The organism is Streptomyces sp. NPDC048600, assembly GCF_055587025.1.
In genome coordinates, this window is record NZ_JBVJGZ010000018.1 from 147,077 (window position 1) to 192,565 (window position 45,489).

Genomic DNA, 45,489 nt, shown 5'->3' on the forward strand with positions numbered 1-45,489 from the left:
GCCGGCACGCGGCGGACATCGCCCGCAACCTGCTGGCCGGTGTCCTCGCCGTCGACCCGGACACGGGACAGGGCCCCGGCCCGGCCGGCCGCACCCTGACCCTGCACATCCTGGACTGGTCCGATTCGTACGCGCAGCCCGTTCTCGAATCGGTGCACGTGCTGGCCGCCGAGACACCGCACTGGGACGAGACGGACAAGGACGCGGAGTGGCTCGACCAGATCGCCCTCCGGCTGCCCCCGCTCGGGTCCGTGCTGGTGCTTCGCGAAGTGCTGCGTCTCGCGCAGCAGGCCACGGACACGGCTGAGGACTGCGACGCTCTGGCCGCTCGGGCCGGCACCGCCCGGCGTGCCGGGGCCGGCAGCGACCAGCTCTGCGCGGCCCTGATGTTCTGGGCCGTACGCGGCGAGGGGCGGATCGGGGAACGGACACTCGCCGTGTTCAACGCATATCAGAAGGACCTGACCCGATTCATCGGGGCGGGCCGCGCCTTCGAGGAACGGGCCGAACTGGAGAACGCCATCGCCGGTGTCCACTCGGAGCACCCGCTCCTCACGTACTACTGCGACCACACGACCCGGCTGCTGACACGGCAGGACTCGGAAGCGGTCGACGAGATCCGGAAGCTCGAGGACCGGCGGTTGCTGTTGAAAGGCGAGATGGAACGCCTGCGCAGGCTCAAGGCCTCCGGCCACACCCGTACCTGAACCACGTACGCCTCAGGGGGACTCACACCTCATGCTCACCATCCGGGCAACGGCCCGCCGCGCCGTGCTGCTCACCCTCACCGTCCTGATGGCCGTCCTCGGCCCGGTGCCCGCGCTGGCCGCGGACTCACCGGTCACCCCGGACGGCATATACGGCTCGCTCAAGGTCGACGACGTCCCGGCGGCCTACGTCGTCCTCGTCGACACCTCCAGCTCCATGAAGGACAAGGGGCCCGACGGCGTACCGCTCTACACCACGGTCAAACGCCGGCTGGCCGACTTCCTCGGCTCGCTCGAGCCTGCGGACCAGGTGTCCGTCATCACCTTCGGCCGGGCCACCAGTGTCGTACACCCGCTGTCGCCGGCGAACCGTACGGGCGATGTCGTCGACAAGGAACTCCCGCGCTCCGCGGAGGAGTCGGCGAGCAATCACGGCGACGCGCTGAACGTCGCCGCCGAACAGCTGGAAGGCACCGCCGCACCGGTGGCGGCGGTCCTGATGCTCACCGACGGCGCCATCAAGGCCGAGGGCACCCCCTACGCCAGCCTGGGGAGCCCCGCCTGGAAGGATCTCAAGAAGCGCTACGCCGCGCTGAGCGCGGACCGGCAGATCATGGGCTACGGACTTCCGCTCGCCGAAGGCACCGGGGTCTCCGACATCCTCGGCAGCGCCTTCGCCTCGCCGCGCATCCTTCCGGTCGACCCGACGGCCCTTGGTTCCCAGCTCAACGACGCCAAGAACCAGGTCCGCAAGCAGAAGGCGCTGAGCGTGCTGCGCCCCGACCGCGGCCGAGGCGTCGCCGTGTCGCTCGGCGGCGACGGGGTGCGCCCGGCCGGGAACGGGAAGGTCACGGTGGAGGCCGGGTCGGCCACGGGGTCCCACAGCCGCACCCTGGAGGTGACACTGACGTCCAGGGCCCGGCACGTGCCGCTGACCGTCCGGCTCTCGGCCGACGCCGGCACGGGGTCGGCGCGAGTGAGCGGGGCCGGTCCCGTCACCCTGCAGCCGGGCAAGAGCGAGACCGTGCGTGTGCAGCTGACCTGGCGTCAGGACTCGGAGTTCGGACTGTTCTCCGGGTCCAGCGACTTCCGGTCACAGGTGACCCTGCGCGCCGAAGTCTCCTCGGAGTGGACGAAGGTGGTCCAAGGCTCCCTCGGGGACGCGAAGTTCTCGCCGGGCGAACCGGTCCTGACCGAGGTGGAGTTGCAGGGCACGGTGCCCGACCACACACCGGGTTGGCTCTACCCGCTGGTGCTGCTCGTGCTGCTGATCGGTGCCGCGGCCGCCGTACAGGTCCGCAACCGGCGCAACCCGCAGTTGTCCGGAACGCTGATCGTCACGGACCTGCGGTCCGGCAGTCGCCAGCCGATCCCGCTGCACGGCCGCAAGGTCGTCCATGAGATGGAGGCCGGGCAGGCGCGCGCCCAGGTCGTCGTGCGCGGCCGCAGGAGCGCCGATCGCGTCGTGCTGTGGCTGCGCTGCGAGCGCGAGGCTTCGCCGCAGGGCGGTGAACGGCTCGTCGACACCGGCATCTGCGAGCTCGGCAAGTCCACCGTGCTGTGCGGCATCGGCTTCTCGCACGAGACGGAGAGCGCGATGGCGGAGTCACGGTGAGGCGTCCTGGTCGGCAACCCGAAGTCCGCCCGGTGGCAGGGACGCGGACTCGGTGACGCCACTCTGACGCGAGCGATGCTCCAACGGCCGCCAGGGGACGACACCTTGGCGGCCGTGAAGCCGCTCGCGCCCGAGGCGACCACGACGTCGAGCATGCCGTCCGTTTCCTGGCGGCACCCCGGCCTGTCACGTCCTGGAGCCGTACTCCGCCTCCGGGGACGGGGCCCCGCGAATCGCCGATGCGGCAACCGACACCGTACGAGGGGGAACACCATGGCATCGGGGCTGACCGCCGACTGGGCGCTGTGGGGCAAGGTGCCACACACCGCCCGCGGCTACGAGGTCGTCGCGGCCCATCCACCGGGCCGCAGCGGCGAGTTCAACGCCGCCATCCAGCACTGGTATCCCGGAACACCGTCCGCCGATGACCGGCTGCCCTGGATCACCATCGGCTGCGACGCGGGCAGTGTGGGCGGCGGCACCGTCGGAGTCTTCCTGCTGGACCGTGCCCGGATCACCCACTTCGCCGTGCCCTACCAGCAGGTGCGGGAAGCGGGTATCGGGTGGTACGGCATGGCCCGGGCGGCCGGGACCGCCGCCGAGCGCCTCGACGAGACCCGTACCGGTCCGGCCGAACTTGCCTTCGGCGAGGACGACCTGCTTGTCGACGACGTCGCCGGTCACATCACCCCCGGTGTCTCGGAGACCACCCGATGGCTGGCGGCCGCCGCGGCCTATCTGCTGGACGGCCCGGTGGCGGTGACCGGTGCCGACGGATACCAGCCGTTCGGCGTGCTGCGCATGCTGGACTCGGTGGCCGCGCTGCTGCCCTTCGGGGTGCGCAGCACGCTCTCCGCGGCCACCTCGACCTCCCCGGGCGCAAAGGTGCCGATGCGCCTGTTCTGGGGAGACCCGCGCGGCGCACCCGGTGTGACCAGCCTGCCGCTGAGCGGCGAACTGCCGGACCTCGGAGGACTGTCGCCGCAGGCACGCACGTACCACGACCTGCTCCTCCAGAACTGGACCCAGGACGGCGGGGAGGCGGTCGTCCACCATCTCGCCGAGGCGCGCGAACCGTTGGACATCATCGATCTGCGCACACCCGAGTACGTCCTGGATGTACTGGAATCCCGGAACCGTGAGCTGGCCGTGAGGCAGGCCCACACGGACCTCGACCACGTGCTGAGCACCACCCCTCGGACGGACGCCGAGAAGGTCTCCGCCGTCCTGGTGACCCGGGTCCTGCCGTACCCGGACACCGACCTGGACGCGGTGGCCCCGCACCTGTCCGAGGACGTCGTCTCGCAGGTCTACAAGAGCCGACTCGTCAACGGCCTGCTCGATGGTCAGGTGGAGGCGGCCTCGGCCTCCTTCGAGCGGATGCGTGCTGCCCGCGCCGCGGCCGGGCTGGACCTGGGTCCGCTGGACCAGATCCTGACCGGTGTCATGGACGAGGTGCTCGCCGCCGGCGGATCGGGTGAGTCCGACCCGGTGACCGAGGGGCTGCTGCCAGGCATCGTCCCCTTCGCCGAGGGCACCATGCCCCTGACGCAGTCGCTGCTGCGCCGGAGGCCCGGCCTGGCGAGCCGACTGATCCGAGCACTGTACGACCGGCCCGAGCCGGCCCCGATGGTACGGGCCTGGCTGCTCTGGCTGTGCGGCGGACCGAACACCCGCCGACGAGTGGACTTCGCCGACAGCGCCGAACTGCCGGTGCTCCACGCCATCCTGAACACCGGCACCGGCCTGGCAGAAGCAGGCCGCAAGTGGGCGGCCGGCCAGCCCGACGCGCCGACCCTGCTGCTGGAAGGCGCGGCCGTCTGCGGCCACGGGGACGAGGTGCTGCAACACCCCGGCTTCTTCGAGGCGCTGGCCCACTCCGTGCGCGGCCCGTCATCCGCGCAGGGCACAGAACCAGGGGAACTGCTCGGACGTGCCCTCGTGCGGCGGCCGGCCGGGCTGCGGCCGGAGTCCGCGGCCCGCTGGGACGTCCTGTGCGCGCTCAAAGGGCTGCCTCCATCCGGATTCACCGCCATGGCGGCGGCGCCGCCCGGCCGGAGCGGCCCGGAAAGCCGGGTCGCCGCCTACGCCGCCGCGTTCGACGCCGAACTCAGGACGAAGCTTCTACGGCGGCAGGCCACAGTGATCGTCCGCGACCTGCTGGACGGCATCCTGGCGGTCGACTCGGACACCGGCATGGGACCGGGCCCGGCTGCCCGCACCCTGACCCTGCACATCCTGGACTGGTCGGATGCGTACACGCAGCCCGTCCTCCACGCCGTACACCGGCTCGCCACCTCGGAACCCCACTGGGACGAGACCGACCAGGACAGGGAGTGGCTGGGGCGGATCTGCGACCGGCTGCCCGCCCTGCGGTCCACGCTGGCCCTGCGCGAGCTGACCCGCTTCGCGGCGCAGGCCACGGACACGCCGGAGATCTGCGACGCGCTGGCCGCCCTTGCCCGCGCCGCCGGCCGCGCCGGGGCCGCCAAGGACGATCTCTGCGCGGCCCTGATGTCGTGGGCGGTCCGCGACCGAGACCGGATCGGGGAACGGATCCTCGCCGTGTTCAACGCCTACCAGGCGGAGTGGGCCCGAGACGCCGGGACGGACCGCGCCGCCGAGGAGCGGGCCGCCCTGGAGACGACGCTCGCCCTGACCGAAACGGACCATCCGGTTCTGCAGTACTACTGCGACCACACCATCCGCCGGCTCACCCAGCAGGGCTCGGACATGGCCGACGAGATCCGGCACCTCCAGGCGCGGAAGTCGCTGCTCGATGACGAGATCAACCGGATGCACCAGCTCAGGGCCACAGCCGCCCGAACCCGCACCTGAACGACGCACCACCCAGGGGGACTCACACCTCATGCCAATCGACAGGGCGACAACCCACCCTGCTCTGCGACCGACGGAGAGGACGCTGCCATGGTGACCCCGCTCGACCCGGACACCGATCCGCCCGAGGCCGCGGGGTTCCGCCTGCTCGGCAAGCTCGCCACGGGCGGCTTCGGCAAGGTCTACCTCGGCCGCCGCTCCGACGGCCGTCACGGCACCGACACCCTGGCGGCCGTGAAGCTGCTCAAGCCGGAGTTCACCGAGGACTCCCAGCACATGCAGCGCTTCCATCAGGAGAGCAAGGCGCTCAAGCGCTGCGAGGGAGCCCGCATTCCCGAGTTGCTGGCCCTCGACTTCCGGGTCGGCGAGCGGCCCACGCTGGCGACCCGTTTCATCCCGGGCCTCTCCCTCTACCGCGTCATGGACGCGCACGGCCCGCTGCCCCGCGACGCGGTGCACGCGGTGGCGGCCGAGTTGGTGGACACCCTCCGCACCGCGCACGACAAGGGCCTGCTGCACCGGGACCTGCACCCCGGGAACATCCTGCTCACCCAGGACGGCCCGTGGATCATCGACTTCGGGCTCACCAGGATCAGGGGCCAGCGCGTCACACTGGCCCTCGGCACGGTCATGGGCCACCCGGAGTTCTGCGCTCCGGAACAGATCCGCGGCCTGGACCGGACCGACCAGGCGACCGACGTCTTCGGCATCGCGGCAATCCTGCTCTACGCCCTCACCGGCCACGCTCCCTACACCGGAGAGGGCGCAGGCGGCCATGCCATGCTGATCCGCCGCCTCACCGGGATGGAGCCCGACCTGTCCGGGCTGCCGGACGACACCACCGGCCGCCTGATCCGCGCCTGCCTCGACACCGACCCCGCCGCCCGTCCGAAGCTGGACGAGATCGCCGACGGCTTCGGCCCGCCGGGCACGCTGCGGCTGCCCAGGGATGTGGTCCGCAGCCTGGCCGCCTACCGGGCGGAGCTACAGGATTTCCTGGCCGCGGCGGGCAACGCCGCCGATCTCACCGTCCCGTTCCGCCCGGGGCGGCGCAGTTGGAGCGCCCGCGTCGGGGAGTGGCCGCAGAGCGTGGTGGCCACCGAGGACGGCGGTGTGGTGACCGCCGACGGAAGCGGCGCCGTGCGCTGGCTGGAAGCCGCGACCGGTGCCGAGGTGATCCGCCGCACGGACCTCGCCGCACCGGTGCAGCTCTGCGCGGACGGCGATGTGCTGGTGATGTGCGACGCCGACGGCCGGCTCGAGTCCTGGAACAGCCGGGACCGCCGCATGTGGTGGTCCCGGTCGGCCGGGACCGTCGTCGGCGCACGGGTACTGCTGCGCCGACAGAGCGTGTTCCTCGGCGAGTCCACCGGCCTCCTGCATCACTTCGACGCGGTGACCCGCCGCATTTGGTGGGCGACCGGGCCCTTCACCGACGCCTCGGGCGCTCCCGCGCTGCCCGTGGCGGCGGGGGCCCGGCACGTGTACCTGTCGGCCGCGGGCAGCGGGGAGATCCTCTCCGTCAACGACGAGGACGGCGCTCTCACCTGGGAGTCCCCGGTGGTGCTGCCTGCCCCCGTCCTCGCCGCGCCGCTGCCGCTGGAGGACCGCCTGGTGGTCGCGGACGGCGAGGGCACCCTGCGCTGTGTATCCGCCGCCGACGGCTTCCCCGTCTGGGAGGTACGGCTCGGCGCGCCGGTGCTGGCACCGCCCGTGCGGGTGGCCGACACGGTGATCGTCGGCGACGCGGCGGGCCTGGTCCACTGCCACAGCGCCGCGACCGGCGAGTGGGTCTGGCGCACTCCGCACTCGGGACAGGAGGAGTTCTTCGCGCTGTGCACGGACGGCGCCGCCGTCTACGCGGGCGGGTGGAGCGGCCGGCTCCATCTGCTGGACGCGGCGGACGGGACGTCGTTGCAGAGCTTCGACCTCGGCGGACAGATCCTGGCCACGGTCTGCGCCCCGGGCGGCACGAACGTCCACGCGGCGTCGTCCGGCGGAACACTCCACGCACTGCCGTCGGCGCTACCGGGACCCCGGTAGCGCCACGGCCGGGGGGAGCGACCCGCTGCGTCCCGCTCCCCCGAGGCAACTCCATCGCGGGGGACGCCCCGGTCACGAGCCTCCTTCAGGTCCTCCCCCGCCGTCCCGCTCCTTCTCTGAGCCCTTCCTCACAATTCCAGTCATTGTCAGCGCATTTGCATTCGGCCAGCCCGAACCCCGTTGTGTGCCACAGGGCTTGTCATCGTGTGGACCGGAACTCCGCTTGACCTGCCGCTACCTGCGAAGCAGGCCTTCCGGGGCAGCGGCGTCGGCGATGTGGTCCTCCGGGGAACCGACGAGGGCGGGGCCGACGTATGCCGCCTGGACTCGTACTCCCGTTCGTGCAACCGCGCGTCGGCTCTCCGCGTCCGTCGGTACGATCACCGAGCGCGAGCGGGGGCTCGTGAGCGAGGGGGCGGGGATGGGCAACGACAGCATCGTTGTGCGCAGAAGGACTTGGCCGTGGGGGGTTGTGGCGTCGGTGGCCACGGCGGGCCTGGTGCTCGGCGGCTGCAGTTCCGGGGACGACGACAAGGCGGCCGAACCGAGCGCTTCGGCGCCGTCGAAGTCCGCCGCCGCGACCGCGTCGCCCTCTGGTGGTGACGCGTCGCCGCTGTCTCCGCTCGAGGCGGACCCCGCCAAGGTGCCCAGGACGAAGAGCCGGGCCGAGGAACTGGCAGCGGCCGTCACGCTCGAACCACAGGGCTGGGGCGCGGGTTTCCAGGCGCAGCAGTCGGCCGAGAGCGCCCCGGGCACCTTCGCCGTACTGGACGAGCAGTGCCGATGGGAGCGGCGGCCACTGCCTCAGAGCGTCCTGGCCTCCCTGACCCGCTACAGCGAGATTCCCGCCGCCGACGGCAAGGGCGAAGTAAAGGCGAGCGCATCGGTCACCGTGCACACCACCGTGAGCGACGCCGACGAGCGGCTGGCCTCCACCTTGGAGGAGCCGCTGCGCTGCCGGGAGCAGCAGGTCCGTACCGATGAGTGGATCGCCGGACTCCAGTCCACCGCCACTCCCTACGGCCAGGGCGGCAACGACTACGCCGACGACCAGATCGTGGAGATAGGCAAGTACCTCAACGGCAACGTTGAGCAGTCCTACTTCTGGTTCGTCACCCGCCTCGGCACAGTGACCGTGACGGTGTCGGTGAAGGGCGCCAAGGGCTACTCGGACAGCGAGTTGAACAGCTACGCGTCGGCCGCCACCAACGCGATGCTCGACGGCGTGAAGTTCCAGCTCGGAGGAGACAACTGATGGAGCCGCTGCGTTCGTCGGATCCCGCGCGTATCGCGGAGCACCGCCTGCTCGGGCGGCTCGGCGCCGGAGGCATGGGCGTGGTGTACCTCGCGCGTACGCCGGGCGGCGCGCTGGTGGCGCTGAAGGTGCTGCTCGCCGAGTACGCCGAGGAGCCGGGCTTCAAGGAGCGGTTCCGCCGCGAGGTCGAGGTGGCCCGGCGGGTCGACAGCCCCTGGGTGGTGCCGCTGGTGGACGCCGATCCGGACGCCGAGGCACCGTGGCTGGCGACGGCGTTCGTGCCCGGGCCGTCGCTGGCCGAGGCCGTGAGCTCGTACGGGCCGCTGTCCGAGCGCGGTCTGCGGGTGCTCGGCGTCCGGCTGGCCGAGGCGCTGGGTGAGGTGCACCGGGCCGGGCTGGTCCACCGGGACCTCAAGCCGGGCAACGTACTGATCGGCCATGACGGGCCGCGGCTCATCGACTTCGGCATCGCCCGCGCACCGGAGGACCGGACGCTCACGGCGACCGGGATGGTGGTCGGCACGCCCGGCTATCTGTCTCCCGAGCAGGCCGAGGGGCGTGGCGGTGACGGCATCGGCCCGGCGAGCGACGTGTTCTCTCTCGGCTGTGTGCTGGCGTTCGCGGCGACCGGCCGGGCACCCTTCGGCAGCGGGGCGCTGGACGCCCTGCTGTACCGGGCCGTCCACGACCCGGCGGACCTGGAAGGGGTGCCGACGGGGCTGCTCGACGTGCTTGGCCGCTGCCTGGAGAAGGATCCTGCGAGGCGGCCGGACGCCGGTGAGCTGGCCCGGGAGCTGTCGGCCGACGGAGCCGCCCAGGACCAGGAGTCGTCCGAGGCCGCGCCTCAGGACGAGGGGTCGTCCGACTGGCTGCCCGAGGCGGTCTCGCGGCTGATCGCCGAGCGCTCGGCCGCCGCGCTCGCGCTGCCGGACATCGAGCACACGCTGGCGCCGACCGAGACTCCGGCCGCTGCCGAAAGCCCGGCCGAGCCGGAAACGCGTGAGACGTCCGCGGCGGCGGAGCCACTGGACTCCCGTCCGGCCGGCCGGCGCCGCTTCCTGCTGCTCGCCGGCGGGGCCGTGGCGCTGGCGGCAGGCGGGGGCGGTGCCTGGTGGGCGGCCGCCCGCGACGGCGACTCCGGAGGCAAGGGTCCTGCTGCCACGCCGTCCTCGCGCGGGCCGGTGCACACCGTCGCGCTGCACGGCGACCTCAGCGGCCCCTACCGGGCGACGGGCCGGGCCCAGGAGCGTGGACTGCGGCTCGCGGTCGAGGAGTTCAACGCGCGCGGCGACGCGCCGTTCACCGTGAAGGTGAAGGCCGTCGACGACGGGGGCGATCCGGTGGCATCGGCCCGGGTGGCCAAGGAGCTCACCGGGGATCCCACGGTTCTCGCCGTGGTCGGCCCGACCACCGACGACACCGGGCAGGCCGCGCTCGCGACGTACGACGCCGGGCTGCTGCCGGTCGTCGGCGTGTCCCCCGGCACGACCAATCTGACCATCCAGGGGTTCCGCTCGTTCCTGCACGCACGGCTGCTCGACGCCGTGCTGCCCCTCTTCGCGAGCAACTACCTGCTCGGCACTGCGCGTTCGCGCAAGGTCGGCATCGTCGTCGACCGCCCGGCCGGCGCCTACGGGACGACCCTGGCGAGTTCGCTCAGCAACACGCTCGCCAACGTCCCGCACCCGTCCGTGCCGGAAGTGGTCAGCGCCATGCGGCGCGACTTCGGCACCGCGCTGGACGGTGTGCTCTCCGCCGGTGCCGACTCCGTGTTCTTCGCCGGTCTCCCCGACCGGGGAGCGCTGATCGCCGCGACACTCCGCGAACGCGCCTTCCAGGGTGCGCGGGTGTCCGGCCCGGCGCTGCTGGACGACCAGTTCCTGACGCAGGCTCAAGAAGCCGCCGAGGGCTGGGTGATGGTGTCGCCGGTCATCGACGCGACCCGCAAACCCGAGGCACGGAAGTTCGCCGCCGCCTACCGCGAACGCTTCGAGGAGGCGCCGCCCCGGTACGCGGCGGAGGCCTACGACGTGACCTCGATGCTGCTCAAGGCCCTCGCCGCGCTGCCGGCGAAGGACCGCACCCGGCAGAACCTGCTCGCCTCCGTGCGGGAAGGGAAGTACGAGGGCATCACCAAGAACATCGCCTTCCAGGAGAACGGCATGATGGCCATCGACGGCAGCGGGGCCTACGTCTGGCGCGTGGACCAGGGCGGCTTCGTGTACGACGGCCCCGCGCCGCTCACCGCCTGATGGAGCCCCTGCGGGCCGGCGACCCGTCCCGGATCGGCCGCTACCGTCTGCTGCGGCGGCTGGGCGCCGGCGGCATGGGCGTGGTCTTCCTGGCCCGTGCGCCGGGCGGGGCGATCGCCGCGGTGAAGACGGTCCGGTCCTCGTTCGCCGACGAGAGCGGTTTCCGGGCCCGTTTCCGCCGTGAGGTCGAGGCCGCCCGGCAGGTCGACAGCCGCTGGGTGGTCACGCTGCTGGACGCGGACGCCGAGGCGGAGACACCGTGGCTGGCGACCTCGTACGTACCGGGACCCTCGCTCGCCGAGGCTGTGGACCTCTTCGGGCCGCTGTCGCCGGCTTCCGTGCGGGTGCTGGGCGTGCGGCTCGCCGAGGCGTTGGAGACGGTGCACTCCGCCGGTCTCGTGCATCGCGACGTGAAGCCGGGGAACGTCCTGCTGGCCCCGGACGGGCCGCGGCTCATCGACTTCGGTATCGCCCGCGCGCCGGAGGGCACCGCGCTCACCTCCAGCGGAATGATCGTCGGCTCGCCCGGCTTCCTGTCACCCGAGCAGGCGCGGGCGCGGGGCGGCGAGATCGGCCCGCCCAGCGACGTGTTCTCGCTGGGGTGCGTGCTGGCGTTCGCCGCGACCGGGGTGCGGCCGTTCGGCAGCGGCGCGGCGGCGGGGGTGCTGCTGCGCACGGTCTACGAGGAGCCCGACCCCGCGGCGCTGCCGGATGCTCTGGCGCCCCTGCTCAGAGCCTGTCTGCACAAGGACCCGGCCGACCGCCCGGGCCTCGCGCGGCTCCGTACGACGCTCGGGGAGGGGACGGCGGCAGGCTCCGCCGAACCGTCCGACTGGCTGCCTGCACCGGTCACCCGGCTGATCAACGACAGATCCGCAGCCGTGCTCACCCTCGGCGCGATCGAGCCGACCCAGGTGTCCGCGTCCGCCCCCTCGGACGCGGCGAACACCGCGTCGGCGGAGGCCCTGACGCTGACGGCCGTCACCGCCACCCGCCCCATCCCGCGTACCGTCGGCCGCCGCGGGTTCCTGCGCCTCGGCTCGACGGCGGGACTCCTCGCGGCGGGCGGTGGCGGGGCCTGGTGGTGGAGCACCCGGAGGGAACCGGGACCGTCCACGCCTTCCGGAGCCGGCCGTCCGCGCCCCGAACTGGTCGTGGCGTTCCACGGCGACCTGACCGGCGCCGCCAAGGAGAGCGGGAAGGCCCAGCTCAACGGTGCCCGGCTGGCCGTCGAACAGCTCAACGCGCAGAGCGACGGCCCCTTCCGGCTGAAGCTGCGCCCGTACGACGACGGCGGCGACGTCAGGCGCGCCCGCGAGCTCGCCGCCCGGCTGTCGAAGGACACCAAGGTGCTCGCCGTACTCGGCCCCACCACCGACGCCTGCTTCAGCGCCACCGAGAAGACCTACACCCGTGCCGTGATGCCCGTCGTGTCCGTCTCGGTGGGCGCCGACACACTGGGTTCATCGATCGACTCGAACATCTTCCACTGCCATGCGGCCCTGCGCGTCCCGCACGGCCTGCTCGCCGCCCCCTGCATCCGCTACCTCAGCCATCACGCCGACTCACGTCAGGTGTTCCTCGTGGACGACCGGGCACAGGGCCAGTTCGCCTGGGCCCTGTGCGACCAGACCGAGCGGGCGCTGAGGCGGAGCGGCCGGGACGCCACAGTGACCCGTGTGGCCGCCGGGAAGATCGACTACGCCTCCCTCGCCGCCGAGGTGAAGGCCGCGCGCGCGGACGCGGTCGTCTTCACCGGCGACGCGCCCCGGGCCGCCGGATTCGCGTCGGCGCTGACCGCTGCCCGGTTCACGGGCGCCCGGCTGGCGACCGAACGCGCTCTCGACCCACGCTTCCTCAACTCGGCCGGCGCCGCCGCGACGGGCTGGGTCTTCGCCACCTCCTTCACCGACGCGACGGCCAACCCCTCCGCGCGCGCCTTCACAGCGGCCTACCGCGCCCGCTTCGACACCGACCCCGCCTGGTACGCGGCGGAAGCCCACGACGCCGTGATGTTCCTGGCCCAGGCCTGCGACAAGGACGACACCACCCTGACGGAACGCGGCGCGATCGCCCGCCGGATGCCCGAGATCACGTACTCCGGCATCACCCGCACGGTGAAGTACGAGCAGGGGTACGGCTACAACCACGACGCGATGTTCTGGTTCCGCGCCGACGACGGAGAGTTCCGGTATCTGGGGCAGTATCTGGACGCGGCGGTGTCGTGACGGGGGGACTTCTGATGCTCCGCCGCTTCCGGCAAGGTTCACGAGCCCAGGACCGACCCGTCAGCGTTCTCTCGTCCTGGTCCACCACCACCCCATCACCGCCCACTCCACGTTGTTGGGCTCCGGCAGGGTTCGGCGCTCGAATTCCTCGTCGATGCGCTCAATGAGTCGGCCCAAGTCCCTTTGCGCACCTGGAGGAAGGTGCCGCATCACCCTCTCCAGGTCATCGCGGGCATCCTCCACCTCAAGACCCGGCGAACAGACCTCGGAGGCGTTCAGGTAGCGGCCGGGCTGCTTGAAGGCCCACTCGAAGCGGGAGAGCGCAACGGCAACCGCGTTGGGCCACATCTCCTGGTCTTCAACTCGGCGGATCGCTGCCCGAGTCCGCGCGGAGACACCACGCACCCTGAGGACCGGCCCCTGCCATCGTGGCCGCCACCGCTCTGCACGGACGGCCTCGGGACGCCTACGCGGCATCGCCCTTTCGGATCAGCATGAGGGCATCTTGCCATGGCTGGGCATTGGAGCCGGAGCATTACAGCGCTGGGCATGTGGAGCACGAGGCCGTATGGGCCGACCTCGCCGAAGTCAGCGAAGGCGCGCTGACCTGCAGCGGCCTTTCACGCGGATCGCTCAGCGCCGTAATAGCCGTGGCGCATCCGGAACCTCATCGGGTCGGTGCCGGCCGCCTCGATGTGGGCGATCAGCGTCGAGCGCACGGGCTCCGGCAACTGCCTGCCGTGCGCTTCGGTCCATTCCAGAGAGGCGAAGACCTGTGCCGCGCCGTCGAGTTGGGCCGGGCTTGGCGACTGGGCGGCGAGTGCGGTGAGGACGAGGTCGGGGTCTTCGGCGAGCAGTTGCTGCTCGATCGCCATGTCGTACCACTTCAGGCCGCCGGTGGACGCTCTGGCGGACACCCCGGCCCAGGCCAGCAGGACGCGGATCCGCTCGATCCCGTCGGGGTAGCAGACTTGGACGAGTGCGGCGAGCCGATCCTCGGCGTCGCCGACTCGATCCGACCAGGCTTCCATGTCACTCCCGGGCGGTTCGGAGAGTTCCATGGCCGCGTCGCGCAGCCCGTCGGGCGCGGCGTCGAGCCAACGCAGCCGACGCCGCTCCTCCTCGTCCTCTTGCACGGCCAACTCGGCCTGGACCTCGCGCGATCCGGTCAGGCCCCGCTCTGCCAGCCATTCGGTGAGTGCGGGACCATCCAGCAGGTCGGCATCGCAGTCACCGATCCCTCGAATACCGGTCTGGTGATGCAGCGTCCAGCAGGCGATCAACTCATCGTCCACGTCGTGAACCATGATCGTCGGCCAGCCGTGGCACCGGCACCGATCCCCGGTACCGCCGTCCACGATGGCCAACAGCTGTGCCAACTCGGGGATCTCGGCGCCTGTCACCACGGTCCGCGCCACGCCCGCGGAGTTCACCTCGCTCGGAGGCCGCTCGGCGATCACGACGCGCCCAGCGCGGTTCAGCACTTCGCGGAGGCGCGCGGTTGTCGGCGCACCCTCGTCCATACCCTTCGTTCCCTCGTAGATCACGTCCGCGAGGATACCGGTGGGGCCGGGGACCTCAGGCCGAGCCACTGCTCGGCGTCCCAGGCCCGGAACCGCTCCACCTCGGTGAACCCCAGCCTTGCCGCGAGGCGCATCGAGCCGACGTTCGCGGTCTGGGTGGTGAGCACCACCGGCTCTCCGGGAAGTACACCGTCGAGCCAGGCGAGGGCCGCCGTACACGCCTCGGTGGCGTATCCGAACCCCCAGGCTCGCGGCAGGAACAGGTAACCCAGATCAGCCTTCCCCACAGCCGCCGGACGGCGGTGCCCCGTGACTCTCCTCAGCAGAATATGGCCGATCATCGCCCCGTCGAGATCAACGACGAAGCTCCCGGGCCACCGCGCGGGCACTTCGGGCATCTCGCGCTCAACCTCTTCACCCGGCCGGGGGCCGCCGAGGTAGGAGTGCACCTCTGCCGATGCGTGCAACTCGACGAACGCCGCACGGTCATGGGCCTCGGACTCACGCAGTACGAGCCGCCCGGTCCGGATCGGGGCGGGTGGCCAGGCGACGGGTCCAAGCTCAGTCATCCCGGGCAACCTATCTCACGCCAGGGCTCCTACCGACTCCCGGCTAACCTTCCGCAGTGGACCTCTACTTCGATCCGGTGTCCTTGCTCGGCGAGGCACGCACCGTCTTCCAGGGGCAGTGGGCGGACCGGCAGTGGCTCAACGTGCCCGGTCCGTTCTACGGAGCCGGGACCGACAACTGCGGGACCGGGCGCATCCACGCCCCTGGACTTGTCCTGTACGAGGGCGAGCACTTCACCGAGTACGTCTACCGACAGCCGCGAACGGCACAGGAGTTGCGGCAGTTGGTGAACGCCGCGGAAGTCGAGGTGTTCTCCGCCTACGGCTGTGACGGCGATGCTCACTGGACGCCGGATGCGGTTCGGCGGTGGTGGCGCGACCGGGCGCGGGTCGTGGAGCACCTGGTGACCCGACGCGCCGACTGGGAGGCCGACGACGCGAGGTCGGGCCAGGCCACGGCCGCCGCTGCGCACGCCTACGCGGCATACATCGACGGGGACTTGCCCACACACCTCCGGACCTATCTCTTCTGGCTGGAGGAGCAGCGCTCCCCCACGAGCGCGGACCGGCTACCGCGGCTGTGACCACCCCGGTCCCGCATTCGGCGCCGGTACCCGTCTTCGCCGGTGAACCAATCCCAGACGTGACGGCTACCAGGTGGGTGACACGTCCGCTCCGAAGCCGCCGCCGGCCGGGCGCTTCTCGAAGTGGAGATGGGGGCCGGTGGAGTTGCCGGTCGAGCCCACTTCGCCGATCTTCTGGCCGGCACTGACCGAACCGCTCTTGACGGTCTGCTCGGAGAGATGGCAGTACCAGTAGTCGAATCCGTGGGCGCGCAGCACCAGGAAGTTGCCGAAGCCCTTCTTGTCGAATCCGTGGCGCACGATGGAACCGCTGAGCACCGCGACACAGCGGGTGCCGATCGGAGCGGCGTAGTCCACGCCGGTGTGGTAGCCCAGGCTCCAGCGAGACCCCTTGATCCGGTAGGCAGTTGTGATGGGACGGCCCGGTACGGGTGATGCGGCGCGGCCGCCGCCGGGAGCGGGCGCCGGGCTCGGGACGCGGAGGCGGTCCCAGGAGGTCTTGCCCGGCATGCCGTTGGCGTCGGCCCCCTCGAATCCGATCTTGCGCTGCCAGGCGGCGTACGACTGCTGGTCCGCCTCCGTCCAGTCGGGTCCGGGACCTGACCGGTACTTGCCGCACCCCTCCGCCACCAGGCGTTTGCCCATCGAGGCGATCAGCGCGCTGTGTCGTCCCTTGCGGAAGAATGTCGTTCCTGGGAATGGTGCCAGGGCAGGCATGACCTTATCCCTTCAGTATGGAGCCGGATCAAGGTTCGGATTGGCCTGCTGCACGCGCGAGATGTCGCCGTACCGCCGCCAGATGTAGTTGATCGCTGCCGAGATGTTCGCCACCGGGTCGTAGATCCGGTCGGAGGTACCCGCCTGGTGGTTCTCGGCGAAGGTCCCGGGAATCACCTGGGCGTAGCCGCGTGAGCAGTTGAGCCTCGCGCCGTCCGACTGGAAGGGGCCTGTCGCGTTCGAGTCGTTGAGGTTCAGCGCGTTCGGCCTGTACGTCGACTCCCGGAGCACGAGGGTCAGGAGACTCGCTCCGTTGGCGACTCCCGTGACCCAGCTCCTCGGCGCGCCGGTCAGGTCGCAGGCCTGCTCGGCGAACGCGCGGGCCGTGGGCTCGCCGAGCGCCAGGCCCGAGTTCCTCGAGAAGCGTACGGAACTCTTGGTGATGGCACCGGGGTGGCGGCAGTCGACGGTGAATCCGGCTCTGGCTCCGAGTTTGGCGAGTGAGGCGCATCCCGGGAATCCATCGGCGGCCGAGCCGGTGAATCCCAGCATGTGCTGCCATTTCCTGTAGGCCGTTCTCGTCTGCTCGCCGAAGAATCCGGTGGCACCGGCGGGGATTTCTATGCCGACTGCGATGAGTGCGTTCTGAGTGGCCTTGATCTCGCCGTTGGTCTTGCCGAAACGCACGTTGGACAGAGCAACCATGTCGCCTCCTAGGGCATGTGGAGGTCGCTGGTTCAGAAACGCACCCGGCGGTCACGGCCTCGCGTGGGAAGCCTCAGACGTTGGGGACTGCGAGCCTGTCCCAACTGAACGGGCCGGGGACACCGTCGGCGGCGGCCCCGTCGAAACCCAGCTTCTCCTGCCAGGCGGTGTACGACCTCACATCGCCCGCTCCCCATACGTCGAACTCGGTGCTGGACGTGTACCGGCCGCAGTCCTCCGCGACGAGCCGGCCGTGCATCGCCGCGATGACGGGCGACCTACGCCCCGCCGAGAAGAACGACGCACCGGGGAAGGGCTCGAACCGCGGCTCGATCAGGGGCGGTTCAGGTGGCTGGGACCCGAACTCCGGCCAGGAACCGGGGTCGACGTGGTCGTTCTCCGGGACATGCGCGTGGGCGTACCACCCTCCTTGCGCCCGCCACTTGTCGGCCGGACACGTGTTGCGGGACAGAGAGGTGGGGCGGCCCATGGGCCAGACGTCCGGCACGTCCCACGAACTGATCCATGCGTGGAGTTCGTCCCAGCCCCTGCAAGGGGTGTCGACCAGCCTCGTGAACACCTTGCCGTTCACGCGACAGTGCGGGAAGAACAGGGACTCGACCTGGATCACGACCTTGCCGGCGCGGTTGGTACGTGTACCTCCGTCCTTGTCGGCCACCGCCTTGCTGCGGGATGTGGCGGGGAAGAACTGCGCGAACGCCCCGGTGAAGGGGTCCCAGAGGATGTGCGGAGCCTTGCCTCTGCCGCTGCCGGTGAAGAAGCCCTTCAGATTCGCGAACGGGAGCAGATCCCGGGGATCGTCGGCGGTGGCCGTCAGGTCCCCTGTGATGTGCGCTATCGCCTTTGCCGGGAATTCCGCGTCGCACGGCGCGTGGTCCCCGATGTCCGTCTTGAGGGCTTGGGGCATCCATGGACTGGGCATGGCGGAATCCTTCCCTCTCGCGTCACACATGATCGCGGGGATGAACGGAGAGACGAGGCCGACGGACAAAGGACTGTGCGGGCCCTTCCCCTGTCCCGGGAAGACGGTCACGCGCGCGCGGCACCGTCAGCCACGACCGCCATTCGACGCACGCCGGGCCGAGCAGCCCGTCTCCGGGCCACCCGCCGGGGCCTGTGGCCGGCCCCGGCCATCACGCTATGACCGTACGAGACCGGTGTCAGCGGAGCGTCATCGCGTCGTCATCGGTGCGGGCCCGAGGAGTGACCTCGAAGTGTTCGAGCCGTCGTCGGCGTCGGGCCGAAGACGTCGGCGAGGCTGGTCAGGACGGAGCCGGACCAGTCGCTCTCCCCGAACACGCTGACCGGCATCGCGAGCACGCCGTACTCGCGCTGGAGCGTCTGCGCCGGGATGGCGGCCGGGAAGAAGTAGTTGCCGGGACAGGTGCGGCTCGCCGTGGGAATCGCGCCGAGCACGTCGTCCGGCAACCGTTCGAACAGCCGCTCAGCCCGTGCGCCGAGTTCGTCGGCGACCTGCCGGGGCACCTCACTGTGCTCGGTCAGCAGACGGTCGGCGAGCCTCAGCTGTGCCGGCGTCGGCGGTTCCACCCGGAACGCCTCGGCCCATTCGGTTTGCGCCGGACCCAGCAGGACCACGCCGAACGTGCGTGGCCACAGCCATCCCTTGGTCACGGAATGCAGCAGGATCGCACGACCCGTGTCCAGCAGTCGCCGAGTGCCGGCGGCGAACGGGGCTCCCAGGTCGTAGACGCTGTCGATCAGCACGTGGCGGTGTGGTGACTCCCGCAGCCACGAGATCACCGCGGCGCACTCGGTATCGGACAGGTACCGGCCGAGCGGCTTGCTGGGGTTGGCGAGCAGCAGGTACTCGGGCCGGTGGTCCGCCGGCGACCTCGGCAGGGCCGGAGCGGGCAGCGTCGGGTAGGACGCGGGCGCCAGGCCCGCGGCACGGGCCAGCTCGAAGTAGACCGGGTACACGTCGCCGGGCAGCCACAACCGCGCTCGCACGGCGTGCAGCCGACGGAACACCACGCCGAGCCCGTGCCGGACCCCGCGACAGACCATGGCGCGGCCGGACCACTCTTCCGGCAGCTCGAAGCGCCGCAGCCAGGCACGGGCGAGATCGCACCGGTGCACCGTGCTCATGTCGCCCGGCGGTTCCGGTCGCAGCGGAGCGAGCGCCCGGTACACGTTCGTCTCGGCGGCGTCCAGAAGCGACGGTGAAGCGCTGAGCTGCCGCTGCCGGAGTTCCTGGAACTCGGCGAACCTCATACCGCCACGCCTCCCGGCACGATCTCGCTGGCCCGGTCTTCCAGGGAGGCGTAGCAGCGTCCGTCGGCCATGACGTTCCAGCTGCGGGCGATCCCGTTGGTGCGCTCCCAGAGCAGGCTGGGCTCGGTGTACGCGGCGATCCTTATCGGCCGTCCGTCCCAGCTGCCGTGGTAGACCGGAGCGCCCCAGGGCAGGCGGCTCGCCGGCTCGAAGCCGTGCTGCTCGGCGAACCGGGTGACGACGGACAGCGAAACCTGGTGCTCGCGGCTCCAGACGTTGGCGGTGCGGTCGAAGTAGAGCGACTCGGTGCTCGTGGACACGTAGAGCTCCTTGAAGCAGACCTCCTCGACGCCGAGAGCCGCGGCCCACGAAAGGTAGTCCGCGACGCCGGCCGCGTCGGCGACGCCGCCGTGCTGGAGCACGCAGATCAGCCGCATCCGCAGCCCCGGCCAGCGGTCGCGTTCCACGCGCCAGGTGTCGATCACAGCGCCGACCGGTGTGCGCAGCATCATCAGCCGCTCGTTGACCGCGTCGTCGTGGTGGTGCCGGGAGACCGCCAGCACGCTCAGGCCCGCGCCGCTCAGGGCTGAGAGGCGGCCGGCCCGGTCAGCGTGCTCGCCCTTCGCCAGGGTGTGCGCGTTGGTGATGAGGACGACCTTCGGGAAGGCCGCCGAGCAGGCGGACACCAGTCGCAGCTGCTGCTCGAACGGTATGAGCGTGGGCTCCCCGCCGCCGGTGATCACCGCACGCTCAGCACCCGCCGCACGGGCGCGCTCCAGCCAGTGGTCGACCGCGTCCCACGGAACCCGTGCCGGTGCCTGGTCGCTGGAGATCGAAGCCGAGGAGAAGCAGAACGAGCACCGGGCCTGGCAGGCGGAGGCGACCGGCAGAACCGAGACCGAGCGCGGTCGCGTGTCGGCGTAGCGACGCCGTGACGCCGGGTGCAGTTGCAATGAGGCCGCCATCGCCTCCTCGACCGTTGTCGGGCGCAGAGTGAACTCGTCGCCAGCTCGGTCGAGTTCATGGACCGCCGACAACCGGATGCGCGCCTCGTGCAGTTCCATGCCGAGGCCGGTCGACACGTTGGGCACCAGCTCGTCGGGGTCCACCATGGTTTCCAGCACCAGCAGCCGGTCACCCGGGATGGCCAGCCGTTCCAGCAGGCGTCCCGCCTTGCCGACACCGATTCCCAGCTCCGCGCGGGTCAGCAGGTGGAACCGGTCGGGGAAGGTGCTCTCCGGAATCCCCGCCTTGCCGTAGGAGAACGCGTACTTGTCGAAGCCCTTCGCGAAATTCGAGAGCACGATGACGTGGAAGCGCTGGTCGCCATGGTTCATCCCGTCATCATGCACGAACGAGCCCCGGACGACAGGGGCTGAACTCCAGGCGGAGCGCGGTGCCCTCGATCCGATCTGTCGTCGTCGAAACCAGGTGGCCGCAGTGCCGGCACCGCCGGTACCGTCAGGGCCCCGCCCTTCGCACCCGCGGCGGCTGCCCCTCGGAGAGCGATTCCCGTGACCGACCAGCGAGCAACGACGACCCTGTGGCGCCCGACCGGCCCCAAGGAGCTGGAACTGGTGCGGGAGACGGACTGGCGTGCGTGGCCGCCCCGGCTTCCCGAGCAGCCGATCTTCTATCCCGTTCTCAACGAGGAATACGCTGTCAAGATCGCCCGGGACTGGAACGTCAAGCAGGACGGCGTCGGCTTCGTCACCCGATTCGAGGTCGAGTCGGAGTTCCTGCGCAGGTATCCGGTCCAGCAGGCAGGCGGACGGACCATCCTGGAACTGTGGGTACCGGCTGAGGAGCTTGAGGAGTTCAACGCCCACATCGTCGGCAAGATCAAGGTGGTTCACGAGTTCCGGTGAGCCACGGCCGTCCCGGCGGCACTGCATGTCGGGAAGCCGTGCCGGGGGCCTCATCGGCGGCCTTGCCGGCAGTCGGTGAGAGTCGCCGCTGCCGGGTCAGGTGAGATCGGCCCAGGGAGTCGGCGGAGCCGAGGCGAAGAAGCGCAGGAGCCCCAGGAGCCGACTGGCCGGCGGAGCGGTCCAATGGCGTTCGCCGGGCCGGGGAGTCGGATCCGCGGCACGGGCGAGAGCCCAGGTGAGGTGGAACCGGAGGACGCGCGCTTCCCAGGAATGGGGGTTGCTCGTCGGGAATCCTTCGCCGGACTCCTGACGGTAACCCGAGAGCATGGCCGGGACGGCGGTCAGGGGAATCTTGGCGAACTCGGTGGCAGGGTCCGCCCATTGGGCGTCTCCCCAGTCCACGATGCCGGCGAGACCCGCCGCCTGTGAGGAGACGAGAAGGTTCTGTGGAGCGATGTCCCCGTGCACCAGAACCTGGTTCGGTGCGGGAGGGAGGTGAGTCGAGAGCCGGTCGAACCAGTCGGTGAGCCAGCGAGCGGCACCGGAGTCGATCCAGCCGTCGGCCAGCAGACGGCCCACCAGCACCCGCGGGTCCTCGGCGTCGTCGTCCATGGGTACGGCGGAGAGGTTCATCGCCGTGGACGGAGACAGCCGGTGGAGCTTGGCCACTTCGCGTCCCACCTGATGAAAGACACGGTCCGTCGCGGCAGGGGGCAGTTCGAGCCGCGCGAGATCGGCTCCGGGCACCCGGACGAGGACCATGTAGGGCACGGCCACGGAGGAGCATGTGTCATCGAACGTGACGACATCCGGAGTGCGCACGCCGACGCGTCGGGCGGCGGGGATGACCGCGGCCTCCTTGACCAGGTCGGGGAGGAATCGCCGGGCTCGCGGAATACGCAGTATTAGGTCGTCCCCGAGTAAGTAGGCGCGGTTGGCCGCGCCCGAGGGGATCGGCCGTACGTTCACGGCGGTGGTTCCGTGCCGGGCGGCGATGGCGGCCAGTGTCTGGTGACTTGCCTCGTAGTCCTCCATGCTCAGGCATGTTCACACGGGTCAGTCTCACGCGTTCGTGTCCGGCACCTGAACGCCCCTTACCGCGACTACGTACCAAGGGCATACGCAGACGACAGCCAGAGGACGACGCACGTCGGTGCCGTGCCCGCGCGGATCGCGCGACGCGACGGCCGGTCGACGCGGAGGGCAGCGATGGGAAGTCCGGCACTGACCTGGATACTGGTGGCGGCCGCCGCACTCGTGACCGTCGTGAGCACCGCGCGACTGGCCGCGGCCGACAGCGGGGAGTCCCGGTTCGCGGCCGGGGGCGACATCGTCATGGCAGGCGGCATGACCGCGATGTTCCTGCCCGCGACCTCGGCCAGTTTCGGAGACCACGGCCCGTGGTGGGTGGCGGTCTTCGCCGCCGTCGGCCTGGTCGGCGTGGTCCTGTCCCTGCGCCACGCCCGGCTGCACGGCTGGCGAACCGGCCGCCGCTGGGCGCATCACATCATCGGCAGTGCCGCCATGGTGATCATGACGTTCGCCATGCCGGGCACCGACTCGGCACCGGTCCTGGCCCTCGGCGGACACTCGACGGCCGGTCCGGGTCACGGTCACGGGGGCGGGGGCGTTCACGGGCACGGGCACGGGCACGGGCACGGGCACGGGCACGGATCAGCCGGGTCAGCCGGGTCAGCCGGGTCAGCCGGGTCAGCCGGGTCAGCCGGGTCAGCCGGGTCAGCCGGTCCATCGCACGGGTCGGACATGGCCGGGGCGGAGGGCACTCAACACTCCCCGGGGACGGCCGCCCACGACACGCCGACCGACGCCGCGGCGGCGGCAGGCGCCTCGTCGTCCCTGTGGCGTGCCGTCGTCATCGTGCTCGCCGCGTACTTCCTGTTGTCGGTCGTCGCCTCGATACGGGCACGGCTCCACAGCACCGAACGACCGACGGGCGCCGGCCGCGGCGCAGGCAGAAGCCGCTGGACACGGCACCTGCTCGCCCTGCCCGACGCGATCGTGGTCTTCGTCGCCTCCCTGGCCGTCTCCGTCTGGGACAGGGCCCGCCCGGGCGCGCACAGGCAACGGGAACCCGTGCTCGGCGGCGACCGGCGTCGGCGTCGCCCGCCGGGCACCTCACCGAACGCGGCCCTGACCGCCCACATCTGCATGGGCGGCACGATGTGCGCCATGCTCGTCATGATGGCGGCCTGAGTCCGGCATTCGGCGCGGCCGTCGTACGGTGTGGAGTGCTGTCCCGCATCCGAACAGCGAGGAGCCTCCGGGCGTGAACGTCGAGATCGATCCATTCGTACGCGACACCGCCGCACAGTTGGGCGCCGGTGTTCCCTACGCCCTCAAAGCCGTGGCCGGCTTGCTGGCCGACGACCCGGACATCGGCCGGCCCTCGGGCCTGCCCGGCATCCTCACGGTGACGGTCGACGGCGACACGTTCGACAACTGCCCTGCTCTGGCCTTCGGTTACATCCACGAACCGGACAGGATCGAGATCCGATACCTGCGACCGCTGCCGTCCCCCGAGCCCGCGGCACCCGCCCGGGACGACAACCAGGGCACCGAGCGGGCCCGGCCTGCCGCTCCTGACGCCGATGCGGTCGTCGTACGGGAGGTCGCCGACGCCTGGCACCGCATCACCCGCTGGCTCCGCCGCAACGCGCCCGACTCCCATGCCGCGCTCCGGCCCGGCGCCGGCCTCGCCGCTCTCGCCGGCCTGGAAGGCGACCTCGGTATGCCCATACCCGTTGAGCTGCGCACTCTGTGGCTGCTGACGGAGGGCGACAACGGCGTCGACCAGGCAGGATGCCTGCCGGGCAACCAGGCCCTGCTGACGCTGGAAGCCGTCGCCGCGCTCTACAGGCGGCGGATGGACCTCCAGGCCCGCGAGGACACACTCGACGCCCAGCTCGGTGAGGATGCCCAGCGCGGTGAATCGGAGCGGATCACCGTGTGGGAGCCGTCCTGGATTCCGGTCATCACGTACGGTACGGCCGACAGCACCTCGGGCCTCTACCTCGACGCCGCGACCGGCTACCTGGGGCAGTGGTCCCGCTACGGCGACGGCGCCGACGACGAACTCGACACGCTGGTCACCTACTTGGAGGAGGTCGCCGACATGCTCGAGGCTCCGGGCCTCGCCTGCCGGGACCGGCCCGGCCTGATCGGCGGCGAGCTCGTGTGGGGCAGTCGGCTCGACCCCTCACAGGAAGGCCTCTGGCGGCCCCTGACCGACTGACCTGGCAGATCCTCTCGACCTGGCAGATCCTCGCGGATCCGCAACCTTTTGTTGCGCATCGGCATCCGTCGGCGTAGGCTGACGTGCAACCAAAGGTTGCGAAAGGGTCGAGTCATGGAGTACGGCAGCATCGAGCGTGACATCCACGTCGACGCGTCACCCGAGGTGGTCTTCGAGGTCATCAGCCGCCCGGAGCACATGCGGGAGTGGTGGCCGGACGAGGCCGGCTTCGAGCCCGTCGAGGGGGCGCCCGGTGAGCTCTTCTGGCGCGACGACACGACCGGCGAGACCATGACGGTCGCGCTGACCGTCGTCGAGGTGGACCCGCCGACGCGGTTCTCCTTCCGGTGGTGCTACACCGGCGCCGAACGCGACGGGGACTCGCTGCTGGTCACCTTCGACCTGGTGCCGAAGGACAACGGAACCGTCGTGCGGATGACCGAGACCGGGTTCCGCGAGATGGGCTGGGAGATCGCCGTACTCGAGGAGCAGTACCGCGATCACACCAGCGGCTGGGACCGCTACATCCCCCAGCTGGGCACGTACATCGCGCGGCTGGTGTCGACCCCATGAGCACGCCCGCGGACGACGAGCTGTGGTCGGCGATCGGCGATCCGACCCGACGCACGCTGATCGACCTGCTCCTCGCGTCCGGACCGGGCACGGCCACCTCGCTGAGCGCGGGCCTGCCCCTCACCCGGCAGGCCGTGTCGAAGCACCTAGCCGTACTCGACCGCGTCGGCCTGATCCGCGGAGAGGCGGCGGGCCGCGAGCGGCGCTACCGGATAGACCAGGCACAACTCGCCCGTGCCGCCGCGCAACTGGCCACAGTCGGGGCCACCTGGGACGCCCGACTGCGCCGGATCAAAAGCATCGCGGAGGCGATCGAACGCAGCCGCACCGACACTGAAGGAGTATGACAATGGTCGACATCCTGCACCGGATCGGCGCCGTCGCACCACTGGACGACGTCTACCAGGCCATCGCGACGCCCGAGGGCCTCGCCAACTGGTGGACGACCGACACCACCGGCAAGAGCGAGGTCGGCGGCACGCTGGTCTTCCGGTTCGGTGACCTCGGTGGTTTCGACATGGAGATCCTGGAGCTCGACCCGGCCGGCCATGTGCGGTGGCGCGTCACGGACGGCCCCGCGGAGTGGATCGGCACCGAGATCGACTGGCGCCTGAGCCGTCACGAGGACTACACGATCGTCCTCTTCAAGCACGAGGGCTGGCGCGAGCCGGTCGAGTTCATGCACCACTGCAGCACGAAGTGGGCGACCTACCTGATGAGCCTCAAGGAGCTCGCGGAGTCCGGCCACGGCAGGCCGGCGCCCGACGACGTCCGGATCAGCGACTGGCACTGAGGGTGGGAGCGGAGCACCGCACCGTGGCGTCGCACCGGGGGCGACGCCACGGCCCGTCGTCCGGGTGCCGGTCGGCAGCGCAGACCGACGGGTCTCCCGGGCGGCCGAGCGGTCTGCCATGATCGCGCGGTGAGTGATACGAGGCTGACCGCGGCGGAGGCTGTCGAGTCGCATGTCCGGTCGTTCTTCGCGGGGCACTCCGTGGAGGCCGTCGACCCAGCCCTCGGGCCGCAACAGCGTGACCGGGTACCCGACCTGCGCGTACTCGTCGTAGGCCCCGGTCCCCGCGCCGACAGCTGGGCCTACGTGACCGCCGGATGCTGGGCGCTGTCGGAGGAGGACGGTCACGGGCTCGAGTTCGTCATGACCGCTCACGTTCGCGACCAGCGGTTCACCGAGCTCCTGGCGATGATCGCCTCCTACCACGGCGGAGGACACCGGCTGGAACTGGAACACAGCATGCCGATCGGGGAACCGTGGGTTCCGGGCTCTGCCTGCGACCACCTGCTGATCAGCCTGCCCTACCTCCACGGGCCGGACCTGGAACGCTGTCCGCTGCCCCAGGGCGAGGCCCGCATCCTGTGGACCCTGCCCGTGACCGCCGCGGAGATCGCGTTCCGCAGGCAACACGGCACCGAGGCGCTGGAGCAGTTGTTCGACGCTGCGCAGATCGTTCCCACTGATCCGTTCAGCTTGATCTAGCGCGGAACCCCGGGCGTTGACGCCCGGGAGGAAGCGCTTCTCTGGATCGCTCTGACCCGCAGGTGCTCACGGACCTGGACTGCTGACCTCAGTCGGGTCGCTTCTGGTTCTCGATGTACTCCTTGATGATCTCCAGCGGTGCGCCGCCGCACGAGGCGGCGAAGTACGAAGGCGACCAGAAGTGGTCGCCCCACAGGTACTTGCGGATATGGGCCGGGAACTCCTGACGGAGCCGCCGGGCTGAGACGCCTTTGAGAGAGCCGACCAGCCGGGACAGGGCGACTTTGGGCGGGTAGTGCACCAGCAGGTGGACGTGTTCGCTCTCCCCGTTGAATTCCACCAGCTCGGTGTCGAAGTCCGAGCACACGTCACGCATGACCTCCTCACAGCGCCGGAGGATCTCGTCGGTGAACGGGCCGCGCCGGTACTTCGGTGTGAAGACCAAATGTGCGTGGAGAGTGTGGACGACGGTTCTGCCCCTGCGGATGTCGGGGTTCGGTTCCCAGCGTGGTGACATAGACCAATGCTACGATCGGGCCCGTGAAACTCGTCGTGCAGGTGAAGCTGGTGCCGGAGGCCGGGCAGGCCGCCGCCATCCGCGCGACCCTGCGCACGGTCAACGACGCCGCGAACTGGGTGTCGGCGGTGGCGTTCGAGCAGGGCGTGCCGCGCGAGTACGAGCTGCGCAGGCACACCTACGCCCAGTTGAGGTCGCGGGGGCTGGGGGCGCAGGCGGCCCAGCACACCATCAAGAAGGTCCGCGACGCCTATACGACGCTCAAGGCCAACATCAGGGCCGGGAACCTCGGCAGACCGGGCTCGAAGCGGCGCCGGAAGGCCGCCTCCAAGCCCGTCGCCTTTCGGCCCGAGGCAGCCCAGCCCTACGACGACCGGTGCCTGTCCTGGCAGTACGACGCGCGGACGGTGTCCATCTGGACCACCGCCGGCCGCATCCGGAGTGTGCGGTTCATCTGCTCCGCAGGCGGCCTGAAGATGCTCCAGCAGTACCGCAAGGGCGAATCGGACCTGATCGAACGCGACGGCACGTTCTATCTGATCGCCACCTGCGAGGTGCCCGAAGCCGAACAGTACGAGCCCGACGGGTTCATCGGCGTCGATCTCGGCATCGTCAACATCGCCACCACGTCCACCGGCTACCAGGCCGCCGGGCGCGATGTGAACCGGCGCCGCAAACGCCACGGCGATCTGCGCACCAAGCTCCAGCGCAAGGGCACCAGGTCCGCCAAGCGGCTGCTGAAGAAACGCAGCCGGCGCGAGCGGCGCCATGTCTCCAACACCAACCACATCATCGCGAAACGCATCGTGACCGAGGCTGAACGCACCTCGGCCGGGATCGCCCTGGAAGACCTGGGCGGCATCCGGCAGAGGGTACGGCTCCGCAAGCCCCAACGGGTCACGCTCCACTCCTGGGCCTTCGCCCAGCTCGGACAGTTCATCGCGTACAAGGCACGCCGCGCGGGCGTGCCCGTGGTCCACGTCGACCCCGCCCACACCTCGCAGACGTGCTGCGAGTGCGGGCACGTCGACAAGAAGAACCGGGTCGCCCAGGCCCTCTTCATCTGCCGGAACTGCGGGGTCGTTGCCCACGCGGACCGCAACGCTTCCCACAACATCGCCCGACGCGGCGCCGTGGTGTGGAACGCGGGGCGTGAGTCACGCGTCCCTGCCACCCCGTAGGGGTGACTGGACGGAGGAGTCCACCCAGCAGCCAGCCGGGCACTACCTCCAAGCCCCGTCCTTCAGGACCGGGTCAAGTTGACGAGATCTGTCGTCTGACGCAACGGCAGCGACGAAGCGTGGCTGGAGCTGGCTCAAGTCGACGGCGACGACTGGGGGGTGACCGCCGATTGGGCCTCGTGCATGACAGCCGACTTCCCCGCCTGCCTCACCGTCGAGGAGGTCGCCGACTTCGCCGTCCGGATGCTCTCGCATCTTCGGGCGCCGTCGGGCCGCCGCTTCTCGGCGGCGGTGACTCCAGGACGGAACAATCCGCTGACGCTGAGAGCCGAACCCGTCGACGACGGCTACGCCTTCTTCGTTCGCCTGACTCCGAACGGCGACGACGACGTCTGTCACTTGCAGATGGAAATCGACCCGGTCCATGTCGCGGAGCTTCGTGACATGTTCGACGGGCTGCGGGTGTCGTCGGGGCTCTGACCGCACAGGTGTGACCGCGACAGAGGTGACCGTGCCTCGAGACACAGGCATGGCTGCGCGCCCGAATCGGTGCGCGGCCCAGGCCAGGCTGTCGTGCAACTGTTCCTCAGACGCGGGTTCGACGGTGGACTCTCGACCAGTTCCGCCCACGTCTCCGTGGCTCCGGCCACGCCGGCAAACAGCCACCAACATGGTGGTCCTCAACGGCTCCTGAGCCGAGCAGTCAGGCGCTCGACCAGTTTGGGTCTTCTGCTTGGCAGCGGGCCGTCGCAGGGTTAACGTGCCTCAACCTCATCCCGCTGAGCGCGTTCTTCCGACTGTCGATCGATCATCGACCTGCCGTGAGAGGACCTTCATGCCCACACGTCGTAGCGCGACGGCAATCGCCACCCTGACCGCCGCCGCACTCGTCTCCCCCCTGCTCCTCGCCGGACCGGCCACCGCGGAGGCCGACAACCCGAGCTGGGCCAACCGGGGCGACGCACTGGCCAGGAAACTCGTCAAGGAGTCCACGGCCAAAGACGCCTTCCGCCACCTGAAAGTCTTCCAGGCCATAGCCGACCACAACGGCAGAACCAGAGTGGCCGGTTCGAACGGCCACGCCCTGTCGGCCGCCTACATCGAGGTCGTCCTCAAGGCAGCCGGCTACAAGCTCTCCCGCCACGAGTTCGACTTCGTCTACACCGACGAGATCGCCGAGTCCCTCACCGTCGTCTCGCCCGCGCCGCGCGACATCCCGATCGAGCTGATGACGTACACCGCCAGCGGGCCCGAGGGCGGAGTGACCGCGGACCTGGCCGTCGCCCCCGTGGACGCCGACAACACGCACGGCTGCGACGCCGCCGACTTCGCGGCCGGCACCTTCACCGGCAAGATCGCCCTGATCAAGCGCGGTGGCTGCACCTTCGCCATCAAGCAGACCAACGCCCACGCGGCGGGCGCGGTCGGCGCCATCGTCTACAACAACACCGCGGGCGCGCTCAACGGCACCATCGGTGACTCGACCCTCGGCAAGATCCCCACCGGCGGCATCACCCAGGCGGACGGCGAGGCGCTGGCCGCCGAGGCCGCCCAGGGCCCGGTGAAGGTCACCCTCGACGTCCGCGAACTGCGCGAGAACCGCAAGACCTTCAACGTCGTCGCGGAGACCCGCGGCGGCGACGCGGCCAACACCGTCTTCCTCGGAGCGCACCTGGACTCGGTCTCCGAGGGCCCGGGCATCAACGACAACGGGTCCGGCTCGGCAGGCATCCTCGACGTCGCGCTGAAGCTGGCCAAGTCCCAGCACAAGGTCAAGAACAAGGTGAAGTTCGCCTGGTGGTCCGCCGAGGAGTTCGGGCTGCTCGGCTCGGAGGCGTACGTCGCCTCGCTGACGGAAGAGCAGAAGAAGCAGATCAAGCTCTACCTGAACTTCGACATGATCGCCTCGCCGAACGCCGCCTACTTCGTCTACGACGGCGACGACTCGGACGCCACGGGCGCCGGGCCCGGCCCCGAGGGCTCGGCCCAACTGGAGAAGGGCATCACCGACTTCCTCGACTCGAAGAACATCCCGCACGAAGGCACCGACTTCACCGGCCGCTCCGACTACGGCCCGTTCATCGAGGTCGGCATCCCCTCCGGCGGCACCTTCACCGGTGCCGAGGGCATCAAGACCGAGGCGCAGGCCGCGAAGTTCGGCGGCCAGGCCGGTGTGGCGTACGACGTGAACTACCACGCGTCCGGTGACGACATCAGCAACATCAACATGCGGGCGCTCGACGTCAACGTCGACGTCATCGCCGACGCGGTCGGCCACTACGCCTACGACCTCTCCCCGCTCACCCGGCCGGTGGTCTCCACCCCGACGAACGGTGACTCGGGCAGCGGCGGCGGCCTGCACGACGGCCACGCGCACGTGAGCGAGTAACCGTCCCGACCCGTGTGGTGCGGCCCTCGCCAGAGGACCGCACCACACGTGCGTCCGGACACACGCGTCCGGTTCACGAAGTCGTCCACGACAGTGCCCGTCGTGAGAGCGTGAGGCGGAGGGTTGGCGGGCGGATTGTTCGCTGTGGCCCGGGAGATCGACGTCGAGCGCGGAAGGAGAAGGCGGAGGTGTCCGACGGCCTTGCGTGGATCGCCGACGCGTGGCGTGGTGCGAGCCCGAGCGCCGGAGAGCTGTATGTCACCTGCGCCCGTGGCCTCACGCCTCGGCAACTGGCCGAGCGTATGGCCGACCACGAGCCTGTCGAGATCGGGCCAGAACTCACCGTCCAGGAAGCGTCCGCAATGGTCGACCTCGCCGAGATCTACTGTGTCGGCCGCACCGGACGGAGTGGCGACTGGGCGTTCATCGTGGAGTGCGGGGGCAGTGAAGGATGGGCCCTGGACCCGGAGGTGTCTTTCGGCGCAGAGGTTGTGATCCTCGACCCGCGGCCCGACGATCCGCCCTCCTTCTTCACGTACCTCGCCCACGGCGAGATGCGACTGCACTTCGAGTTGGGGTTCGGCTACCACCCTGCCGGAGCTCAACCCGATCTGCTGCGACCGGCGTTGGAGACAGCTGGAGTCGTACCGCCGGAAGGCTCACTCGATGACCTGCTCGGCCCGGATGTGGAGTTGTCGCCTGCCGAGCAGAAGCGCCGGGTGTTGAAGGTCGTCGGTGAGTATTTCGGGCTGTCGCTGCCGCGGCAGGTCATCGAGAGCGGGCGGTTGCCTGGCGTGGTCACCCGCACGTCGCCGCCGTCCTCATGGTGACAGGCGCGCCTCGATGGTCTGTTGTCCTATGCCGTGGCGGGGAGCCCTCGTTCGTCAGGGGGCAGGGCCGGGTGGCGCCTCCGCGTCACCTCGCACGCAGGGTGAAGCCCGCCGCCCTGGTGTCCAGCGTGGTGCTGCCGTCGGCGGCCGTGGCCAGGACCGCGACGTGCCAGGAACCCTGCGGGGACGACGCGGCCTCGGCGGGGGTCACCCGGACCGTGTAGGTGCAGCGCGCGGTGTCGGTGTCGACGGTCATGCAGATGGCCGACTCCTCCGCGGCCATCTCCTTCGCGGTCGGCTCCTTCTCGGCGAGGGCGGACCGCGCCGGATAGGCCAGCACCTTCACGCTCTTGACGCCGCCGGACGCCGTGACCTCGGTGCTGAAGGAGAGCGAGCCGTCCCGGCCGCCGTCGGGGGCGGTGTAGCGGGCGGTGCTGTGGGCCAGGGCAGGAGGCTGGTCCCCGGCGTAGGCGAGGGCGAAGGCTCCGGCGCCGCCGAGGACGACGACACCGGCGGTCAGGGACAGGGCGACACGGCGGGACATGAGGATTCTCCGTAACAGTCTCGGTGGCGTGGAGCCGGCGCTCTCGGTTGCGCCGCTGCACCGATACTCGCCGCGCGGGGCGGTTCCGGACGTGAGCACGGATACTCAACTCGGGCTGAGTGATCGGAACCGGAGCGGGGTGCGCCTACCCGCTTCGGTCCGGGTCCGAAGTCGGGCGGTCAGAGCCGGACGACGATGAGGGCGACGTCGTCGCGGCCGCCGGTGGCCACCCCCAGGCGCTCCAGCAACGTGTCGGCGATCTGCTCGGCGCCCAAGCGGCTGCAGTCGGCGAGGACGCCCGTCAGACGGTCCAGGCCCGCGCCGATGTCCTCCTTGCGGCGCTCGATGAGACCGTCGGTGTAGAGCACCAGGGTGTCGCCGACCGTGTAGTGGATGCTGGCCTGCGGGCGGGGCACATGCTGCGGGCGCGCGGCCAGGGGCGGGTCGGTGGCCTGGTCGAGCAGTTCCGTACGGCCGTCGGTGTGCAGGAGGACCGGTGGTGGGTGCCCGGCGCTGCTGTAGGTGATCAGCAGGCTGCGCCGGTCGACGATCGCCTTGAGCGCGGTCGTGCCCGTGGCGCCGTCGATCGAGCGGGCGTACAGGCCGAGGACCTCCAGGGCCTGGGCGGGCCGTTCGAGGGCCCGGATGGCCGCCGAGAGGGCGCTGCGCAGCATGCCCATGACCGCGGCGGCCCGAAGGCCGTGGCCGATGACGTCGCCCACGGCCAGGGCCAGCCGGTCCGGGGGGAGGTCGACGACGTCGTACCAGTCGCCGCACACGTTCAGGGAGCCGACCGCCGGGAGATAGCGCACGACGACATCGCTGTGGTGGTGGGCCAGGTCCGGGGTGTGCAGCATGGCCTCCTGCAAGGTGACGGCGATCTCGCGTTCCCGGGTGTGGGCGTGGCGCAGTTCCTCGTTCAGCCGCTGGAGCTCCCGGGCCCGCGCGTACAGCTCGGCTTCCAGCGACTCGGCCACCTCCAGGTGCTTTCCCACCCGGACGGCTGCGGGGTGTGCGGCCTGGTGGGCCTTGACGAACGCGGTGACGTCCTCCACCCGGTGGATGATCCACGCCACCTGCCCGTCCGGGCCGAGAACGGGGGTGTTCACCGGCGACCACCAGCGTTCCTCGAACGCGCCGGGCCTCTGCGTGACGGGGATGTCGTACTTCTGGAGCGCCATCGTGTCCGGTCTTCGGGTCGCCAGCACCCGTTGCAGCGAGGCGTTCAGGTTCCGCACCCCGTCGGCTCCCGGGTCGTCGGGGTTGTCGGGGAACGCGCGGAAGATGTGCTGGCCCACGAGGTCGTCCCGCGTCCGGCGGGTGGCCTCCAGGTAGGCGTCGTTGACGTCCACGATCATCAGGTCCGGGCCCAGCACCAGATAAGGGCTCGGTGTGGCGGCGAACAGCGCCTCGTGATCCACATACGCCGCCATCTCGCCGCTCCTCGTGCCCGATACCGCTGGTGACCTGCCCCCAACCTAGGCCGCACCCGCCATCGGCTCACGTCAGCGCCGCGCCGACGGCGGACAGCGGTCGGTCTGGGGCTCCGCCGTCCGGGACCGTCCAGGACCGTGCGGTGGCCGGGGGGCGGCTCGCCGAGGCGGGGAAACACACCCGCCGACGCCGTCGTCACCAGCGGCTTCGTGAACGGAACGGTCCGTCTTCAGTTCGACTCGGACGACCTTTCCGACTTGGGCCTGCTGCTGGACGCCGTCGAGGAGGCCGAACAGGGAGCCGGCCTCGACGAGCCGTTCACCGCGGACTGGCCCCGGTCGGGGCGAGGCTCGATCCTGCCGCTCACCCCTTCGCGGGGCGGTGCCGCCAGGGGTTCGATCCGTTCGTGCTGCGCAGCCTCGTCCTCACGGGGGTGAGTGGGTCGGCGTCCGCCCGCAGTGCGGCGATCTCGTCGACGAGGCGCGCTGCGGTGGCGGACGGGCCGGGCTGGTCGAGCTGGGCGGCGAGGGCGAGTGCCTCTCCGGCGTGGGCCGCCGCCTCTGCCAGGGCGCCTCGGTCGCGTTCGACGGCGGCGAGGTCCAGGCAGGTCAGCGCGACGTACGGTCGTGCGCCGAGGACCCGGTTGCGGGCCAGCGCCTCGCGCAGCAGCACCTCGGCCTCCGCCGGGCGGCCGGCAGTCAGGGCGAGACGGCCGAGGTCGCGACTGACCGTCCCCGAGAAGTAGGCCGTGGACGTGCCGATGGCTCCCGGGTACGGCCGGAACAGGGCGAGCTGGTCGTACGCCAGCCGCGCGGCCTCGGCGTCGCCGATGAGCTCGATCAGGTCGACCAGGTGCATCAGCACCGCCGGCCACGTCGGGGTCGTGATCGGAAGGGGCAGCAGAGGGCGCAGCTGGGTGTAGACCTCCCGTGCCTCGTCCAGCCGCCCGGCGAGGAACAGCACCCGTGCCCGCACCGAGAGGATCAGCGGCTGTCTCGGCGCCCGGTCGAAGGCACGCCACATCTCCTCGGGCAGTTCCTCGGCGTCACCACGGACAAGGGCCAGTTGCTGGCACAGTACGTAGCTCATGGCGATCGCGGTCGGGTCTCCGCTGGCCCGGGCGAGTTCGGTGGCTTCCTCGTTGCAGTGGCGGGCGTCGGCGAACCGCCCTTCCTGAGCGGCGCGGGAGGCGCTGACGCGGAGCAGGTGCCAGCGAGTAAGCGGCAGTGCGGTGCGGGCGGCGATCGCCTCGATGCCGCGGATCGCCTCGTCGACCAACTCCAGTCGGCCCAGCAGGTATCCGGCTTGGACACGCCAGTGGTGGCCCAGCACCGCCGCGAGCGGGTCGCCGAGTTGCTCGGCGCGGGACACGGACAGCTCGCCGAGGCGCAGGCGTTCGGGGGTGTCGTCCGGGTGCGCCAGGGTCATCTCCCTGGACCGTGCCGCGTCGAGTTCGGCCCGCGGGTCACCGGTGGCCTCGGCCAGAGCGAGGGCCGCGCGGGCGTGCTCGGCGGCCTTCTCGGGTGAGCCGAGATCGGCCAGGGCGGTGGCGCGCTGGGCGAGCAGCAGGGAGCGCACGGTGTCCGGCAGGCCCTCGGCGGCCAGCGCCGCCCCGCACAGTCGGCTGATCGTCTCCGAGGCCTGCGGGAAGGTGACGCCCCGCAGCACCAGGGCGGCCTCGGCGAGGAGTTCCGGCCGGCCGGTCGCGTTCGCCGCGTCGGCGGCTTCGACGCTGTGGCGCAGGCTGGCGTCATAGCGTCCGGCAAGGTACTCGGCGCGGGCCAGCTCGATGAGCGTCGGGGTGTGCAGGGGGTCCGTCGGGCCGAGTACGGCGGTGGCGTCCGCCAGGTGCCGGGCGGCGTCGGCGTAGGCGTGCCGTTCACGGGCCTGATCAGCGGCGATCCGGGACCAGTGTGCGGCGGCGGAACGGTGCGCGGGCTCCTTTCCGGCCCGTCGCCAGTGCGCCGCGATACGGGCCGCCTCCGCCGGGTCCTCGGCGTGTTCCAGCGCGCGCGCGGCGGCTCGATGCAGGGCACGGGCGGCGGCGGGGTCGGTTCGGCCGAGTACCTCGTCGCGTACCAGGTCGTGGGTGAAGCGATAGGCGCGTCCGGGTCCGGTGGTCTCCGCCGTGGTGAGGACACCGGCGTGCCAGGCCGCCGTCAGCGCCTGGGCGACTACGCTCTCTCCCAACTCCGGCAGGACCGCGGCGAGCTGGGCGGTGTCCAGCCGTTCACCGAGCACGGCGGCGGCGCACACGACGCCTCGCTGCTCGGTGGTGAGTCCGGTCAGCAGCCCGCTGACGACGGTGCCGAGGTCGACGGTGTGCGTGCGCAGTGCCGTGACGAGCAGCGGCAGCCCGCCCGTACGCCGGTACGACTCCGCCGCGTTCGGCTCGCCGACGCACTGTGCGACCTCTTCCCGGGTGAACGGCGCCAGCCGCAGCACGGCGGCTTCGTTGCGGCCGAGATCCGCGAGCGCTCCCGCGGTCTGCTCGGGCCCTGGCTCCCGGTAGGTGCCGAGCACGAACAGCCCGTGCTCGGCCGCCCCGTCGGCGACCTGCCACAGCAGGTCGAGGCTGGCCGTGTCGGCCCAGTGCAGATCGTCCAGCATCACGGCCAGGGGGTGTTCGGCTGTCGCTCCGGCCAGCGCCTCGCTCATCCTGGTCAGTTCACGGAACCGGGCCGCTGCCGCGGCCGACTCCGTCGCCTCCCAAGGCTGTTGTCCCGTCTCGGTCCCGACTCCCCTCAGAGGAGGGGCAGTCGGCTGTTCCGCCGTCCCAGGAGTGACACCGGCAAGTCGTAGCGCCCGCTGCCAGGGCCACAGGGGTGGTGCCACCGCGTCTCGGGGGCAATGGCCTCGTACGACGGTGAAGCCCGCGAGCTCGGCGTAGCGGTGCAGTGCCTCGGCCGCGAGGGTGCTCTTGCCGATGCCCGCCGGGCCCGCGAGCAGCACCACGGATCCGGTGCCACTCGCCGCGGCCTCGATCCGCTCGGCGAGAAACGCGAGTTCCGACTCGCGCCCGACGAAGTCTTCACGCGGCCGGCGGACCGGACGCGGGCCCCAGGTGGGGGTGTGGGTGGGCGGCGCTGTCGCGGCGCCTGGGCGTGGCTCTCCCTGCGACGGGTGGGGCGTCGACTGCTCGGCCTGCCGGCCTTGTGCGTGGGGCTGTTGGCCCGACGGCTCGGCCCGCCGGGCTTGTGCGTGGGGCTGTTGAGCGGTCGGCTCGGGCGGGGCCGCGCGGGCGGCGCGCAGCCAGCGCCGCCACTGCTCCTCGTCCAGCAGCCCCGCACCGATCGCGTCGGCGGCGCTGGGCCGGCCGCGGCAGTGTTCGAGCAGTACCCGGACCAGGACCAGGAACGCCACCTCCGACTCAGGCAGATGCCTGCCCTGCTTCCAGTCACTGACCCGGCGCCCCGAGATCGGCCTTCCCCGCCCGGCGGGACGGCGTCGATTGGCCTCGGACACCGCGCTCTTGACCGGAAGGTCCGCCGCCAGTCCCAGCAACTCGCCCAGCCGTTCGGCGAACACCTGCCGCGGTGTCGGCTCCGTCTCCCCCATACCCCTGCCCCCAGAACGCCGTGTCCGGACCGGACCGGACCGGAAAACCACCCTAGGTCCTTCACCAGCGGTAACACACCCGCAGTGACCGAACCGCCACCCAACTCGGCGCGCGACTGGGTCAATTGGCGTGCACCGGCCACAGGGCCGTGCAGGACAGCCGACACCCGTGCCGGGCGCCGCACTTGCAGCCGTTCATCCGCTCGGGGGAAGCGAGACAGGGAGGGGACACATGGTCTGGCCATCGGCGCTACGCCAGTTGTTGAGGCGGCGCGCATCCCGGCGCCGGGCAGTGGGGGTGACCGCCGTGGGCGTGGTAGTCAGCATGCTGTTCGCCCTCGGGGCCACGGGCTGCGGCCCAAGCTCCAAGGTCACGGTCAAGGCGCTCGCCCGGGGCGTCACGAGCGCTTCGCCGTTCTTTCGCGGGGCCGGCCTGGCCGTCGACCTCATCGGCACCCTCTCCGCACTGAACGGCGGATCCAAGTCGGGTGCCACGCCCGGGCTCTACGGCGGGACGCGGCGGAAGTCCAGCTGTGACAAGGGGCAGCTCATCGCGTTCCTGAAGGAGAATACGGAGAAAGCGGCGGCGTGGGCCGATGCCCGGGGCATCGACGTCGACCAGATCGAGAACTACATCGGCAAGCTCACCCCGGTCCTCCTGCGCAACGACACCTTGGTCAAGAACTTCGACTACGACGCACGGAAGAAGCAGAAGAAGTCCTTCTACGCCCTGCTCGAAGCCGGAGTGGCCGTCCTCATCGACGCCTACGGCCTGCCCGTGGTCCAGTGCCGCTGCGGCAACCCGCTGCAGAGCTTCGACAAGGCGCGGGACGACGTCGAGGTCGACTTCGACGCGGACGTGGACGTGGACGGGGGCAAGGACGGCAAGGACGGAAAGGGTGGGAAAGGCAAGAAGGGCAAGGCGTGGAAGGGCTTCGACAAGAAGCGGATCGTGAAGGTCGAGCCCGCCGAGAAGAAGCTCGACGCCGTCCTCCTTGTCGAAGACAACCAGGAGGGAGAAGACACTCGCCTCGAGCGGCCGGCCGGCACGTCCGGCGAACAGGACGAGGTACGGGAGGTCGACCCGGAGCCGACGGAGGCCGAGGTGCCGGACGTCGTGGGCCAGTCGGCCGAAGAGGCTGAAGCGGCCCTGCTCGAGGCCGGGTTCGAGATCGAGACCGCCACCGCGGACCCGGGTGAGGCGGAGTCCGCCGAGCCCGGCCAGGTGATCCGGCAGGACCCGGAGGCCGGCACGGTAGCGGCCCGAGGCTCGACGGTCACGCTGTACCGGGCAGAGGACTCGGTCGTACCAGAGGCCGATTGCAACGAGGTGGGCGTCGACTTCGCCTCGTACGACGCCCTGGAACCCGGAGCGAGCGGCGCGCTCGTCACCGCAGCGCAGTGTCTGCTGAAGAACGCGGGCTACGATCCGGGCCCGGTGAACGGGGAGTTCAGCGAGGAGACGGCCACGGCAGCGGTGAGTCTGCAGTCCGACCACGGGCTAGAGACGCTGGGCGTCGTCGGGCCGAAGACCTGGACGGTCCTCCTGGCCCGTGGGGACACCCCGGACCTGGCGGCGGGCTCCAGCGGCGAAGCCGTCACCCGGCTCCAGCGCGCCCTGACGGCCGCCCTCGGAAAGACCGTCGCCATCGACGGCGGCTTCGGCACGGTGACGGAGGACGCCGTCCGCTCGTACCAGACCACCCTCGGCATGGAGCCCGACGGTGTCGTGGGACCACAGACCTGGGCGGCTCTCCAGGCAGGACAGTAACCGACGGAGGGACAAGACGATCATGGCGAAGAACGTCACACGGCGAGCGGCCTGCGCCGGGGCGCTGCTCGCGCTGGGCGCACTGCTGGGACCGGCACCGCAGGGAGCCGTCGCCGCGACCGGGGCGCCGGACACGGCCTACATGGCGTGGCGCGGAGCCGGAGGCGACCCGAACATCTACTGGTCGCGCCTGGTGAACGGGCAGTGGACGCGGCAGCAGGGCTTCCCGGCGACCACCGCCCGGGAGCCCGACCTGGCGTACGCCAACGGCAGGGCGTACATGGCGTGGCGCGGTTCCGGGGCGGACAACCACATCTGGTGGTCGAGCTACGACGGGCAGCGCTGGGCCAGGCCGCGGCAACTGGCCGACCGGCGGAGCACCTACGCGCCGGCGCTCGGTGTGGTGAACGGCAGACTGGTGATGGCCTGGCGCGGGGCCCAGCCGGACGACCACATCTGGTGGTCCACTTTCAACGGGACCTCGTGGTCCGGGCAACGGGTGCTGAACGACCGGCGAGCGGTGGGCGCTCCAGCGCTCGGGTCGGCCAACGGGAAGCTGGTGATGGCCTGGCGTGGCACCGGGACGGACGACCATATCTGGTGGTCCACCTTCAACGGCACCTCGTGGTCCGGGCAACGGGTCCTCGCGGACCGCAGGACAGCCGCCTGGCCCACCCTGGGAACGCACGGGCGGACCCTGTTGATGGCCTGGCGCGGGGCGGGGGCGGACGACCACATCTGGTGGTCCACCTTCAACGGGACCTCGTGGTCCGGGCAACGGCTGCTGGCCGACCGCAGGACGGCGAACTACCCGGCGCTGGGACGGGGGGCCGGTCGGCTGTACATGGCCTGGCGCGGGGCAGGGGCGGACGACCACATCTGGTGGTCCTCGTTCAACGGGTCGGCCTGGTCGGGGCAGCGGCTGCTGTCCGACCGGAGGACGAGCGGTGCGCCCGGAATGAGCTGACGGAGCAGATCCGCCGCGCGAGGCCGGCTTCGCCGAGATGAAGAGGGTCCGGGTGAACGCCGTGGCATGGGAGAGGCAGTAGGCGCGCTCCCTCCAGAAGGCACGTTCCTCGCACCTTCCTCTCCCACCCCTTGCCCTACCTATCGAAAGTCGATAGATTTCCATCGTAAGTCGTGGGAAGGGTGGGTCATGGGAAAGCTGACCGTGCGCGCGCTGCGTGCCGTGCTCGTGGTGGTGCTCGCCGGCACCGTGTTCGTGCAGGCGTTGATGGTGTGGACCTTGGTCAGTGGGAACGACCCGGAGGACGGGTCGCTCCCACTGACCCCGTTGCGGGTGCTCACCGTCCTGGGCATGGTGTCGGCCCAGGTCACCCTGGTGTGTGTTTGGCGACTGGTGGCGATGGTGCGTCGCGGAACGGTGTTCTCCACCGCCGCCTTCCGGTACGTGGACGGGATGATCGGCGCGATCGTGGCGGCCGCCCTCGTGTGGTTCGCGGTCACGGCGTTCAACGCGCCGGGCCAGCGGGAGGACCCGGGTGTCACCGTCATCATGGGCGGGGTCGGCGTGGCCATCCTCGGGGTCGCGCTCATCGTGCACGTGCTGCGGATGCTGCTCGCCCAGGCCGTCGCGCGCGACGTCGAGGCGGCGCGGATGCAGGCCGAGCTGGACGAGGTGATCTGATGCCGATCGCCGTCGACATCGACGTGATGCTGGCCCGGCGCAAGATGTCCGTGGGCGAGCTCGCGGAACGCGTGGGCATCACACCCGCCAACCTGGCCGTGCTCAAGAACGGCCGGGCCAAGGCGGTGCGTTTCTCCACGCTGGCCGCGCTCTGCGAGGTGCTCGACTGCCAGCCGGGCGACCTGCTGCGCTGGGAGGCCGAGGACTTCGTGGACGAATCAGCCGAGCGCGCCGCGGAGGCCGTCGTCGGCGAGTGAACCGTTCCTGCCGCGCCGAGGCCGTCACGGCTTCCCGCCGTATCTCGGTCGCGGATTGCCGGTCCGTCCTGGCAGGGTGTCCGCCATGAGTGCCGAGCCCGTCCGACCCGACCCGGTCCGCCACCGCGACCACGGCACGTGGCTCGTCCAGTTCACCGGCCGGATTCTCGTGGTCTGCCCGAGGTGCGGCGGCCGTGCGCTCGTCGCGCCTCGGCCCGGCATCGAGGCGCCGAAGTACTTCAGCGCGCTGCTCTTCCAGCCCCGCCGCCTCGTCTGCGCCGGCTGCGGCGCGGTCGCCGACTGGACGGCCGAGGAGCGGGGCAGGGGCTTGGTCGGCGCGGTGCCCGGCGGCACCGAGGACCCGTTCTTCCGGCGGCCGCTGTGGCTGCAGACCCGCTGCGCGGGACGGATTCTGTGGGCGTACGACGAGAGGCACGTCGACGCCTTGGCCGCCTTCGTGGGCGCCCGGCTGCGTGAGCGTCGCGCCTCCCCGACCATGGCGATGTTCGCCCGGCTGCCCGCCTGGATGAAGTCCGCCGAGCGCCGTGACGAGGTGCTGGCCGGGCTGGCGACGCTCCGCGCCCTGGCGGGGCTCTCGACCCCTGCCGACCGTTCCGACGCGGCCCACGAGCGCGGCGACCGCCCACGCCATCATGGCAGCGTGCTCTTCCGTGGGGGCCCGTACTAAGCACATGCCTCGCTGGGCGCCGACGAGAGTTGCACTCTCTGCGAGAGTTGCGGGAGGAGCACCGACGGGGTCAGGCCGTCGGCCGACCCACGCGTGCTCCCGACCGGTCAGAGGTGGAAGGGCCAGACCGTGACGCGGTCCTGTGCCACACGGACCTCGACCCACGATCCGTCCACCCCGTCGGGCAGCGGCTGGTCGGCGAGATCGAGCAGAATCGACGTGCCGCCCACGTCCAGGACAGCGGCTCCGTCCTCGGTAAGACCCAACTGTCCGCGAAAGACGTTGCGGTCGCCGTCTTCCCGCAGCTCAGGGGTATGGGAGGCACTCGGCCAGGTGTTCACCGCCCACGCGATGGCCACATCCACGGTCCACTCGACATGATGCTCTCGCCCCATGTCCTCGGAGTCCCCCTGCCAGAGCGCCGCAGCAGTGCCCACCGCCGAGTGAACTCGGACCACCCCGGGCGTCGACCGGGCGGATTCGACCGCCTCTACCTGGACCAACACCCCGGCGTCATCCTCGATCGGCTCACCCCACGACAGGCACGAGCCCGCCGTCCACTCCCCCGAAAGTCAGGGGTCGGCCTGCGAGCCGACATCCGTCGTGCGCAACTGACACAGCTTCCCGCACGGACGACACAGTTCGGCCCCCGCGTTGGGCCTAGGGTCTGCCGGGCAACATCGTCACCCTGAGGGGGATCATGCGCATCCGCACCACTACCGCGGCCGTCGTCGCCGTACTCGCCGTCACCGTCGTCGGGTGCGGCGGCGGGAACGACGGCGACAGCGACAGCAAGGCCGACACGCGCCGGAGCAGCGCGCCCGAGACGGCAAGTGCCGCGAAGGACAGCGGTGCCGCCGAGGACTCCGGCATACCTTCCGAGCCCGTCGGCGCCGAGCGGGACGCCGTCCTCGCGGCCCTCCATGACGTCAACGCCAGCCTGACCCATGACGAGGACAAGGCCATCGACGCCGCCCGCAACCAGTGCTCGGCCCTCGACGGCGGCGCGACGGACCCCGACCACGACGCCGCGCAGCGCTTCTCCTACGACGGTGTCACGCTCACCGACGACGACGGAAGTCACATCAACTTCGGTCTGCGCAACACGCTTTGCCCCGAGGAGTGACCGACCAGTCGCCGACTCCGGCCCGCCTCAGCCGTATGGGGCGGGCCACGCCATGCGAAGGCGCGTGGCGTGGCGGGGCCGCGGGTCAGCCCACTTGCCCGACGGCCTCCGTGGCGATCCGCTCGAAAACGGCCTGGTCGGCCGCGAAGTCGGAGTCAGGGATCGGCCAGTGGACGACGATCTCGGTGAAGCCGAGCTCGCGGTGGCGTCCCGCGAAGTCGACGAAGGCGTCGACCGACTCCAGCGGGCGGCTCCGGTCAGGGGTGAAGCCGGTCAGCAGGATCTTGTCGAGCTCGGCCACGTCCCGGCCGGTCTCCGCGCACGCCTTGCCGAGCTTCTCGACCTGGCCGCGCAGGGCCGCGACCGACTGCTCCGGCGTGCCCTCCTCGTACAGCTTCGGATCGCCGGTCGTCACCCACGCCTGTCCGTAGCGGGCCGCCAGCTTCAGCCCGCGCGGCCCGGTCGCCGCCACCGCGAAGGGGAGGCGGGGGCGCTGGACGCAGCCGGGGATGTTCCGGGCCTCCTCCGCCGTGTAGAAGTCGCCCTGCTGAGAGACGGCACCCTCGGTGAGGAGCCGGTCGAGGAGCGGCACGAACTCGCCGAAGCGGTCGGCCCGCTCCTTGGGCGACCACGCCTCCTGCCCGAGCACGGTGGCGTCGAAGCCGTTGCCGCCGGCGCCGATACCGAGGGTGATCCGCCCGCCGGAGATGTCGTCGAGCGAGATCAGTTCCTTGGCGAGCGTCACCGGGTGCCTGAAGTTCGGCGACGTGACGAGGGTGCCCAGGCGCAGGCGGTCGGTGGCCGTGGCGGCGGCGGTGAGAGTGGGCAGGGCGCCGAACCAGGGCCCGTCGCGGAAGGTCCGCCAGGAGAGGTGGTCGTAGGTGTACGCGGCGTGGAAGCCGAGCTCCTCGGCCCGCTGCCACTTGGCACGGCCGCCCGTGTGCCAGCGGTCGACGGGAAGGATCACGGTGCTCAGGCGCAGACTCATGCCACAGAGCCTACGTCGGAACTCAGAGGCGTCTTCTCTCGGATGTACAGCGTCACGGCCTTACGGCCTCACGGGTCGAGCGGGGTTCCCGGCCCGGACCCATCGCAGCCGTTCGGCCGCGCGAGCCCCGCGACCGAACGGCTCACGACGCGGCGTCGCCCTCATCCCCGTTGCCGAACCCCCACTCGACACCGTCGGAGCCCGCGGCCCAGTGGTCCATGGTCTGCTCGATCGCGAGCGGACCGGCCGACCGGCCGACCGTCACGACCATGAAGCTGAGATTCGGCGGTGCCTCGGCCACACCCCCGAGCCGCCCGACGGCGTTCCTGAGGTCCTCGAACTGCTCTGGGGTGAAGCCACCCTGTCGATACGCCTGGACGCACAGGTTGCCGCCCTGCCGGACGACCTCGAACCGGCCGTCCTCCGCCACGCGCAGTACGTCACCGGCCGCGCAGCCGAGCACCAGGCCGGGGCTGCCGGCCAGCTCGACCAGGCCTGATTCCAGCAGCACCGCGGGCAGCACCTCGAAAACGGGCTGTCCGGAGCTCGCGTAGTCGGCCAGCAGCCGGACGTGCGTGGTGGTCGGGGACGGGGAATCGGGCGTCATGGGGGTGATCGTCGCACGCTCGGGCAAGTGCTCGGACGGCGGTCACGTCGGGGCCGAGGTCAGACCTTCACGGCGTCGAGTTCACGCTGGACGTACTCCCGCAGCGTGGTCGGCTTGCGGTCGAGCAGCCAGGTCAGGACGTTGGCGTTGCCCGTGATGCCGTAGCGGCTGTAGTGCCCGAAGAGGCGGTACATGATGTCGTACGGGAACTCGGCCTCCGCCAGTCGCCGGCGCTCGGGACTGACGAGGTCGCTGAGCCTCTGCTCCTCCGCGACGACCGGCCGTCCGGACAGTTCGGCGAGGACCTCGGCGATCTCGTGTCCCGTGACGTAGTCGCTGCCCGACAGTTCGTACGTCGCGTAGTGGTGATGCGGGTCGCCGACCACCCGTGCCGCCACCTCGGTGACGTCCTCGAGGTCGACGTGGGCGAGCCGGGAGTCGGCCGAGTGCGGCTTGCCGTAGACACCGGAGGCGACGGTGCCGACGACGTCGATGTTCTGCAGGTAGTGCATCGGCTGAAGGATGGTGAACGGGATCGGTGACTCGATCACGGCCCGCTCGACCGCGAGCTTGGCCTGATGGTTCAGGAGTTGCTCGATCTGCGGGTGGACCACGGAGAACTGCACGAAGTGCCGTACGTCGTGGCGCCGTGCCTCGGCGACGACGGCACGGCCTATGTCGGCCTCGCGGTGGTGGAACAGCGGTCCGATGTGGACGACCGACTCCGCCCCTTCCATCGCCTTGCGCAGCTCGGCCGGCTCCAGGAGGTCGGCGACGACCGTCTCGGCCGCGCCGAGGTCACGGGTCTCGTGCACCGACGGGGCGATGTCAGCCGCCCGGACCTCCTTGCCCTCACGGGTCAACGCGCGAATCAGACTCCGGCCGGTACGGCCGCTTGCTGCGGTTACAAGGATCACGGGCTCTCCAGGTGAACTGAGCGGCTCAGGGCGAGCAGGCTGTATTTGATATAACACCTACGGGAGGCCGATTGGAAGCATTCCAGGCCTTCACAGTGGGGTTCGACAGGAGCCTTTGCCAGGATCTTTGCAGGTAAACACTCATACACATGTTGCAAGGTCTCCACGCATACACATCTCATGTTGTGATCACATATATCAAAGCGGATGTCGATCCGGGACAATGCGCAACAGAGGGCCTGTCCCACCGCCGTGCGGTGGGACAGGCCCTCTGATCAGGCGCATGCCGTGGAGGCTGGGGTCAGTGGGCGACCACCGGGACCGGGACCTCGTCGTCGGCGCCCTCGCCGGAGGCGACGGGGGTGCTGCCCGGCCGGCCCGCGTTGACCAGGGTCAGGGCGATCACGGCGGCGGCCACCAGGATGCCGACCGCGAACCAGATCGCGCTGGTGTAGCCCTCCACCATGCCCTCCAGCTGCACCAGCTGCTGCTGCGAACGCCCGGCCGCCGAGCCGATGTGGTCGGCGACGTACGCGGTCGTCGCGGACGCCGCGAT

At 70.8% G+C, this 45,489-nt stretch carries 42 protein-coding genes and 2 pseudogenes (1 of these 44 running past the window's edge); 25 read left to right on the forward strand and 19 right to left on the reverse strand.

Going from position 1 to position 45,489, the window contains the following annotated elements:
* The 7 genes from ACZ6SQ_RS24035 to ACZ6SQ_RS24065 all read left to right on the forward strand — a co-directional run.
* Positions 1 to 707 carry the final stretch of a hypothetical protein gene (locus ACZ6SQ_RS24035; RefSeq protein ID WP_469565365.1) on the forward strand. Its footprint begins 1,909 nt before the window's first position, so only the last 707 of its 2,616 coding nucleotides appear in the window; its start codon lies beyond the left edge, outside the window; its stop codon occupies positions 705 to 707.
* A 31-nt stretch (positions 708 to 738) separates the two neighbouring features.
* On the forward strand, positions 739 to 2,322 hold the full coding sequence (locus ACZ6SQ_RS24040; RefSeq protein ID WP_469565368.1) for a vWA domain-containing protein: 1,584 nt from the start codon (positions 739 to 741) through the stop codon (positions 2,320 to 2,322).
* Positions 2,323 to 2,595: 273 nt separating this feature from the next.
* Complete coding sequence (locus tag ACZ6SQ_RS24045) at positions 2,596 to 5,160, forward strand: hypothetical protein (RefSeq protein ID WP_469565370.1); 2,565 nt, start codon at positions 2,596 to 2,598, stop codon at positions 5,158 to 5,160.
* Positions 5,161 to 5,250: 90 nt separating this feature from the next.
* A complete protein-coding gene (locus ACZ6SQ_RS24050; RefSeq protein ID WP_469565372.1) occupies positions 5,251 to 7,203 on the forward strand; it encodes a protein kinase domain-containing protein in 1,953 nt (650 codons plus the stop codon).
* A gap of 481 nt (positions 7,204 to 7,684) precedes the next feature.
* Positions 7,685 to 8,458 (forward strand): hypothetical protein, encoded by a 774-nt coding sequence (locus ACZ6SQ_RS24055; RefSeq protein WP_469565374.1) that lies wholly within the window; start codon positions 7,685 to 7,687, stop codon positions 8,456 to 8,458.
* On the forward strand, positions 8,458 to 10,710 hold the full coding sequence (locus ACZ6SQ_RS24060; RefSeq protein ID WP_469565376.1) for a bifunctional serine/threonine-protein kinase/ABC transporter substrate-binding protein: 2,253 nt from the start codon (positions 8,458 to 8,460) through the stop codon (positions 10,708 to 10,710). Before ACZ6SQ_RS24055 ends, ACZ6SQ_RS24060 begins: the two co-directional genes overlap by 1 nt.
* A complete protein-coding gene (locus ACZ6SQ_RS24065; protein ID WP_469565378.1) occupies positions 10,710 to 12,938 on the forward strand; it encodes a bifunctional serine/threonine-protein kinase/ABC transporter substrate-binding protein in 2,229 nt (742 codons plus the stop codon). The genes ACZ6SQ_RS24060 and ACZ6SQ_RS24065 overlap by 1 nt, the downstream gene beginning before the upstream one ends.
* Positions 12,939 to 12,998: 60 nt before the next feature.
* Here ACZ6SQ_RS24065 and ACZ6SQ_RS24070 read toward each other — a convergent pair whose 3' ends face one another.
* The 3 genes from ACZ6SQ_RS24070 to ACZ6SQ_RS24080 form a co-directional block, all read right to left on the reverse strand.
* Positions 12,999 to 13,286, reverse strand: a complete 288-nt coding sequence (locus ACZ6SQ_RS24070; RefSeq protein WP_469565379.1) for a hypothetical protein — start codon at positions 13,284 to 13,286, stop codon at positions 12,999 to 13,001.
* A 272-nt stretch (positions 13,287 to 13,558) separates the two neighbouring features.
* Positions 13,559 to 14,485 (reverse strand): hypothetical protein, encoded by a 927-nt coding sequence (locus ACZ6SQ_RS24075; protein WP_469565382.1) that lies wholly within the window; start codon positions 14,483 to 14,485, stop codon positions 13,559 to 13,561.
* Entirely contained in the window at positions 14,482 to 15,030 is a 549-nt protein-coding gene (locus ACZ6SQ_RS24080) for a GNAT family N-acetyltransferase (protein ID WP_469565384.1), read from the reverse strand. The genes ACZ6SQ_RS24075 and ACZ6SQ_RS24080 overlap by 4 nt, the downstream gene beginning before the upstream one ends.
* 56 nt (positions 15,031 to 15,086) lie before the next feature.
* Between ACZ6SQ_RS24080 and ACZ6SQ_RS24085 the strand changes: the two genes are divergently transcribed.
* On the forward strand, positions 15,087 to 15,614 hold the full coding sequence (locus ACZ6SQ_RS24085; RefSeq protein ID WP_469565386.1) for a ferredoxin: 528 nt from the start codon (positions 15,087 to 15,089) through the stop codon (positions 15,612 to 15,614).
* A gap of 66 nt (positions 15,615 to 15,680) precedes the next feature.
* Here the strand turns inward: ACZ6SQ_RS24085 and ACZ6SQ_RS24090 are convergent, their stop codons facing one another.
* The 6 genes and pseudogenes from ACZ6SQ_RS24090 to ACZ6SQ_RS24115 form a co-directional block, all read right to left on the reverse strand.
* Positions 15,681 to 15,971 carry a M23 family metallopeptidase gene (locus tag ACZ6SQ_RS24090; RefSeq protein ID WP_469565467.1) on the reverse strand — a complete coding sequence of 97 codons (291 nt, stop codon included), beginning with the start codon at positions 15,969 to 15,971 and terminating at the stop codon, positions 15,681 to 15,683.
* Between the two features lie 111 nt (positions 15,972 to 16,082).
* A pseudogene (locus ACZ6SQ_RS24095) lies at positions 16,083 to 16,328 on the reverse strand (peptidoglycan-binding protein); the annotation flags it as partial.
* A gap of 15 nt (positions 16,329 to 16,343) precedes the next feature.
* Entirely contained in the window at positions 16,344 to 17,036 is a 693-nt protein-coding gene (locus ACZ6SQ_RS24100; protein WP_469565387.1) for a transglycosylase SLT domain-containing protein, read from the reverse strand.
* A gap of 73 nt (positions 17,037 to 17,109) precedes the next feature.
* Complete coding sequence (locus tag ACZ6SQ_RS24105) at positions 17,110 to 17,979, reverse strand: peptidoglycan-binding protein (RefSeq protein ID WP_469565389.1); 870 nt, start codon at positions 17,977 to 17,979, stop codon at positions 17,110 to 17,112.
* Positions 17,980 to 18,239: 260 nt separating this feature from the next.
* On the reverse strand, positions 18,240 to 19,289 hold the full coding sequence (locus ACZ6SQ_RS24110; protein WP_469565392.1) for an aminotransferase class I/II-fold pyridoxal phosphate-dependent enzyme: 1,050 nt from the start codon (positions 19,287 to 19,289) through the stop codon (positions 18,240 to 18,242).
* The gene (locus ACZ6SQ_RS24115) at positions 19,286 to 20,626 is read right to left on the reverse strand and encodes a radical SAM protein (protein WP_469565394.1); all 1,341 of its coding nucleotides are present in this window, start codon (positions 20,624 to 20,626) and stop codon (positions 19,286 to 19,288) included. Before ACZ6SQ_RS24115 ends, ACZ6SQ_RS24110 begins: the two co-directional genes overlap by 4 nt.
* A gap of 177 nt (positions 20,627 to 20,803) precedes the next feature.
* Here ACZ6SQ_RS24115 and ACZ6SQ_RS24120 point away from each other — a divergent pair, with 177 nt between their 5' ends.
* Positions 20,804 to 21,157, forward strand: a complete 354-nt coding sequence (locus ACZ6SQ_RS24120) for a hypothetical protein (protein WP_469565395.1) — start codon at positions 20,804 to 20,806, stop codon at positions 21,155 to 21,157.
* A 96-nt stretch (positions 21,158 to 21,253) separates the two neighbouring features.
* Here the strand turns inward: ACZ6SQ_RS24120 and ACZ6SQ_RS24125 are convergent, their stop codons facing one another.
* Positions 21,254 to 22,192: a phosphotransferase family protein gene (locus ACZ6SQ_RS24125; protein WP_469565397.1), complete on the reverse strand. Its 939-nt coding sequence runs from the start codon at positions 22,190 to 22,192 to the stop codon at positions 21,254 to 21,256.
* A 174-nt stretch (positions 22,193 to 22,366) separates the two neighbouring features.
* Between ACZ6SQ_RS24125 and ACZ6SQ_RS24130 the strand changes: the two genes are divergently transcribed.
* The 6 genes from ACZ6SQ_RS24130 to ACZ6SQ_RS24155 all read left to right on the forward strand — a co-directional run bounded on the left by ACZ6SQ_RS24130 (position 22,367) and on the right by ACZ6SQ_RS24155 (position 26,478).
* Positions 22,367 to 23,371: a DUF5134 domain-containing protein gene (locus tag ACZ6SQ_RS24130; RefSeq protein WP_469565400.1), complete on the forward strand. Its 1,005-nt coding sequence runs from the start codon at positions 22,367 to 22,369 to the stop codon at positions 23,369 to 23,371.
* Positions 23,372 to 23,444: 73 nt separating this feature from the next.
* Positions 23,445 to 24,410, forward strand: a complete 966-nt coding sequence (locus tag ACZ6SQ_RS24135; protein ID WP_469565402.1) for an SMI1/KNR4 family protein — start codon at positions 23,445 to 23,447, stop codon at positions 24,408 to 24,410.
* 114 nt (positions 24,411 to 24,524) lie between these two features.
* Entirely contained in the window at positions 24,525 to 24,983 is a 459-nt protein-coding gene (locus ACZ6SQ_RS24140; RefSeq protein ID WP_469565404.1) for an SRPBCC domain-containing protein, read from the forward strand.
* Positions 24,980 to 25,330: an ArsR/SmtB family transcription factor gene (locus tag ACZ6SQ_RS24145; RefSeq protein ID WP_469565406.1), complete on the forward strand. Its 351-nt coding sequence runs from the start codon at positions 24,980 to 24,982 to the stop codon at positions 25,328 to 25,330. Before ACZ6SQ_RS24140 ends, ACZ6SQ_RS24145 begins: the two co-directional genes overlap by 4 nt.
* Positions 25,331 to 25,332: 2 nt before the next feature.
* Entirely contained in the window at positions 25,333 to 25,776 is a 444-nt protein-coding gene (locus ACZ6SQ_RS24150; protein WP_469565408.1) for an SRPBCC family protein, read from the forward strand.
* A gap of 129 nt (positions 25,777 to 25,905) precedes the next feature.
* A complete protein-coding gene (locus tag ACZ6SQ_RS24155; protein ID WP_469565411.1) occupies positions 25,906 to 26,478 on the forward strand; it encodes a suppressor of fused domain protein in 573 nt (190 codons plus the stop codon).
* 88 nt (positions 26,479 to 26,566) lie between these two features.
* Here ACZ6SQ_RS24155 and tnpA read toward each other — a convergent pair whose 3' ends face one another.
* Entirely contained in the window at positions 26,567 to 26,995 is a 429-nt protein-coding gene (gene tnpA, locus ACZ6SQ_RS24160; protein WP_469565416.1) for an IS200/IS605 family transposase, read from the reverse strand.
* Positions 26,996 to 27,018: 23 nt separating this feature from the next.
* Between tnpA and ACZ6SQ_RS24165 the strand changes: the two genes are divergently transcribed.
* The 4 genes from ACZ6SQ_RS24165 (at position 27,019) to ACZ6SQ_RS24180 (ending at position 31,395) form a co-directional block, all read left to right on the forward strand.
* Positions 27,019 to 28,176: an RNA-guided endonuclease InsQ/TnpB family protein gene (locus ACZ6SQ_RS24165; protein ID WP_469565419.1), complete on the forward strand. Its 1,158-nt coding sequence runs from the start codon at positions 27,019 to 27,021 to the stop codon at positions 28,174 to 28,176.
* Between the two features lie 183 nt (positions 28,177 to 28,359).
* Entirely contained in the window at positions 28,360 to 28,656 is a 297-nt protein-coding gene (locus tag ACZ6SQ_RS24170) for a hypothetical protein (RefSeq protein ID WP_469565422.1), read from the forward strand.
* Positions 28,657 to 29,011: 355 nt separating this feature from the next.
* Positions 29,012 to 30,565 carry a M28 family metallopeptidase gene (locus tag ACZ6SQ_RS24175; RefSeq protein ID WP_469565426.1) on the forward strand — a complete coding sequence of 518 codons (1,554 nt, stop codon included), beginning with the start codon at positions 29,012 to 29,014 and terminating at the stop codon, positions 30,563 to 30,565.
* 188 nt (positions 30,566 to 30,753) lie between these two features.
* Positions 30,754 to 31,395 (forward strand): DUF6461 domain-containing protein, encoded by a 642-nt coding sequence (locus ACZ6SQ_RS24180; protein ID WP_469565428.1) that lies wholly within the window; start codon positions 30,754 to 30,756, stop codon positions 31,393 to 31,395.
* A gap of 85 nt (positions 31,396 to 31,480) precedes the next feature.
* Here the strand turns inward: ACZ6SQ_RS24180 and ACZ6SQ_RS24185 are convergent, their stop codons facing one another.
* The 3 genes from ACZ6SQ_RS24185 to ACZ6SQ_RS24195 form a co-directional block, all read right to left on the reverse strand.
* Positions 31,481 to 31,939, reverse strand: coding sequence for a DUF5707 domain-containing protein (locus ACZ6SQ_RS24185; RefSeq protein WP_469565430.1), 459 nt, complete (start codon positions 31,937 to 31,939; stop codon positions 31,481 to 31,483).
* Positions 31,940 to 32,118: 179 nt separating this feature from the next.
* Positions 32,119 to 33,372 (reverse strand): PP2C family protein-serine/threonine phosphatase, encoded by a 1,254-nt coding sequence (locus ACZ6SQ_RS24190; RefSeq protein WP_469565431.1) that lies wholly within the window; start codon positions 33,370 to 33,372, stop codon positions 32,119 to 32,121.
* A 364-nt stretch (positions 33,373 to 33,736) separates the two neighbouring features.
* A complete protein-coding gene (locus tag ACZ6SQ_RS24195; RefSeq protein WP_469565433.1) occupies positions 33,737 to 36,931 on the reverse strand; it encodes an ATP-binding protein in 3,195 nt (1,064 codons plus the stop codon).
* A 307-nt stretch (positions 36,932 to 37,238) separates the two neighbouring features.
* On the opposite strand from ACZ6SQ_RS24195, the gene ACZ6SQ_RS24200 reads away from it, so the two are divergent.
* The 5 genes from ACZ6SQ_RS24200 to ACZ6SQ_RS24220 all read left to right on the forward strand — a co-directional run bounded on the left by ACZ6SQ_RS24200 (position 37,239) and on the right by ACZ6SQ_RS24220 (position 41,295).
* Positions 37,239 to 38,702: a DUF6777 domain-containing protein gene (locus tag ACZ6SQ_RS24200; RefSeq protein ID WP_469565437.1), complete on the forward strand. Its 1,464-nt coding sequence runs from the start codon at positions 37,239 to 37,241 to the stop codon at positions 38,700 to 38,702.
* A gap of 22 nt (positions 38,703 to 38,724) precedes the next feature.
* Positions 38,725 to 39,669 (forward strand): PLL family lectin, encoded by a 945-nt coding sequence (locus ACZ6SQ_RS24205; RefSeq protein WP_469565439.1) that lies wholly within the window; start codon positions 38,725 to 38,727, stop codon positions 39,667 to 39,669.
* Between the two features lie 189 nt (positions 39,670 to 39,858).
* Positions 39,859 to 40,350 (forward strand): DUF2975 domain-containing protein, encoded by a 492-nt coding sequence (locus ACZ6SQ_RS24210; protein ID WP_469565441.1) that lies wholly within the window; start codon positions 39,859 to 39,861, stop codon positions 40,348 to 40,350.
* The gene (locus tag ACZ6SQ_RS24215) at positions 40,350 to 40,607 is read left to right on the forward strand and encodes a helix-turn-helix domain-containing protein (protein WP_469565444.1); all 258 of its coding nucleotides are present in this window, start codon (positions 40,350 to 40,352) and stop codon (positions 40,605 to 40,607) included. Before ACZ6SQ_RS24210 ends, ACZ6SQ_RS24215 begins: the two co-directional genes overlap by 1 nt.
* Positions 40,608 to 40,692: 85 nt before the next feature.
* Positions 40,693 to 41,295: a hypothetical protein gene (locus ACZ6SQ_RS24220; protein ID WP_469565447.1), complete on the forward strand. Its 603-nt coding sequence runs from the start codon at positions 40,693 to 40,695 to the stop codon at positions 41,293 to 41,295.
* Positions 41,296 to 41,402: 107 nt separating this feature from the next.
* Here the strand turns inward: ACZ6SQ_RS24220 and ACZ6SQ_RS24225 are convergent, their stop codons facing one another.
* On the reverse strand, positions 41,403 to 41,690 hold the full coding sequence (locus tag ACZ6SQ_RS24225) for a hypothetical protein (protein ID WP_469565449.1): 288 nt from the start codon (positions 41,688 to 41,690) through the stop codon (positions 41,403 to 41,405).
* Positions 41,691 to 41,995: 305 nt separating this feature from the next.
* Between ACZ6SQ_RS24225 and ACZ6SQ_RS24230 the strand changes: the two genes are divergently transcribed.
* The gene (locus ACZ6SQ_RS24230; RefSeq protein ID WP_469565451.1) at positions 41,996 to 42,421 is read left to right on the forward strand and encodes a DUF732 domain-containing protein; all 426 of its coding nucleotides are present in this window, start codon (positions 41,996 to 41,998) and stop codon (positions 42,419 to 42,421) included.
* 85 nt (positions 42,422 to 42,506) lie between these two features.
* Here ACZ6SQ_RS24230 and ACZ6SQ_RS24235 read toward each other — a convergent pair whose 3' ends face one another.
* The 4 genes and pseudogenes from ACZ6SQ_RS24235 to ACZ6SQ_RS24250 all read right to left on the reverse strand — a co-directional run.
* On the reverse strand, positions 42,507 to 43,409 hold the full coding sequence (locus ACZ6SQ_RS24235) for an LLM class flavin-dependent oxidoreductase (RefSeq protein WP_469565454.1): 903 nt from the start codon (positions 43,407 to 43,409) through the stop codon (positions 42,507 to 42,509).
* Between the two features lie 142 nt (positions 43,410 to 43,551).
* On the reverse strand, positions 43,552 to 44,016 hold the full coding sequence (locus tag ACZ6SQ_RS24240) for a DUF4265 domain-containing protein (protein ID WP_469565458.1): 465 nt from the start codon (positions 44,014 to 44,016) through the stop codon (positions 43,552 to 43,554).
* 59 nt (positions 44,017 to 44,075) lie between these two features.
* Complete coding sequence (locus tag ACZ6SQ_RS24245) at positions 44,076 to 44,990, reverse strand: SDR family oxidoreductase (protein ID WP_469565460.1); 915 nt, start codon at positions 44,988 to 44,990, stop codon at positions 44,076 to 44,078.
* A 244-nt stretch (positions 44,991 to 45,234) separates the two neighbouring features.
* Positions 45,235 to 45,489, reverse strand: a pseudogene (locus ACZ6SQ_RS24250) (MFS transporter); the annotation flags it as partial.

Coding starts and splice junctions, on each gene's coding strand:
- ACZ6SQ_RS24105 (WP_469565389.1), bottom strand. CDS start 17,979: ATGCCCAGTCCATGGATGCCCCAAGCCCTCAAGACGGACATCGGGGAC.
- ACZ6SQ_RS24045 (WP_469565370.1), top strand. CDS start 2,596: ATGGCATCGGGGCTGACCGCCGACTGGGCGCTGTGGGGCAAGGTGCCA.
- ACZ6SQ_RS24125 (WP_469565397.1), bottom strand. CDS start 22,192: ATGGAGGACTACGAGGCAAGTCACCAGACACTGGCCGCCATCGCCGCC.
- ACZ6SQ_RS24150 (WP_469565408.1), top strand. CDS start 25,333: ATGGTCGACATCCTGCACCGGATCGGCGCCGTCGCACCACTGGACGAC.
- ACZ6SQ_RS24205 (WP_469565439.1), top strand. CDS start 38,725: ATGGCGAAGAACGTCACACGGCGAGCGGCCTGCGCCGGGGCGCTGCTC.
- ACZ6SQ_RS24210 (WP_469565441.1), top strand. CDS start 39,859: ATGGGAAAGCTGACCGTGCGCGCGCTGCGTGCCGTGCTCGTGGTGGTG.
- ACZ6SQ_RS24145 (WP_469565406.1), top strand. CDS start 24,980: ATGAGCACGCCCGCGGACGACGAGCTGTGGTCGGCGATCGGCGATCCG.
- ACZ6SQ_RS24115 (WP_469565394.1), bottom strand. CDS start 20,626: ATGAACCATGGCGACCAGCGCTTCCACGTCATCGTGCTCTCGAATTTC.
- ACZ6SQ_RS24060 (WP_469565376.1), top strand. CDS start 8,458: ATGGAGCCGCTGCGTTCGTCGGATCCCGCGCGTATCGCGGAGCACCGC.
- ACZ6SQ_RS24110 (WP_469565392.1), bottom strand. CDS start 19,289: ATGAGGTTCGCCGAGTTCCAGGAACTCCGGCAGCGGCAGCTCAGCGCT.
- ACZ6SQ_RS24130 (WP_469565400.1), top strand. CDS start 22,367: ATGGGAAGTCCGGCACTGACCTGGATACTGGTGGCGGCCGCCGCACTC.
- ACZ6SQ_RS24190 (WP_469565431.1), bottom strand. CDS start 33,372: ATGGCGGCGTATGTGGATCACGAGGCGCTGTTCGCCGCCACACCGAGC.
- ACZ6SQ_RS24230 (WP_469565451.1), top strand. CDS start 41,996: ATGCGCATCCGCACCACTACCGCGGCCGTCGTCGCCGTACTCGCCGTC.
- ACZ6SQ_RS24220 (WP_469565447.1), top strand. CDS start 40,693: ATGAGTGCCGAGCCCGTCCGACCCGACCCGGTCCGCCACCGCGACCAC.
- ACZ6SQ_RS24215 (WP_469565444.1), top strand. CDS start 40,350: ATGCCGATCGCCGTCGACATCGACGTGATGCTGGCCCGGCGCAAGATG.
- ACZ6SQ_RS24080 (WP_469565384.1), bottom strand. CDS start 15,030: ATGACTGAGCTTGGACCCGTCGCCTGGCCACCCGCCCCGATCCGGACC.
- ACZ6SQ_RS24050 (WP_469565372.1), top strand. CDS start 5,251: ATGGTGACCCCGCTCGACCCGGACACCGATCCGCCCGAGGCCGCGGGG.
- tnpA (WP_469565416.1), bottom strand. CDS start 26,995: ATGTCACCACGCTGGGAACCGAACCCCGACATCCGCAGGGGCAGAACC.
- ACZ6SQ_RS24240 (WP_469565458.1), bottom strand. CDS start 44,016: ATGACGCCCGATTCCCCGTCCCCGACCACCACGCACGTCCGGCTGCTG.
- ACZ6SQ_RS24065 (WP_469565378.1), top strand. CDS start 10,710: ATGGAGCCCCTGCGGGCCGGCGACCCGTCCCGGATCGGCCGCTACCGT.
- ACZ6SQ_RS24185 (WP_469565430.1), bottom strand. CDS start 31,939: ATGTCCCGCCGTGTCGCCCTGTCCCTGACCGCCGGTGTCGTCGTCCTC.
- ACZ6SQ_RS24040 (WP_469565368.1), top strand. CDS start 739: ATGCTCACCATCCGGGCAACGGCCCGCCGCGCCGTGCTGCTCACCCTC.
- ACZ6SQ_RS24175 (WP_469565426.1), top strand. CDS start 29,012: ATGCCCACACGTCGTAGCGCGACGGCAATCGCCACCCTGACCGCCGCC.
- ACZ6SQ_RS24235 (WP_469565454.1), bottom strand. CDS start 43,409: ATGAGTCTGCGCCTGAGCACCGTGATCCTTCCCGTCGACCGCTGGCAC.
- ACZ6SQ_RS24100 (WP_469565387.1), bottom strand. CDS start 17,036: ATGGTTGCTCTGTCCAACGTGCGTTTCGGCAAGACCAACGGCGAGATC.
- ACZ6SQ_RS24140 (WP_469565404.1), top strand. CDS start 24,525: ATGGAGTACGGCAGCATCGAGCGTGACATCCACGTCGACGCGTCACCC.
- ACZ6SQ_RS24195 (WP_469565433.1), bottom strand. CDS start 36,931: ATGGGGGAGACGGAGCCGACACCGCGGCAGGTGTTCGCCGAACGGCTG.
- ACZ6SQ_RS24070 (WP_469565379.1), bottom strand. CDS start 13,286: ATGTGGCCCAACGCGGTTGCCGTTGCGCTCTCCCGCTTCGAGTGGGCC.
- ACZ6SQ_RS24225 (WP_469565449.1), bottom strand. CDS start 41,690: ATGGGGCGAGAGCATCATGTCGAGTGGACCGTGGATGTGGCCATCGCG.
- ACZ6SQ_RS24170 (WP_469565422.1), top strand. CDS start 28,360: ATGACAGCCGACTTCCCCGCCTGCCTCACCGTCGAGGAGGTCGCCGAC.